The sequence below is a fragment of the Pseudoalteromonas sp. TB25 genome (assembly GCF_000497995.1).
GTDB classification, from domain to species: Bacteria; Pseudomonadota; Gammaproteobacteria; order Enterobacterales; family Alteromonadaceae; genus Pseudoalteromonas; species Pseudoalteromonas distincta.
In genome coordinates this window covers 1-42,007 of sequence record NZ_AUTI01000231.1, presented here as the reverse complement: position 1 = coordinate 42,007, position 42,007 = coordinate 1, and the positions used below count along the sequence as shown (strand labels likewise).

36 protein-coding genes, 3 pseudogenes and 1 riboswitch are annotated in these 42,007 nt (G+C 40.0%); of the genes and pseudogenes, 18 read left to right on the top strand and 21 right to left on the bottom strand.

From position 1 onward, the window contains the following. Positions 1 to 901: 901 nt before the first annotated feature. Positions 902 to 2,068 carry a nucleotide sugar dehydrogenase gene (locus tag L652_RS0107040; RefSeq protein ID WP_024596722.1) on the top strand — a complete coding sequence of 389 codons (1,167 nt, stop codon included), beginning with the start codon at positions 902 to 904 and terminating at the stop codon, positions 2,066 to 2,068. Positions 2,069 to 2,417: 349 nt separating this feature from the next. After that, positions 2,418 to 3,422 (top strand): NAD-dependent epimerase, encoded by a 1,005-nt coding sequence (locus L652_RS0107035; RefSeq protein ID WP_024596721.1) that lies wholly within the window; start codon positions 2,418 to 2,420, stop codon positions 3,420 to 3,422. A gap of 196 nt (positions 3,423 to 3,618) precedes the next feature. On the opposite strand, the gene L652_RS0107030 is transcribed toward L652_RS0107035, so the two are convergent. The 8 genes from L652_RS0107030 to lptD all read right to left on the bottom strand — a co-directional run bounded on the left by L652_RS0107030 (position 3,619) and on the right by lptD (position 14,273). Further along, on the bottom strand, positions 3,619 to 5,058 hold the full coding sequence (locus L652_RS0107030) for a capsule assembly Wzi family protein (RefSeq protein WP_024596720.1): 1,440 nt from the start codon (positions 5,056 to 5,058) through the stop codon (positions 3,619 to 3,621). A gap of 485 nt (positions 5,059 to 5,543) precedes the next feature. Beyond that, on the bottom strand, positions 5,544 to 7,559 hold the full coding sequence (locus L652_RS0107025; RefSeq protein WP_024596719.1) for a methyl-accepting chemotaxis protein: 2,016 nt from the start codon (positions 7,557 to 7,559) through the stop codon (positions 5,544 to 5,546). A gap of 137 nt (positions 7,560 to 7,696) precedes the next feature. Further along, positions 7,697 to 8,515: a symmetrical bis(5'-nucleosyl)-tetraphosphatase gene (locus tag L652_RS0107020; RefSeq protein WP_024596718.1), complete on the bottom strand. Its 819-nt coding sequence runs from the start codon at positions 8,513 to 8,515 to the stop codon at positions 7,697 to 7,699. An 8-nt stretch (positions 8,516 to 8,523) separates the two neighbouring features. Beyond that, a complete protein-coding gene (apaG, locus tag L652_RS0107015) occupies positions 8,524 to 8,913 on the bottom strand; it encodes a Co2+/Mg2+ efflux protein ApaG (protein ID WP_002960839.1) in 390 nt (129 codons plus the stop codon). After that, entirely contained in the window at positions 8,897 to 9,703 is an 807-nt protein-coding gene (gene rsmA, locus L652_RS0107010; protein WP_002960838.1) for a 16S rRNA (adenine(1518)-N(6)/adenine(1519)-N(6))-dimethyltransferase RsmA, read from the bottom strand. Before rsmA ends, apaG begins: the two co-directional genes overlap by 17 nt. Next, positions 9,700 to 10,692 (bottom strand): 4-hydroxythreonine-4-phosphate dehydrogenase PdxA, encoded by a 993-nt coding sequence (pdxA, locus tag L652_RS0107005; RefSeq protein WP_024589800.1) that lies wholly within the window; start codon positions 10,690 to 10,692, stop codon positions 9,700 to 9,702. Before pdxA ends, rsmA begins: the two co-directional genes overlap by 4 nt. A gap of 2 nt (positions 10,693 to 10,694) precedes the next feature. Next, positions 10,695 to 11,990 (bottom strand): peptidylprolyl isomerase SurA, encoded by a 1,296-nt coding sequence (surA, locus tag L652_RS0107000; protein ID WP_024596717.1) that lies wholly within the window; start codon positions 11,988 to 11,990, stop codon positions 10,695 to 10,697. Between the two features lie 30 nt (positions 11,991 to 12,020). After that, positions 12,021 to 14,273, bottom strand: coding sequence for an LPS assembly protein LptD (gene lptD, locus L652_RS0106995; RefSeq protein WP_024596716.1), 2,253 nt, complete (start codon positions 14,271 to 14,273; stop codon positions 12,021 to 12,023). Between the two features lie 100 nt (positions 14,274 to 14,373). Between lptD and L652_RS01000000123395 the strand changes: the two are divergent. From L652_RS01000000123395 to djlA, 3 genes and pseudogenes are all read left to right on the top strand, one after another. Continuing rightward, a pseudogene (locus L652_RS01000000123395) lies at positions 14,374 to 15,373 on the top strand (phosphotransferase). Next, positions 15,370 to 16,026 (top strand): N-acetylmuramate alpha-1-phosphate uridylyltransferase MurU, encoded by a 657-nt coding sequence (gene murU / locus L652_RS0106985; RefSeq protein ID WP_024596714.1) that lies wholly within the window; start codon positions 15,370 to 15,372, stop codon positions 16,024 to 16,026. The pseudogene L652_RS01000000123395 and the gene murU overlap by 4 nt, the downstream one beginning before the upstream one ends. Positions 16,027 to 16,057: 31 nt before the next feature. Then, positions 16,058 to 16,924 (top strand): co-chaperone DjlA, encoded by an 867-nt coding sequence (gene djlA, locus L652_RS0106980; RefSeq protein WP_024596713.1) that lies wholly within the window; start codon positions 16,058 to 16,060, stop codon positions 16,922 to 16,924. Here the strand turns inward: djlA and L652_RS0106975 are convergent. The 3 genes from L652_RS0106975 to rsuA all read right to left on the bottom strand — a co-directional run bounded on the left by L652_RS0106975 (position 16,907) and on the right by rsuA (position 19,677). Continuing rightward, positions 16,907 to 17,857: a DUF3530 family protein gene (locus L652_RS0106975; protein ID WP_024596712.1), complete on the bottom strand. Its 951-nt coding sequence runs from the start codon at positions 17,855 to 17,857 to the stop codon at positions 16,907 to 16,909. The genes djlA and L652_RS0106975 overlap by 18 nt on opposite strands. 81 nt (positions 17,858 to 17,938) lie before the next feature. Continuing rightward, positions 17,939 to 18,592 carry a bifunctional tRNA pseudouridine(32) synthase/23S rRNA pseudouridine(746) synthase RluA gene (rluA, locus tag L652_RS0106970; protein ID WP_024596711.1) on the bottom strand — a complete coding sequence of 218 codons (654 nt, stop codon included), beginning with the start codon at positions 18,590 to 18,592 and terminating at the stop codon, positions 17,939 to 17,941. A gap of 386 nt (positions 18,593 to 18,978) precedes the next feature. Next, entirely contained in the window at positions 18,979 to 19,677 is a 699-nt protein-coding gene (rsuA, locus tag L652_RS0106965; RefSeq protein WP_024596710.1) for a 16S rRNA pseudouridine(516) synthase RsuA, read from the bottom strand. 59 nt (positions 19,678 to 19,736) lie between these two features. Between rsuA and zapE the strand changes: the two genes are divergently transcribed. After that, positions 19,737 to 20,846, top strand: coding sequence for a cell division protein ZapE (zapE, locus tag L652_RS0106960; protein WP_024596709.1), 1,110 nt, complete (start codon positions 19,737 to 19,739; stop codon positions 20,844 to 20,846). A 340-nt stretch (positions 20,847 to 21,186) separates the two neighbouring features. Here zapE and L652_RS0106955 read toward each other — a convergent pair whose 3' ends face one another. From L652_RS0106955 to L652_RS0106930, 6 genes are read right to left on the bottom strand one after another with little or no spacing between them, the layout of a single operon-like run. Then, positions 21,187 to 22,614, bottom strand: a complete 1,428-nt coding sequence (locus L652_RS0106955; RefSeq protein WP_024596708.1) for a tetratricopeptide repeat protein — start codon at positions 22,612 to 22,614, stop codon at positions 21,187 to 21,189. Between the two features lie 19 nt (positions 22,615 to 22,633). Beyond that, positions 22,634 to 23,290, bottom strand: a complete 657-nt coding sequence (locus L652_RS0106950) for an energy transducer TonB (protein WP_024596707.1) — start codon at positions 23,288 to 23,290, stop codon at positions 22,634 to 22,636. Position 23,291: 1 nt separating this feature from the next. Next, a complete protein-coding gene (locus tag L652_RS0106945; protein ID WP_002960813.1) occupies positions 23,292 to 23,696 on the bottom strand; it encodes a biopolymer transporter ExbD in 405 nt (134 codons plus the stop codon). Positions 23,697 to 23,700: 4 nt separating this feature from the next. Continuing rightward, positions 23,701 to 24,081 carry a MotA/TolQ/ExbB proton channel family protein gene (locus L652_RS0106940; RefSeq protein ID WP_002960812.1) on the bottom strand — a complete coding sequence of 127 codons (381 nt, stop codon included), beginning with the start codon at positions 24,079 to 24,081 and terminating at the stop codon, positions 23,701 to 23,703. Then, entirely contained in the window at positions 24,074 to 25,399 is a 1,326-nt protein-coding gene (locus tag L652_RS0106935; RefSeq protein WP_024596705.1) for a MotA/TolQ/ExbB proton channel family protein, read from the bottom strand. The genes L652_RS0106940 and L652_RS0106935 overlap by 8 nt, the downstream gene beginning before the upstream one ends. Then, positions 25,399 to 26,172 (bottom strand): DUF3450 family protein, encoded by a 774-nt coding sequence (locus L652_RS0106930; RefSeq protein WP_024596704.1) that lies wholly within the window; start codon positions 26,170 to 26,172, stop codon positions 25,399 to 25,401. The genes L652_RS0106935 and L652_RS0106930 overlap by 1 nt, the downstream gene beginning before the upstream one ends. Before the next feature lie 217 nt (positions 26,173 to 26,389). Here L652_RS0106930 and L652_RS0106925 point away from each other — a divergent pair, with 217 nt between their 5' ends. Together L652_RS0106925 and L652_RS0106920 are read left to right on the top strand one after the other, a co-directional pair. Continuing rightward, positions 26,390 to 28,570 carry a TonB-dependent siderophore receptor gene (locus L652_RS0106925; protein WP_024596703.1) on the top strand — a complete coding sequence of 727 codons (2,181 nt, stop codon included), beginning with the start codon at positions 26,390 to 26,392 and terminating at the stop codon, positions 28,568 to 28,570. Between the two features lie 89 nt (positions 28,571 to 28,659). Further along, the gene (locus tag L652_RS0106920) at positions 28,660 to 29,340 is read left to right on the top strand and encodes a Fe2+-dependent dioxygenase (RefSeq protein WP_002960803.1); all 681 of its coding nucleotides are present in this window, start codon (positions 28,660 to 28,662) and stop codon (positions 29,338 to 29,340) included. A 560-nt stretch (positions 29,341 to 29,900) separates the two neighbouring features. Here the strand turns inward: L652_RS0106920 and galE are convergent. After that, positions 29,901 to 30,917 carry a UDP-glucose 4-epimerase GalE gene (gene galE, locus L652_RS0106915; RefSeq protein WP_024596702.1) on the bottom strand — a complete coding sequence of 339 codons (1,017 nt, stop codon included), beginning with the start codon at positions 30,915 to 30,917 and terminating at the stop codon, positions 29,901 to 29,903. 276 nt (positions 30,918 to 31,193) lie between these two features. Between galE and L652_RS0106910 the strand changes: the two genes are divergently transcribed. Further along, entirely contained in the window at positions 31,194 to 31,685 is a 492-nt protein-coding gene (locus tag L652_RS0106910) for a DUF3016 domain-containing protein (RefSeq protein WP_024596701.1), read from the top strand. 47 nt (positions 31,686 to 31,732) lie between these two features. Here L652_RS0106910 and L652_RS0106905 read toward each other — a convergent pair whose 3' ends face one another. Continuing rightward, positions 31,733 to 32,023, bottom strand: a complete 291-nt coding sequence (locus tag L652_RS0106905) for a hypothetical protein (RefSeq protein WP_007585044.1) — start codon at positions 32,021 to 32,023, stop codon at positions 31,733 to 31,735. A gap of 71 nt (positions 32,024 to 32,094) precedes the next feature. Here L652_RS0106905 and L652_RS0106900 point away from each other — a divergent pair, with 71 nt between their 5' ends. Beyond that, positions 32,095 to 32,304, top strand: a complete 210-nt coding sequence (locus tag L652_RS0106900) for a hypothetical protein (protein WP_002960797.1) — start codon at positions 32,095 to 32,097, stop codon at positions 32,302 to 32,304. A gap of 8 nt (positions 32,305 to 32,312) precedes the next feature. Here L652_RS0106900 and epmB read toward each other — a convergent pair whose 3' ends face one another. Then, positions 32,313 to 33,326: an EF-P beta-lysylation protein EpmB gene (gene epmB, locus L652_RS0106895; protein WP_033013297.1), complete on the bottom strand. Its 1,014-nt coding sequence runs from the start codon at positions 33,324 to 33,326 to the stop codon at positions 32,313 to 32,315. Between the two features lie 41 nt (positions 33,327 to 33,367). On the opposite strand from epmB, the gene efp reads away from it, so the two are divergent. Both efp and epmA read left to right on the top strand, forming a co-directional pair. After that, complete coding sequence (gene efp, locus L652_RS0106890; protein ID WP_024596699.1) at positions 33,368 to 33,934, top strand: elongation factor P; 567 nt, start codon at positions 33,368 to 33,370, stop codon at positions 33,932 to 33,934. Positions 33,935 to 33,990: 56 nt separating this feature from the next. Beyond that, a complete protein-coding gene (gene epmA / locus L652_RS0106885) occupies positions 33,991 to 34,965 on the top strand; it encodes an elongation factor P--(R)-beta-lysine ligase (RefSeq protein WP_024596698.1) in 975 nt (324 codons plus the stop codon). Between the two features lie 184 nt (positions 34,966 to 35,149). Here the strand turns inward: epmA and L652_RS0106880 are convergent, their stop codons facing one another. Next, positions 35,150 to 37,267 carry a TonB-dependent receptor gene (locus L652_RS0106880; RefSeq protein ID WP_024596697.1) on the bottom strand — a complete coding sequence of 706 codons (2,118 nt, stop codon included), beginning with the start codon at positions 37,265 to 37,267 and terminating at the stop codon, positions 35,150 to 35,152. 84 nt (positions 37,268 to 37,351) lie between these two features. Here L652_RS0106880 and L652_RS0106875 point away from each other — a divergent pair, with 84 nt between their 5' ends. From L652_RS0106875 to L652_RS1000000125345, 6 genes and pseudogenes are all read left to right on the top strand, one after another. Beyond that, positions 37,352 to 37,750 carry an acyl-CoA thioesterase gene (locus tag L652_RS0106875; RefSeq protein WP_010555268.1) on the top strand — a complete coding sequence of 133 codons (399 nt, stop codon included), beginning with the start codon at positions 37,352 to 37,354 and terminating at the stop codon, positions 37,748 to 37,750. A 126-nt stretch (positions 37,751 to 37,876) separates the two neighbouring features. Next, a complete protein-coding gene (locus tag L652_RS0106870) occupies positions 37,877 to 38,275 on the top strand; it encodes an META domain-containing protein (protein WP_032826923.1) in 399 nt (132 codons plus the stop codon). Positions 38,276 to 38,382: 107 nt separating this feature from the next. Continuing rightward, a riboswitch (TPP riboswitch) is annotated at positions 38,383 to 38,497 on the top strand. A gap of 140 nt (positions 38,498 to 38,637) precedes the next feature. Beyond that, positions 38,638 to 40,578 carry a phosphomethylpyrimidine synthase ThiC gene (thiC, locus tag L652_RS0106865; protein ID WP_024603377.1) on the top strand — a complete coding sequence of 647 codons (1,941 nt, stop codon included), beginning with the start codon at positions 38,638 to 38,640 and terminating at the stop codon, positions 40,576 to 40,578. A 106-nt stretch (positions 40,579 to 40,684) separates the two neighbouring features. Continuing rightward, positions 40,685 to 41,687: pseudogene (locus L652_RS01000000123390) on the top strand (FAD-dependent oxidoreductase). Between the two features lie 7 nt (positions 41,688 to 41,694). Beyond that, a complete protein-coding gene (gene thiS / locus L652_RS0106855) occupies positions 41,695 to 41,889 on the top strand; it encodes a sulfur carrier protein ThiS (protein WP_002960781.1) in 195 nt (64 codons plus the stop codon). Between the two features lie 5 nt (positions 41,890 to 41,894). Continuing rightward, positions 41,895 to 42,007 (top strand): annotated as a pseudogene (locus tag L652_RS1000000125345) (thiazole synthase); the annotation flags it as partial.

Sequence of the window (42,007 nt, the reverse complement as noted above, 5' to 3'; positions counted from 1 at the left end):
CTCGGTGGTAAAAATGTTTTGTAGGTGAGGTTTTATACCTCGCTCATAAAGTAATTAAGACATTATTATCACCACCGAGAAGACAAGGAGAAGTGAAAGAGAAGATCTAATAACTTCTCTGTGTAGCGCGAAGCGCCTCGGTGTTCTCGGTGGTAAAAATGTTTTGTAGGTGAGGTTTTATACCTCGCTTATAGAGTAAGTAATTAAGACATTATTATCACCACAGAGAACACAGAGAAGTGAAAGAGAAGATCTAATAACTTCTCAGTGTAGCGCGAAGCGCCTCGGTGCCCTCGGTGGTAAAATTGTTTTGGGCTAAATGCTCATAAAGTGATTAAGACATTATTATCACCACAGAGAATACAGAGAAGTGAAAGAGAAGATCTAATAACTTCTCTGTGTAGCGCGAAGTGCCTCTGTGCTCTCGGTGGTAAAATTGTTTTGGGCTAAATACTCATAAAGTAATTAAGACATTATTACACCACCGAGAAGACAAGGAGAAGTGAAAGAGAAGATCTAATAACTTCTCCGTGTAGCGCAAAGCGCCTCGGTGGTAAAATTGTTTTGGGCTAAATACTCATAAAGTAATTAAGACACTATTATCACCACAGAGAAGACAAGAAGAAGTGAAGGAGAAGATCAAATAACTTCTCTGTGTAGCGCGAAGCGCCTCTGTGCTCTCGGTGGTAAAAATGTTTTGTAGGTGAGGTTTTATACCTCGCTTTTGGTAAAGTTAAATTAGATGAGCGCGAAGTAAATTTGCACCTATGGGGTGGGTTTTTATTGTGCTAATAACTTCTCGATGTAGTACCTATGTGTTGTGGGTGATAAAATTGTTTTTAAGTGAACGCTCATAAAGTAAAATTAGAATGATTAACACTATAAATATTAAGGGAATAAAATGAAAATTGCCGTTGTAGGTACAGGCTATGTAGGCCTTTCTAATGCTATGTTGTTAGCACAACACAATGAAGTGGTTGCATTAGATATAGACGAACACAAAATTGCGCTTTTAAACAATAAGCAATCGCCTATTGTTGATACTGAAATTAGTGATTTTTTAACACGCAGTGATTTAAATTTTACAGCCACGACTGATAAAGTAGCAGCGTACAAAAACGCTGATTTTGTAATTATTGCGACTCCAACCGATTACGATGTTGAAAATAACTACTTTAATACAAGCTCTGTAGAGGCTGTAATTAAAGATGCGATAGCGCATAACCCAAATGCAGTTATGGTGATTAAGTCGACTATACCGGTTGGCTTTACGCAAAATATTAAAGAGACGTTGGGTATTAGTAATTTAATATTTTCACCGGAGTTTTTACGTGAAGGTAAAGCGCTACACGATAACCTATACCCATCACGTATTGTTGTTGGTGAGCAAAGTGAGCGTGCAAGTGTATTTGCTAACTTACTTAAGCAAGGCGCTATCAAAGAAGATATTGAAGTACTTTTTACTGACTCAACTGAAGCCGAAGCTATTAAGTTGTTCTCAAACACTTATTTAGCAATGCGTGTAGCTTACTTTAATGAGCTTGATAGCTACGCTGAAGCACATGGCTTAAACTCTAAGCAAATTATACAGGGTGTTAGTTTAGACCCACGTATTGGTGATCATTACAATAATCCATCGTTTGGATATGGCGGTTACTGCTTACCAAAAGATACTAAGCAATTACGTGCAAATTATGCAAATGTACCAAACAACATTATTGGTGCGATTGTTGATGCTAATACGACACGTAAAGACTTTATTGCGGACTCAATAATTAAGCGTAGCCCTAAAGTGGTTGGTGTATATCGTTTAGTAATGAAAACAGGGTCTGATAACTTCAGAGCTTCTGCTATACAAGGTATTATGAAGCGCATTAAAGCTAAAGGTATTGAGGTAGTAGTTTACGAACCAGTACTTGAAGAAAATGAGTTTTATCACTCTCGCGTAATTAAAGACTTAAATGAATTTAAGCAAATATCTGACGTTGTTGTATCTAACCGTATGGTTGAAGAGCTCAGTGATATTGCAGACAAAGTTTATACACGCGATTTATTTGGTAGCGATTAATTAAAAGAATAGCAGTTAGGTGAAAGGCTTATAGTTTTAATTAGTGTTTTTTTTGCGTGAGCAAGCTTCACGCCTACGACTCAGCAGTATATTTGCGATGTTATTGTTGTAGGCGCTTTGCTTGCTGGCGCGTTAGCAAATAAGCATAGCTTTAAAAGTTAAAAGTACGGACTTGGATAAAAGAGTCTAGGCAGTTATTAAAAATGATATCTGCTTTAATGAAACTATTGAAACTTGGGATTAGGCTTTTAGTCTTCAATCTTCAATTTTCAATTTTCAATTTTCAATTTTCAATTTTCAATTTTCAATTTTCAATTTTCAACTTTATCAGCTTAAAGATTAGGAAATTATGAAATATTTAGTAACGGGTGCTGCTGGTTTTATTGGCGCGGCAACATGTCAAAAATTGTTAGCGGCTGGCCATGTAGTAGTCGGTATTGATAACCTTAACAACTATTACGATGTAAATTTAAAACTAGCTCGTTTAGCGCAGTTTGAAAGCCATGAAGCGTTTACATTTATTAAGCTTGATATAAGTGAACGCCCAGCAATGAGCGAGTTATTTAAAACACAGCAGTTTGATAAAGTAATACATTTAGCGGCGCAAGCCGGTGTTAGGTATTCAATAGAAAACCCTGATGCTTATGCTGATTCTAATTTAGTAGGGCATTTAAATGTACTTGAAGGGTGTCGTAATAATAAAGTTAAGCACTTGGTTTATGCTTCATCTAGCTCTGTATATGGCTTAAACGAAAAAACACCGTTTGAAACAACCGACAGTGTTGATCACCCAGTGTCGTTTTATGCTGCTACTAAAAAAGCGAATGAGCTAATGGCGCATAGCTATTCTCATTTATATAGCTTACCTACAACAGGCTTACGCTTTTTTACCGTTTATGGCCCTTGGGGTCGTCCAGATATGGCACCATATATTTTTACTAAAAAAATACTTGCCGGCGACACTATTGATATAAACAACAATGGCGATATGTGGCGTGACTTTACTTACATAGATGACATAGTAGAAGGCGTTGTTCGTGCCGCCGATGTTATACCTGTTGCAAACCCTGACTGGAGGGTTGAATCTGGTTCGCCAGCTTCTAGCTCTGCGCCGTATGCGGTTTATAATATTGGCCACGGTAGCCCAATAAACCTAATGAAGTTTATAGAAGCCATTGAGGCTGAATTAGGTACTGAAGCTAAAAAGAACTTCCGTGAAATGCAAGCCGGCGATGTTTATAAAACTTATGCTGATACTACGGATTTATTTAATGCAACAGGCTATAAAGCGCAAGTTGGTGTTAAGCAAGGCGTAAGTGAGCTTATCAAGTGGTATAAAGACTTTTATAAATAAAGGTTACAATTTGTAAGTCATTTAAAAACACTGTTTTCATTTGAGACAGTGTTTTTTATTGGCTTATAATAAAGTTAGGTTAGCTGAGCGCGAAGTAAATTCGCACCTACAGAGGTATATTGTAGGTGAGGTGTTATACCTCGCTTTGGTAAAGTTAAATTACATTAGCGCGAAATAAATTCGCACCTACAAGGTGTTAAAAATTAGCAAAGACACCTAATTTAGCAAATGAGTCACCGTATACATCCTTACCGCCATAAAAATCTACACCCCAGCTTTTAACTCCCCAAGCTGCTCTAGAAAGCTTTCTATTATAAGTTATTTGTAACTCATAGCTGGTCGTATAAACATCACTTTTGTTTTTTAAACTGCTGAATGTAGTTTGCAGGCTCTCTTTTCGATTCAATTGCCAGTTCCAATTTAAGCTAACGGCCTTAGCAGCAACATAGTCGTCGTAGATATGCTCATCACCAGCCCAGTGGCCAATTACATTGCCGTTATTTCTATTTCCATCTAGATATATACCATTGGCATACCAAAGCTCTTGCCAGTTACTGTGTTCGATGCGTAAGCTGTGTTTGTCGCTGATAAATGGAAGAAATAAACCAAAGCTATATGCATTATTACGATCCCCTCCAAGGGTATCTTCTAATGCTATTTCTGCATATAGTTCATAAGGAGTATTATAGAGTGCGTTCGAATACTCAAAAGCAATAGCACCTAGTTGATCACCTAACTCAAAGTTAACGTCGTTTGTGTCATCTTCGCCAACATTATCTTTGCTTCCGGGGCTAAAAAAACCTTCAGCAAAATCTTTTAATGATACATCTCTTGGTCCCCCACCGAACTGCATGAGACGGCTTAAACTGACAGTCAGATTGTCAGTTATTGCTAAGCTAGTATGCAGGCCGAATAAGTAAGGTTTTCCGGGTTCATATTCTCGATCTTCTGCGTTTTCGACTCTTTTGTTTTTTAAGATACCTCTTTGCTCAGAGAGTTGAGTAATAAACATATCGTATCGAATATTAAAGCTAGTTATGGGGGCTACATTACTTATGGATATAGATGGAGTTGTTTCGGCTTGTGTGCTGAGTAACATTGCGCTGTTGTTAAAAGGTGAATACCAATGCTCTCTATAACCGATATCAAGTTGTGCATATTTGAAGCCTAAGTACATGATACTTTGCGTTAGTAATATTTCATCCTCGTTGGCTATACCCACTGCACTCATACCGAAGTAATCACCAAAATTAGAATAAGCACCACCTTCAACTATTAGGTTTGTTTTTGTTGTTTGGCCGCGTTGATTTGGTATGTTCCTTTCATTCGTGCCTGCTGATAAAGTTACTTTAGCAAGAGTGGTTGCGCTTGATTGTATATAAGGATTAATTTGATAAGTAAGTATGTGATAAAGCTCAGGGTAGTCATACCTTATGGTTTGTAATATTCGATAAATATCGTGAGATTTATAAGGTTTACTCATAATGTGTGTGTTTTTACTTACAGCTAAAAGTTGTTGTACTAAGTGCTCAAGTTCTGGGGCTTGATTTAAAGGTAAGTAGGGTGATACGCCACCTTTAGCAACAGCATTTGCACTGATTGCCATCCCGATAAACAGTGATATTTTTTTGAGCATAATTATTCCGTTAGCAAAAATTTGTTTAAGTAAAAACGTTAACGCGAGGTTAGCAATAAACGCCTAAGTAAGGAAGAAAAAAGCGATATATTAGTAGTTAGTAATTGATGTATATAAGTTGTAAGTGAGGTTTTATACCTCGCTTATAGAGCATGATTAAGACATTATTATCACCACAGAGAAGACAAGGAGAAGTGAAAGAGAAGATCTAATAACTTCTCAGTGTAGCGCGAAGCGCCTCTGTGTCCTCGGTGGTAAAAATGTTTTGGGCTAAATACTCATAAAGTAATTCAGACATTATTATCACCACCGAGAAGTGAAGGAGAAGATCTAATAACTTCTCAGTGTAGCGCGAAGCGCCTCTGTGCTCTCGGTGGTAGAATTGTTCTGTAGGTGAGGTTTTACATCTCATTTCTAAAGGTCTTATAAACAAAAACCCCGATGGTACTGTGTACCATCGGGGTTTTTTAATCGTTTTAGTAAACTTAAACTTTAAATTCGTCTACCGACAAGCGAAGCTCTTCAGCAAGTTTTGCTACTTCTGAACTTGAAATATTAGTTTGGTTTGCGCCTTCGGCTGTTTGCTCTGCTATGGCTACAATCGACTCAAGGCGTTCGCTAATTTCTTGTGCTACTTGTTGTTGCTCAAGTGCTGCAGTCGAAATTTCTTCACTTACATCGTGAGCCTGCGAAACCGCAAATGTAATTGAATCAAGTGCGCTACTTGCTAGGTCGGTTTGCTCAACACACGATACCGCACGTTGTTTACCTTTACTCATTGCCGTTACTGCAGCTTCTGCACCTGTTTGTAGTGATTCAATCATTGATTGTATCTCTTGGGTCGACTCTTGAGTTTTACTCGCTAGAGAGCGTACTTCATCTGCTACAACAGCAAAGCCTCGGCCATATTCACCAGCGCGTGCAGCTTCAATTGCGGCATTTAGTGCAAGTAGGTTAGTTTGATCCGCTATTCCTCGTATTACATCTAAAATGCTGCCGATTGAGGCGCTATCTTGATGCAGTTTATTAATTACTTGTGAGGCGTCATCTACTTCACGTGCTAATTGCTCAATTGTGGCTTTGTTGTTATTTGAAATACCTTTAACGCGTTCAGCTTCTTTGTCAGCGTTTTTAATTTCGCTAAGTGCTTGTTGAGCGCTGTTGCTAACCGTTTGCGATGTACTGCTCATTTCGGTTGTTGCGGTTGCGGCTTGTTCAACTTGTGCTTGCTGGTTACGAATTGCTTGGCTTGATTCTGAGGTAATGGCCGATGTTTGCTCTGATGCTGCTGCAAGTTGAGTGGAACGCGAAATAATACCTTTAATTAGGCTGCGTAGGCTGTCAATTAGCGTGTTACAGCTTTTAGATAGTTCGCCAAATTCGTCTTTAGCGCTGTCGTCTAATCGTTGTGTCATGTCGCCACTGGCAACAATATCTAAAATACGGTTAACTTCAGCAAGAGGCTTGGTAATACGGCTAACGGTAATAATAGCAATCGCGATAGCTAATAGAGTGGCTATAATCATACCAACCCAGGTCCACAAATTAGCTGAATCTACGTCGCTACGTACACCTTGCTGTAATTTGAACGCAACGTCACTTGCTTGTTTAACAAGCTCATCAATTTGGTTAAGTGCCATTTGGGTTGCTTGTTCTGACTGGGCAAGCTCTGATTGCGTAAGCGTAATCGAATCAATTAAACGCTTTTTGTTTGCAGCTAAACCATTACTACCTTTTATATTACTGTCTAGGGTATCAACATATTCTTTTAAGCTTGTGTATAAATCGCTGTGCGTTTGCTCTATAGCGGGCTGAATTAACGCAACGGTACGTATTACTTCTTCTAAGTAATACGTTTGCTCGTTTTTAACGATGTCGAGTGTATTAAGCGTTTTAACAGTCAGCATGTCGGTGCTGTTACTAACTACCGACATAAAGTTGTTTTCTAAATTATTTGCAGCTTGATAAGCACGTGGATAGTTTTGCTCAAACCCATCTATATCAATAATATCAAGTACGACTGAATTGGCATCTTCAGCTGAAAGCTCAATGTTTTCGAGTTGTGCATTTAGAGATTTATTAAGCGCAAGTTGTTTGCTTTTGTCTTCTAATAAATTTTCAACAGTACTTAAAAAACTTAAATAGGTTTTTTCTACGTTTTGGCTGCTTTGATTTAGTGCCGTATCGTTTTTTACTACGTCTTGAAGCTCACGGTGCAGCGTGTTGAATTGCTGTTTTTGCTCAAGGACTTGTGCTTTTATTGGTGCAAGCTCATTGGCTGATGTAGTGTAAAAGCTCGCTTGTGCGGCTTTACTCATTAAAATAAATTCGGCTTGTAGCTCAGAGCTTTTATTTAATGCTGGGAGTGATAGTTGGTTCACTTTTTGAGTGGAACGGTCAATATTTGCAATTTTTATTAAGGAATTACCACCAATTATTAATAATAATAGTGTGATAAATATAAAACCACCCCAAATACGCTGGCTTACTGTCAGGTTCATAAGATTTCCACTCAAAAAGTACTTCAATTAAGACTTATCGGCGTTTGTACCAATAAGTTAAGTAATTAAAATCAATTACTTTAATTAATTTTAACTATTAATTGATAAATCTAACAGATGTATTGTTTTTTTTCAGTTTATTTAGACGAAAGGTGGGAATTTTCTACAATTACTTTTTTAGTACTCAGCTCCATTAGGCTCATGGTGTTACCCCATACGCAGCCTGTATCTAGGGCGTGAACCCGTGAATTACCTGTTCTACCTTCAAGTGCGGCCCAGTGACCAAAAATAATATCGTGTTTAGATTTAGCTATATTGGGGTGGTTAAACCAAGGAGTGAGAGTTTCGCTGTCGGTTATTCCACCCTTTGCATTAAGCTCGAGTTTGTTATCACTTGTTAAAAAACGCATGCGGGTAAAGTAATTAACTATGTATCTAAACTTTGCAAAGTCATCAAGGGTATTCGACCACTTAGCGGGGTGAGGCTGATACATGTGTTCAAAAAACGCTTTTGCGTTACTTGATTGATAACAGCTTTGTGCAAATTGAGCTTGTTTTAGCGCATCTTCAACAGACCAATCGGGATTTAACCCCGCATGAGATATAAAGCAGTTATGTTTTATAAGCTCTAAAGCCAATGGCTGGGTTTGTAAAAAAGCGATGTAGTTAGCCAATTTAGGGCTTTCAAATATTGAGTTTAATTTATCTTTTGGATTGATAGGTTTGTTAAGAAAGTAGCAGGCAACCATGTGAAGGTCGTGATTGCCTAAAGTGATGGTCATGCTATTTTGATGTTGGTAAATATAGTCTAAGCAGGCTAGGGAGTCAGGCCCGCGAGCAACTATGTCGCCAACTAAATATAGGTGATCTTTACTTGGCTTAAAATCAACCCGTTGTAAAAGGGTGTTAAATTCACTAAAACACCCTTGTAAATCACCTATCGCATAATCTGCCATCTAAGTGCTTAATGCAAAATGTTAGGGCAAGCCAAACGAAACACATTAATAGGCGCCTGAAACTCAGAGCCAAACTCGTTGCGTAACGTGTAATGGCCTTGCATAGTGCCTACAGGTGTATCTAAAATTGCACCGCTGGTGTATTTATAGCTTTCGCCTGGGCCAATATCTGGCATTTCGCCAACAACGCCTTCGCCTTCAACTTCTACTTGTTTGCCATTTGCATCGGTAATTAACCAATAGCGGCTCAGTAATTTTGCACTGCATAAACTATGGTTTTTAATTGTTACCGAGTAAGCAAATACGTATTTTTCAAGCTCAGGTTGAGATTGGCCTTCTACGTAAAATGTTTCTACAGATACCTTTACAGGCGATCCAATGTTACTGCTTGTTGTCATAAATCCAGTTAGCTATATCAATAAATTGTTGTAAAGATAAGCGCTCAGCACGCAGCGTTATATCAATGCCAATGCTAGTTAGTTCTTCTGCGGTAAGTAAGTTACCTAAACTGTTACGTAGCGTTTTGCGGCGCTGGTTAAATGCTTCTAAACACACGGTGTTTAAAATTTTAACGCTTTTTGCTGTACGTTGCTCTGGCTTTTTAGGTATTAAACGAATAACAGCAGAGTCAACTTTTGGCGCTGGTTTAAAGCACTCAGGTGGTACTTCAACAACCGGCATTGCATTACAGTAGTATTGAGTCATTACGCTTAAGCGGCCAAATGTTTTACTACCTGGGCCTGCTACCATGCGTTTTACTACTTCTTTTTGAAGCATAAAGTGCATGTGCTCAATATGATCTGAAAATTCAAAAAGGTGAAACAATAACGGTGTCGAAATATTGTAAGGTAAGTTACCAAACACTTTTAATTTTTTGTCATCGCGAACCAAGCTTGCAAAGTCAAACGTCATTGCATCGCCTTGGTTAACGGTTAATTTAGGACCCAAAAATGGATGTTCAATTAATCGTTGTGCTAAATCTTTATCTAATTCAACAACCGTTAAATGGCCGCTTAAGTCGGCTACTGGCTCAGTAATTGCGCCAAGGCCGGGGCCAATTTCTACTAAGTTGTCTTCTGGTTTAGGATCAATCGCAGAGACTATTTTATCGATGATAGATTCATCAAATAAAAAGTTTTGCCCAAAACGCTTACGAGCGCGGTGTCCTAAATGTACTTTATCGGTCATTGATTTTGTGCTTTTTCTTGGGCGAGCTTAATTGCTTCGCGGATCGCTAATTCAAAACTGCCAACGTCAGCTGTACCAGTACCTGCTAAATCGAGTGCAGTACCGTGGTCAACTGAGGTGCGGATAAATGGTAAGCCAAGGGTAATATTTACCGATTTACCAAATCCTTTGTATTTTAGCACAGGTAATCCCTGATCGTGATACATAGCAAGTACTGCATCTGCTTCAGATAGGTATTTATGTTGAAATAAAGTATCGGCCGGTAGTGGGCCAATTAAATTCATCCCTTCGCTTCTAAGTATTTCAAGCGTTGGGGTGATTGTTTCTATTTCTTCACGACCTAAATGGCCATCTTCACCTGCATGTGGGTTTAAGCCACACACTAAAATACGTGGTTTTTCTATCCCAAACTTAGTTTGTAGGTCGTGATTTAAAATACCCGCTACTTTAGTTAAGCGCTCAGGAGTAATGGCACGCGATACATACGCAAGTGGAATATGCGTGGTTACAAGTGCAACACGTAAACCTTCAGTTGCAAGCATCATAACTACATCTGCAGTATTTGATTGCTGCGCAAAATACTCAGTGTGTCCGCTAAATGAAATGCCCGCTTTGTTAATAATGCCTTTGTGAACAGGGCCCGTAACAACCGCATCGAACGTGCCATCCATGTTTTTTTCACTTGCTATACGCAAGGTATCTAACACGTATTGGCCGTTACCGTCGTTTAGTACGCCAAGCTCTACATCCGCACCTAAATCAACCTGATGAATATACAAACTGCCCGCAGGTGCTGCTATGGCGGGGGCATTATCATCAAATTCAATTAAGTTTATTGTTAAGCCTAAATGCTTTGCACGCTCTTTTAATAGCTTGCCATCAGCAATCGCTATAAGTTGAGCGTCCCACGCTTGCTGAGCAAGCGTGAGTAGCAAATCTGGGCCAATACCGGCTGGTTCTCCCGGTGTAATAGCAATTCTTAGAGTCATATTTATTGGTCTATAGGGAAAATTTCAACGTGAGCTTGCTCGCGCATTTCTTGCTGCCAGTTAAAACTTTCTTCCTTAAATTTACGGTTAAACAACATACCGTGAGCACGGTTACGTTTAGCTAGTTCAGTTTTATCAGCTACACGTTTGCCAAGTAACTGCACAATATGCCAACCAAATTGTGTTCTAAACGGTTCGCTTATTTCATTTTCTTTAAGAGAAAGTAATGTATCTTTAAACGCAGGTACGTAGGTAGTTGGATCTGTCCAATCGTACTCGCCACCTTTAAGTGCAGAGCCAGGATCTTCTGAGTACTCTTTAGCAAGTTCACCAAAGTCGGCTGTTCCTGCGCGTAAGTCTTTTGCAAAGCCTGCAAGCATTGAGCGTGCTTTTTCTTCACTTAAAATAATTGAAGGTTTAATAAGTATATGGCGTGAACGTACTTCAGTTGTTTCTACAACTTGTAGACCACGAACGTCTTGTACTTTTATGATATGAAAACCAGCACCAGAGCGAAGTGGGCCAACAATAGCGCCTTTCTTTTGCCCTTTTACTGCTTCAGCAAAAAGCGATGGCATTTCGTTAATGCCCATGTAACCAAGTTGTCCACCTTCAAGTGCTTTAGAGCCGCTTGATGATGAAATAGCAATACGCTTAAACTCTTGGCCATCGTTTAATAGCTCAATAACCTTATCTGCACGTGTTTTTGCATCAGCAATTTCGTCAGCTGTTGCATCGTTAGGGATATCTATTAAAATATGACCAATGTCGTACTCTTCAGCACTTTGACCTTGGGTTTCCATAATTTTTAAAAGGTTATCAACTTCTTGTTCGCTAATATAAATACGACGATCAACGCTTGCACGTGTTACTTGCTGCGTTGTGATTTCTTTACGAATTTCTTCACGGTAAGCTTGAAAGCTTTCGCCCGAACCTTCAATAGTGCGGCGTAAGTCGGCGATTGTTCCGCCTTGCTCTTTTGCCATGTTAGCGAGAGTTTGATCGAGTTGGCTGTCTGAGATTTGTAACCCCATACGCTCAGCCATTTGAATCATAAGCGCTTGATTAACTAAACGCTCTACAGCTTGTACACGAAGTGTTTCATCTTTTGGTAATTGCTGGCCTTGTTCTTGTGCTTGCTTTTTAACACGATCAATTATGGTGTCTACTTCGCTTTTTAAAATTACGCCTTGGTTTACAACGCCAATAACTTTATCTATTTCTACTGGTGCAGCCATTACACTTTGACAAAGGCTGGCACTTAAAACTGCTGATGTTAATAATTTTTTTAAATTCATATTCTTTTTACTACTCTTGCTGATAGTACTCTAGTTACTAAGAAAATACGGTCTACGATAGCCAAAAATACCTTGTTGTAATAATTTTTGTGCATCATAACGGCTTTTACTGCCAAGTCCTTTTAATACAAAATTCAAACTAATACCTGAATCAAAAGTTGCTTGTTCTTGTCCTATTGACTGATTTAAATCAGTTTCAATTTGGCGATGGCCAGTAATTTGGATAGCCCAACAGCATGATTCATACTGTAATCCGCTCAATACTTCGATACTTCTGTTGTTTTCAAGATCTCGATGATAGCTCGCAATAAATTGCCATTCGTCGCTAATAGGAATACTTGTAAATACACCTGCTTGCTCGATTGTATTTCCTGAGACATCATTTGCATAGCGATGGTTCAATTGTACTAGCTGATTATTATCACCTTTATAATCAAGCGTTACATTTGACTGTACCATTTGCTTGCCATCTGTATCATATTGAATACCTCCAGCGAGGTACCAACGGCGGTGCCAATGTAACATGGTTTGAGCTGCAAATAGTGCATTATAATTAGTGTCTGAGTTTAAGCCTTGCTCTGTTGGCTTGGCATCGTCACTTAAATAAAATATTTGGCCCGCACTAAAGTTAAACACTTCTTCTTGTTTTTTATCAAATAAGCGCGTTGTAGCACCTAAAGTAAACTGATTAGCAGCTGCTATACGGTCAACACCCGAAAAGCGCACGTCTCTAAATAAACCATAATAATCATCTTGCAGTTTGGTTGTATCAAACAAGCCAATGTCTGACTGATCTTTATTAGGTGTATATAAATACTGAATTTGCGGCTCTAGTGTTTGTATACCATCTTCGAAAAAGTAAGATGCTTCACGCTCAAAGTTAAGTTGAGAGTACAAACGTACTTTTGGGATAGTACGCGATACGGTATCGCTGTATTGCGTGCCGGTTAAGTTTCCGCTTTGCTTATAATTTGTTTGTAATAAGCTCACTTCAGATAAAAATGACCACGCATGCGTAGCGTAGTTGTAGCGTGCTTTTGGCTCTACGTGTACACGAGTTGCGCTGTCTATGGCCACTTCTGATGAATCATTAGTAAAATGGCTAATCTCGCCCGACACACTAAAGTCAAAATTATCAAAACGCCAAGGCGTTGTTTGCGTAAAATTAACTTGTGGTATTGCAGTGTATGACTCTAAGTGATCGCCGAGTACTTCAAAGTTTTGCACTTTTATATCGGTGCGCCATGTATCACCTAAATGGGTAAGTGAGCCAGTACGATACAATTGAGTATCGGTTTTACTTGCGTAGTTTGAAGTTAAGTCGGTGATGTAGTTATCATCACTCACATTGGTTATATCAACGTTTGCGCGCCAGTTTTCACCTAGGTAGCTTTGCTGTTGCCAATGAAACATGTAGCGTTCATTTAAATCAGGCTCAGAATCATCACTATCTAAGTATTCAATCCCTACTAAGCCTTCGTGTTGCTCTGTTAGGTATCTAAATTCTGTTTGTAATTGCAGCCCTTTGTTAGACATATAACGAGGGGTAATAGTGGCATCAAAATTAGGTGCAATATTTAAATAATACGGCGTAATTGTTTCAAGGCCGTATTTGTCAGAGCTTGAAATGGTCGGGGTAAGTAAGCCCGATTTACGACGCTCATCCAGCGGGAATGTAAAATAAGGTAAATATAAAACCGGTGTATCTAAAATACGCAATACGGCGTTATATGTTTCGCCCCAGCCTTCTTCGCGTGAAAGGTTTATTTCGTCAGCTTCAATTTCCCATGCTGGGGTGTCACTTGGGCAAGTAGTAAAGCTTGCATTCATGAGTAATAGGCCAGACTGATTAACAGTGAGCTTTTCAGCGCCGCCTTTACCTTGTTGTTCGGTTAGGCTGTAGTCGGCGCCTAACAAACTGACTTCTGAATTATTTAAATCGGCATTTAATCCGGTGCTGTTTACTTTACTTACGTAGTCTTGATAAGTAATTGGCCCCGTTGCATTTAATAAACCACGCTGTTTGTCTATCAACGCAGTTTGTGCGGACAAACTCATCTTAAGGGTGTTAATATCAACATTGCCGGTAAATTCAGCGCTTTGAGTGCCAAGTAGCTCAACATCATCAGCTTGGATATCAACTTCACCAAGGTTAAGGCCTTCTAGTGGTTGCCAAGCTCTGGTTTGCATTGAAATGCCACAAAGGTTGTGTGCCAGTTCAGTTTCGGCAAGCGATGGTGCGCTAACTACGCTTAGCATCAATATGCCCCAGGTTTTGCTCATTTATCGACCTTAATACTTTGTGTTTAATATAATATACACATAATAAAGGAAAATAATGGCAATTACAGTAATTGACCTATAAAAATAGATATCTAATAAAATGACACGCTTTGAGAATTTACAACAATTTATAAACACACACCTTAATGCCAAGTCGCATACTTTAAACGCGATCACGGGGGATGCTAGCTTTCGCCGTTATTATCGTTTAAATCACGATAATAAACATTTAATAGTGATGGACTCAGATCCAAAAAAAGTGAATAACGAACCTTACATTTCGCTAAACCAGGTGTTTGTTGAGCAAGGTTTTTTACTTCCCACTATTATTGCAAGCGATGAGAAACAGGGCTTTTTTATTCTCAGTGATTTAGGCAGTACGCACTTAGCTGACATGCTTGATGATGCAAATCGCACCGAGCATTACCAAGCATTAATTAATTTAAGTGCTCAGTGGGCAAAAACGCCCACAGCTTCTGCTATGCAAGCGTATAACGAAGATTTTATAAAGCTAGAGCTTGATATATTTAGCCAGTGGTTAGTAAGCGACTTTATTAATGAGCCACTCAGTGCCGAACAAAAAATAATGTGGCAAGCAAGTTCAGAGCTATTAATAAAGGCGATGCTTGAGCAACCTACGGTTACCGTTCATCGTGATTACCATAGCCGTAATATTATGAATAGNCGGCCAGTGGGCCATTATAGATTATCAAGATGCTGTACGCGGGCCGCTTTGCTACGACTTAGTATCGCTACTGCGCGATTGCTACTTTAAATTGCCAGAGCAAGAGTTAACAAGTTTACTTGATTTTGCTTATCAAGAATTTACAGCTCAAAATTTACTGACTAACACTTCATTCGATGAGTTTAAATATTGGTTTGATTTAACCGGATTACAGCGCCACTTAAAAGCTGCGGGTATATTTTGTCGATTGTATTTACGCGATGGTAAAACAGGTTATTTAGATAATATTTTACCGACGCTTGATTACATTATTGAAGTAGCAGCAATTTACCCAGAGCTTAAAGCATTGAGTGAGTGGACAAAAAATACCATAGTGCCAAAAGTGACTGAAAAGTTGGCAAAGGAGCGCTCATGAAAGCGATGATTTTAGCTGCAGGGCGCGGGCAAAGAATGATGCCGCTAACGCAAAATATGCCAAAGCCAATGTTAAAAGTGGCTGAAAAACCACTTATTGAGCACCATATAAATAACCTTAAAGCAGCCGGCATTACCGATATTGTAATAAACCTTGCGTGGCAGGGTGATAAAATAAAAGACTACTTTAAAGATGGCAGTCAATTGGGCGTAAATATACTTTATAGCCAAGAAGTTGAAGGTGGCCTTGAAACTGCCGGCGGTATTATTGAAGCGTTACCGTTGTTGGGCGACTCGTTCATTGTAATAAATGGCGATGTATACACCGACTATGATGTAAGTGCGCTAATGCAACTTCATTTACAACCCGGTGAGGCGCACATAGTGCTTATAGAAAACCCGCCACACAATCCAGATGGCGACTTTGCGTTGAGCCATTTGCCGGCTGAGAGTCAAAAATATACATTTTCAGGGATTGGCCGCTATAAGGCTGATTTTTTTAAAGGATTAACGCAAGGTATTCGCCCTTTAGGGCCTATTTTACGTGAAAAGCTAAATGAACATTTAGTCTCTACTGAGCTCTACATAGGGCAGTGGGATGACATTGGTACACCAGAGCGTTTAAACCAATTAAACACGCGCCTTGAGGCGTAACAACTCAATTTTTAAGAAGGCAGTATTATAGATGTGGGGAAAAATTCTCGGTTTTTGTTTTGGCTTTATGTTTGGCAAAATATTTGGTGCTATTTTAGGTTTATACCTAGGTCATTTATTTGATAAAAGCTTAAAAAATAACTTTGATAAAGCAGGCGGTTTTTCTAGCTTATTTAGTGGTGACGATGTTCACGAGCGCCAAGCTTTATTCTTTTCAAGCTGCTTTGCTGTTATGGGGCACATTGCAAAATCGAATGGCCGAGTGAGCGAAATACACATAAAAGCGGCTAACTTATTTATGGACGAAATGGGCTTAAAGGGCGAAGAACGCCGCGAAGCACAACATGCATTTCAGTCAGGTAAAGAGAGCGACTTTTCACTTAAAGAAACCGTACACGATTTTAAAGAACGCTTTGCTAAACGAAACGATCTAATACAGTTGTTTTTAGAAATACAAATACAAATGGCGTTTTCTGACGGGGTATTAGCCGAACAAGAAAAGCAATTATTAGCAGAAGTAAGTAAACAGCTAGGCATTTCTAAAACACACTTTGCATTTGTATTAAAACGTTATCAAGCTGAGTTTAACTTTAGAAAGCAACAACAGCGCTTTAATCAGCAGCAACAAAGCCAAGGTCAAAGTAGTAGCTACCGTGAGGGTTCTGGCCATCATGCACCGCCAAATAATAATATGAACCGCGCGCAAGCATTGGCGTTATTAGGCTTAAATAGCGATGCAACGCAGCGTGATATAAAAGTAGCGTACCGTAAACTTATGTCGCAACATCATCCAGATAAATTAGTATCGCAAGGTTTACCAAAGCATATGATGGAATTGGCTGTTAAAAAGAGCCAAGATATTCAAGCCGCTTATGAGTATTTAAAAAAGTCGGCGTAAAAAACCGTCTATTTCTTTTGTTAGGCGTGCGTGTTGACCAGGTTGATCGCGCAGGCCAAACAATTGGCGTTGGCGGTAATCAAACTTTGCATTTCGCTCAACCCAGCGCTGACGATTTTTAAGGCTCATTAAAATGTCTGTGCTGTCATTATCGTAGTAAATATCAAGCAAGGCGGGTGTAACAAGTGACGCTGTTTGGCTCAAACTTTTGTTACGCTTAGTATTAGGTAAGTAACTGCTTAAACTTATAAACGCATCTAGTCTCTCATCTGGAAAATCTGCATAGTACTCCAACAACACACCCGCACTAGTACCTTGTGCAATAACCACTATATTACTCGAATCTTCCATAGCGGTTTGATACAGCGCATTAAACCGAGAAATGAGATTTATTTTATAGTCATCAAGTATGTCGTCAGTTACTTTTTCAATTGCATTAACATAATGAGGTTCTTCTTTTATTTTTGCAGGCTGCGGTTGTGCGTTTGTTGCTGTGTCGGGTGATGCAGGCTCATCGGCTTTACTAGGGGCTGTTTCTGCTTCATTAGGCGTTGCTTCGGCCATTTTACTTGCTTGCCAATCAATGTCGGGTACTGTCATTGCGTAGGTGCTGTAGCCTAAATTATTAAGCTCTTTGCGCAAGTAACTCATACCTGAATTATTGGTAGGTGAAGAGTGCCAATCGGGTATAAGTATTACGATACCTCTAAAGTTACTACTCATATATTCGCTATAAAGGCTTAAAAATTCCGTTTCACCCGCTAATATTGGCTTTATTTCATCACTTGGCAGTAGTCGCTCAATGTCGCTATTTTTAATACTTGATAAACTAGGTGGGGCAATATGTTCAGCCGCGTAGGCGGGGTTAGCTAAAAGTAGCGCACAGCTGAGCTGTATATAAAAAGCTGCTTTTAAAAACCGTGAAAATAGCATAACGCACCTAACTAATGACAATTAGTTAGGTATCGGCAAGGTTATCTAAAAGTTTAATAATTTACGAAGTATTTGCGCCGGTTAAAATTCTGGCTCAGCTTCAAAAGTAAGTACTTGCTCAGTTTTAGGGTGCTTTAATTTCAGCATTTGAGCATGTAATTGTAAGCGAGGAGCGGCAGCAAGTGCCTCTTTGTGGGCGTAAAGTCTATCACCTAAAATAGGGTGACCCAAGCTTAACATATGCACACGTAACTGATGCGAGCGACCAGTGATGGGGGTTAGTTCTACACGGGTTGCATTTTCTTCACGCTCAAGTATTTTAAAATGCGTAAGCGAAGGTTTACCTCTGTCGTGATCAACCATTTGTTTAGGGCGATTAGGCCAGTCACAAATAAGGGGTAAATCTACTGATCCTGTTTCAGCTTCAAGGTGTCCGTATATACGTGCTATGTAACGTTTCGCTGTTTCGCGCTCTTGAAACTGCATACTTAAATGTCTGTGCGCTGCTTTATTCATGGCAAGGCACAGTATGCCAGAAGTCGCCATATCTAAGCGGTGCACTATTCTTGCTGTTGGAAAAACACGATTAACACGATTAATTAAGCTGTCGGCATGTTTAGGATCTTTACCTGGGACAGTTAATAACTCACTTGGTTTATTAACTATCAGTAAGTCGTCATCCTGAAATAGTATCGTTAAATACGGATTCATAGGGGGATTGTAGTTAACTAACACGGCCGACCTTAGTAATTTTGAAGGGCGCTATTTTAGTAGAGCAAGCCAACAGGCTCAAGTAAAAGTTTGGCTATATTGTTTTAGTTAGGGCGTGTTGAACGTTGGTGGTTGAATTTGCAGTAGTATGTTTGGTTTTTAGGCAAGGCAGAGCCTATGTAGTGTGGTTATTCCCCATAATTAGGCGATAACGCAGCATAAATGCCAAACATGCTCTGCCCTTTGGGTTCTTTCTAGGGGCGATTAACTCTTTGTTGCTCGATTTTTACTTAGCCCACTAGGTTACAAACCTCGCGCCGCGATTAAATCGCCCCTAGATTGAACAAATTTCAATCCACAAAGCTCAACACGCCCTAGTATATCCAAACTTAGGCTCCTTTAAAGCGCTTTTATAACTTAATTTCTTCGGGTGTTAATAATCGATATTCACCACTGGCCAAGTTTTCATCTAGGGTAATTCCCGCAATCTGCTCGCGATGTAACTCAACCACTTTGTTATCTACCGCGTAAAGCATACGCTTAACTTGATGATACTTACCTTCACTTATTGATAAACGCAGTCCGTAATTAGCAAGTCGTTCGGCAATAGCTGGGCGGGTTAATTCTTTTTCGTTATGCAGCATGACACCTGTACGTAATTGCTCAAGTGCTTCATCGGTAATAGGCTCTTGAGTTTCGACTAGGTAGGTTTTAAATTTATTGCTTTTAGGCGACGTAATTTTATGTGACCAATCGCCATCATTAGTAATAATAACTAACCCGGTGGTATCTATATCAAGACGACCTGCCACGTGAAAATCGCTCATATTTGGCTCATCAAGTAAGTCAAAAACGGTTTTATGAAGCTCATCGCTGTTAGCGCATACATAGCCAACAGGTTTATTTAGCATGTAATAGCGCTTACCTAAAAATACCAAAGGCGTACCTTGGTGCAGAACTTCATCTTGCTGGGCTAGCTGAAAATTATGTGATGTGATTACTTCGCCATTCACGCTTACTTCTTTTCGCTTAATACTAGCGCGAGCTTGCGTGCGCGGTATTTCAGCTAAGTGGCTAATAAATTTATCTAAGCGGCAAGGGAATTTCATTTTGGTTCACATTTTTAGTCGGCTACAATGGGCGCGATTATAGCCGATAGTGAAATACCATGACAGTGCACAGCACACAAATTTTAAGCCTTTACCAAGCAAAAATAGACACGGGAGAACTGTGTTTTGATGCAGCGCAGCAAAATGCGGTGGAAGTTTTAAATACGCTAAGCGAGCAACTTCAAGCTCACACATCATGGTGGCAAAAAGCGCCCTTAATAAAAGGCATTTATTTATATGGACCTGTAGGGCGTGGTAAATCCATGTTAATGGATTTATTTTATAAAAACCTATCTATTGAGCAAAAGCAGCGACTGCATTTTCATCATTTTATAGCACAAGTGCATACCCAACTTTCGCAGCTACAAGGTCAAAAAAATCCACTTATTCTAATTGCAAAACAGTGGGCTAAAAATATTCGAATACTGTGTTTTGACGAGTTTTTTGTGAGCGACATTGGCGATGCCATGATTATGGCCAGATTGTTCAATGCGTTGTTTGAACAAGGTGTTGTGCTGGTGGCCACATCGAACGCAAAGCCAGAGCAGCTTTACTACAACGGCCTGCAACGGGCGCGATTTTTACCTACTATCGATTTAATTAATAACCATTGCCATATAATTAACGTGGCAGGGGAGGACGATCACCGCTTTAGATATGGTAAAAACAGTCGTCACTATTTTATTAATTTATCAAATCACGATTTTGAAAGTAAGTTTTTAGCTTCGTATCCGGTTGTAACATGTAGCAATACAATTACTGTGCATGGGCGTGACTTACCCTATTTATTAAGAGCCAATAATGCCTTGATGATTGATTTTATGGCGCTATGCTCAGGCCCTCGTAGTGCTAACGACTATATGTTTTTAGCAACGCAATTTGATGTGTTATATGTATCGAACGTGCCGCAAATGGGTGTTAAAGCAACGGGTAAAGTTATTGTTCACGGTATAGAAGATAGTTACCAACGCGAAAAACAAACGCTTGATGAGCACACTTTTGACGACGAAGCACGGCGCTTCATTGCCTTAGTCGATGAGTTTTACGATTGCCATAAATTGCTGGTGATAAATGCGCAAACCGACATTGAACATTTGTATAAAGGTAAAAAGTTGAGCTTTGAATATGCACGCACGCAATCACGTATAGTCGAAATGCAAAATTGGTAACGCTTTAATATATATTGTAAACAAGCTTGCTCACGCGAAAAGCGAAGCGCCCTCTAAACCTCTTTGTGAATAAATCACTTAAGATCTTATTGCACAAAGAGAAGTAAAAGAGGAGTAAATGAGAAGACATAAAACAATAGTAATTTGTATTAGTTCAGACAAGATCTGACACAGGGGGAAAGCGCAGCGCCCTCTAAACCTCTTTGTGAATAAATTACTTAAAACCTTATTGCACAAAGAGGGGTAAATGAGAAAACATCAAAGCATAGAAATTACGAGCTTTGCTCGTCACAGCCAGCAAGCTGTGCTTATACAAGTAAATTTAACCACGGTGTTAAACTTACCCTTCTTGGCGCACTATATTCTCAAGGGCGCGAATATTAGTAATTAAGTCCTGGCGTTGTGGGTTGGCTTGTAATGCTTTTCTAAGATGCTTTAGCGCACTCGGGTAGTCTTTAGAATCAATCGCTATTTGCGATAATCCAAGCCACGCCGATAGTTGGTAATCAGGTAGAGCTTGTGCACGAACATACATAAGTTTAGCTTGGGTAAGTTGGCCTTTACTACGATATATACTCGCTAAACTAAGTAGGGCATCACCTAAATTCGGATTTATTTTAAGTGCATTATTTAAGCTTTTAAGAGCACGTTTAGTATTACCTTGTTGCATAGAAATTTGTGCGCTGTATACAGAAAACTGCGCTTGTTCATCACGGGGTAGCTGCTTAGTTAATCTTTTTGCGCTGCCTATTAGCTCTTTAGCTAAATCCCATTTTTGTTGAGATACAAGCCAGCCTAAAGTTTGCATCGTGGTATTAATAACCTCAACTTGCTGCTGTTTAGTGGCGTGTTTTAAACCTTGCTTTAATAAACTCACTGCGCGTTCAGTGCTGCCTTCAGTTAAATGCAGCTGGGCTGCTAAAAGCTGATTACTGGCATCTTTAGGGTTGAGTTTTAGGGCTACTTCAATAGCAGCTAGCGCTTGCTTTTTTTGATCAAGTTGTAACGCTATTTGCGCACGTTGCAGCCAAAGTTCAGCTTTATCAGGGCTTTTATTAAGTAATTCTTTTAGTAATGCACTTGCCTGACTTAAATCACCCGATTCAATTAACGCAAACAATAGACCTTGTTGATATTGGCTTGTTTCTGGCGCTAGCATAAGCGCCTGGCGGTACGCCGCTACTGCGCTCCAAGGTTGGCTATGCTGCACGTGTATATAAGCAAGTTGCGCATAACTTTGTGCGTCAGCTTGGCCTAGTTCAATACTGTGAACTAGGTGTGTTTGTGCTTTGTCATACTTTGCTTGTTGCATATATAAAAGGCTCAAACCTTGGTGTGCTTTTACTAAATCAGGTGAAGCTTTTAAACACGCTAGGTAAGCTAGTTCAGCGTTATTAAAGTCTTTTGTTGAAAGCAGTACTTGTGCACGTAATAAGTTTAAAGCAGTGCTATCTTGGCTTATATCTCGGCCTTTAAATAGCGCCGCAACTTCACTGTAATTACCGGCTTGTAATAGTGGTTGTACTTGGCGAGCAAAACCGCGCTCGGTCGGCTCAATAAGAACCTCTGTAGGGCCTAGTAATTTATTATTTATAGCCAACTGCCATGTTGGATCGCTAGGTGATAGAGTTACTTTTAGTGGCGCACTTTTTAATGGTGTACTAGCAGCGCTTGCATGCACGCTACTTACACCTAATAAAGGGAGTGAGCACATTAAAGTAGTGATAACTGCGCGAGTTAATGGTTTTAGCGTTTTAAATATATTCATATTTTTCATTTTAATAGGCTTAAGGTTTAAATTCGATTGGCCAAATAAAGCGAGCGCGTACGGTTTCACCTTCTTTTTTAGGTGCACTAAAGCGGCTTTGTTTAATAATTTTGTCGATAGCTGGTTTAAGTTCAGGGTATGGGTTTTGTACTACCTCAATTAAACTTAACTTGCCACTTTCATCAATAAATACATCGAGTTTTACAGTAAATACATCAACACCTCGGCGGGTTAAGCTTTTTGGTAAAACGGCCTTGACGGGAGTAAGTAAAGTGGGGAGACCATCGAGTTGATTTAAGCTAAATGCATCCCAATTTACACTCATTGATTGCCATTGTGGCGCGCTTACTTTTACGTTGGGTGTATCGGGTTTTACAATACTTAAATCACTCTTTATCTTAATTTTTACGGCTTGAATTGACGCGCCTGCACCTTCTACCGCTAAGCTTTGCATTGGCTCATTAGTTTGCTGTTGTGATATTGATGGAGGTGGCGGAGGTGGCAGTGCCACCATGGCAATCTCATGTACAACCACTTTGTCTTGTATATGGTGTTCAGCAAGTTGCCCAAGCCATAAAAGCAGTAATGCAGCACTAAGCACAATGAGGCTAAGGCCAAATGCAAACAGCGGATGGCGATTGTTTTTTGTTTTTTGAAGCGGGTTAATCGTGTGCATATTATTGTTTCGTAGCTAAGTTAACTTGCGCTGCGCCTGCCAGCTTTGCTTCGTCAATTACTTGAACAAGTAACTCAGTAGGTACTGTTTTATCAGCTTGAATAACCACAGGGCGTTGTTGCTGTTTTAACATTTGCTCGACACTACTACGCACACCAGCAACACCAATTTGGCCGCCATCAAAAAATACTTGTTGGTTGTCGGTTATTGCTAAAAATATAACTTGCTGCTCAAGACGACTGGCCGATACGGCTTGTGGTTTATCAACTTCAACGCCGCTTTCGCGTACAAATACGGTTGTAACAATAAAAAATATTAGCAATATAAATACCACATCAAGTAGCGGCGACATATCAATATGTTGCCCCGCTTCTTGCTCTAGCTTGTGCTTTAATCGTGATTGCATAGTGTTACCCTAACTGCTTACTTAACGTATGTAATTTAGGATTACGCTGCGAATACGCTAAGTAAGCTTGCATTAACCACGCAGGGATAGCGCACACAAGGCCAAGTTGAGTTGTTAGCAATGCATCACCAATGGCGTCACTCATTAACTCGTTATGGCCCAGCGCCATTACTTTAAATGTATCAAGCAAACCAACAATGGTGCCTAATAAACCAAGTAGCGGAAGCGCTGCAGTTAAAATAGAGCTAACTTCTTGCCAATAACCTTTGCGCTGCGCTTGGTATTGTTTAAGGTGCAGTAAGTCATGAAAAATCAGCTGGTATACAAATAAAGCGAGTAAAAGAATACACCAGCAAATAGGGTTACTAACTATTTTTTCAAACATTGTTATCTCCTTTTTCTAGTTGGCTTAGCTGTAATGCAAAGCCTTCTAGTTGGCTGTAGTACGCTTTTGCTTTACGCGATAACAGTGCATTTAAAACGAGTGCAGGTATAGCAACAACTAAACCTAACTCGGTTGTTATAAGTGCTTGTGCAATACCGCCCGATACAACTTCTGGGTCGCCTGAGCCAAACAAGGTCATCATTTTAAATGTTTCGATCATGCCGCTAACAGTGCCTAATAACCCAAGTAGTGGGGCTACTGCAGCCGTAACGGCAATAGCGCCAATAAAGTTATCGAGTTTATGCTTATCATGAATTAACTGATTAAATAATTGATCGTCTCGTACTTGGCCTTTTTCGCTTTGCAGCGTTAAGTTAAATAACTGCTGCTGCATGCCTGCAAATTCACTGCTATTTTCAGCTTTAAAAAATTGCTGTAATTGCATTTGAGAGTGCATTTTAATTTTACTTAAACGCAGTAGCTGTGCGGCTTTTAATAGCGCAATGGTAAGTGCAAAGCAGGCAAATAAAATAATAGGGATAGCCCATAAACCGCCTTTTTCTAGGTGTTCAAGCGGACTTTCTTGTTGGGCTTGGCTAGTTACTAAGTGCGTTAAACTAGGATCAAAAGTAAGTAATGTAGAGCCTACACCGTTTTGCTTTAAAGTATTATCGAGTGGGTTGTCGTCACTTGTTGATTGTACTAACGCTACTTTTAATGCATTAGATTCATCATCCAAATTTAATAAACCCATAAGTTTAGGTGTTTGCGTACTAAACCATGCAACAGGCCCGACTTGAAGGGTATTAGCTTGGCTTAATTCGCCATTACTTAGCACAACCGATTGTTTTTTTAACTGTGGATAAAGTGCCTGCTCTTGATTATTAATTAGCGATACAACACGGCTTAATAACTCGTTTTGGCTATTAGCCGACTCGTTACTGCTAGCACTATTGCTGGTGTTTTGGCGTACAAAACGGCTAAGTAAGTTTAATTGATATTGCTGCTGCTGTTGCCAAGTGTCTAATCGGGTTTGTAACTGATCAAGGCTTAATGTGTTTTCGTCAGCTAGGCGGCGATTAACGGCTGCTTGTTCGCGTAATTTACTGAGCGATTGCTGCTTGGTAAAAATTTGCTTTGCAAGGGTCGCTTGCTCTTTTGAAATGCTCTTTTGAGTTTTACTTAGAGTACGCTGCGCTGTTTTAATATCACTTAAAATACTTTGCTTAGCATCATCACTGCTAGCTGCAAAAGAAATGTTTGCACTAAAAAGTAAAACTGTGGCGCTAAATACTTTAATTATGCTGTTAGTAGCCATTATTTAGCCCCTTGCTGGTTTTTATTTACATAACTTAATATTGGGAGTGTTACCCAATCAGCAGCGCGCTTTTTTTGCTGTACAGCAATACCCAGTGCAACTTGTTCTGCATTAATGCTTGAATCAAACTCCCACTGCCAACCTAAGTCACTTGGAAAACCAATACCTACGTAACTTAAGTCTTCGCTTACAAACCATGCTTGAGCTGCACCTAAATAAAGCTGCTTAACCCATACTTCTTGCCCGTCAGGATGCTTAATAGCCATTTCGTGAATAGAAATACGTTGTTGAAAATCATTAAGTAGAGTCAGCATTTTTAGTGCTGTTTGTAATTTGTCAGTTGTACTGAGTTTTGAATCGCTTAAATCACCAGCGTTTTTCCAACTACTCAAAAGTGGCGGGGGGAGTTGCACTTGTAATGAAAGTAATTGCCCAGAAATACGTGCTAGTTGATCATTTAATTGCTGTTGATCATTTTCAAGTTCTGATTGCTGAGTTACAAGCTGTTCGCGTTTTTGGGCAAGCTCACTGGTGCTTTTTTTTCTACGCTGATTAAGCTCGCTAAGTTGCTGCTGCTCGGCATTAAGAAGCGTTAAGGTTTGCTCCATACTGCTTTTTTGTTCAAGCCAATGAGTATTTAATTCTGTGTTTTGATTTTCTATTTGTAGCCATTTATTAACGAGTTGTTCTAGCTCACTAACAGTGTCGGCTTTTACTGCCATAGTGCTACAAAGCGCGATAACTACGCTAATTGGTTTAATTAAGCTTCGCATTACTTAACAACAATCCTGAAAGTTACGACGAGCAATTACAAGGACGTAATTACTGTTAATTTTTGAGTGTGTATACAATATAGTAATTCACATAACAATGCAATTGATAACAGTTATCGTTTACATTGCGTTATTTGAGTGGTAGGATTTCGCCGAAATTAAATATGTACCTTAAATTAACAATAGTTAAGTGCTTAATAAAAACTACGGAGTAACCATGAGTAAGCCATCGAATAAAGGAAATGCGTACGTGAAGCCAATTGCAGCGGTTGTTACAGCTACGCTTTCAACTTGGGCAAGTGCACAGGATGTTCAAGAACTATCGGTAACCAAAGCAGAAACTAAAACTGAGTCTAGTTATGTTGTAGAAAAATCAACGTCGCATAAATACACTCAACCGCTACTCGATACAGCTAAAACGGTAACAGTAATCAACCAAGCGGTAATGAAAGACAGAAACGTAGATAGCCTACGTGATGCTTTGCGTAATGTTTCAGGTATTTCTTTAGCAGCAGGTGAGGGTGGCTCACCTACTGGCGATAGCATGTCGATTCGTGGTTTTAGTGCAACAAATGATATTTTTGTTGATGGTATTCGCGATGTTGCAGGTTACACACGTGATATTTACAACATTGAAGCCGTTGAAGTTGCAAAAGGCCCAGGCTCTGCAGTTTCTGGTCGTGGCGCAACAGGTGGTAGTGTTAATTTAGAAAGTAAAAAGGCGAAGTTAGACAACTTTAACGACGTTTCTCTACGTTTAGGTACAGAAAACGATTACCGTGGTCGTTTTGATACTAACATTCAAGTAAACGACACAAGCGCACTACGTATCAACCTTCTTACTGATAAAGGTGATGTTGCAGGTCGTGATCATGTTGAAAACGAAACAAATGCTGTTGCGTTTGCATTTGCAACAGGGCTTGGTACAAACAGCCGTTTTGATTTAAACCTAGAGTATCAACGCCAAGACAATTTACCAGATTATGGTATTCCTTGGGTTTACAGTGATACGCCAGTAGCTGAACTTGCAGATAGTGCACGCTCACCTTCTCCTGTCGACTTTGATAACTTTTACGGTAATATTTACCGTGATTACGAAGATATTGAAGCTTATTCAACAACAGCTCGTTATGAGTATGATTTTTCTCAAAATACTACGTTACGTGTGCAAGGTCGTTTAGGTAAAGTTAAGCGTGAGTCAGTAACAACTGCACCGCGTTATTTCTCGGTTACAACAGACACTGATATTACCTTTGCGGATGAAAAAACACGTGATACAGAAAATTCACTTGCTGCACTTCAAGTTGATTTAATTGGTAACTATGAATTTGCTGGCTTTACTCACGACGTAGTAGTGGGTGTTGAACTTGCAAATGAAACGTTTACACGCCATAACTTTGTTGCAACTACGCCTGATAACCTAATTGAAGATGGAATACGTAACGACTTATACAATCCTGATGCAACAATTGCATTTACGGGTGTGTACGGCCGTGACGGTACAAGCATTGAAGCTAAAGCTAAAAACCAAGCTATTTATGCATTTGATACAGTGACGCTTAACAAGCAATGGGAAGTTACAGGTGGAATTCGCTTTGATAGCTTCACTACGGATTATCACAACGATTACAATGATCTAAGCGCTTTAATTTCTACAAGTGACGACTTATTTAGCTGGAATGCAGCTGTAGTTTATAAACCTACAGAAAATGGCAGTGTATATTTAGGCGCGGGGAATTCATTTAATCCATCGGCTGAAAGCCTAACGGTATCTACGCGTTCAAATGCAGCTGATTTAGACGCAGAAGAAAGCCGCAGTTATGAATTAGGAACTAAATGGAGCCTAATGGATGGCCGCCTGCAAACTAATGCTGCACTTTTCCGTACTGAAAAAACCAATGCCCGTACTGATGACCCATTTGCAGATAGCTCAAGTGACGAAATACTCGGTGGTGAGCAGCGCGTTCAAGGTTTAGAGCTTTCAGCAACAGGCCTAATTACTAAAGAGTGGACTGTAATTGCTTCATACACTTACCAAGATAGCGAAGTAACTGAAGCATTAGGCGACGACGCAACTCAAATTGGTAACGAGCTTGCTCGTACGCCTAAAAATAGCGCGAGTGTTTGGACTACGTACGATATGTCGGATAAGTTATCGTTTGGTTTAGGTGCGCAGTATGTAGGTGAGCGTTACAACGGCACTACGTCAACACGCTCTCGTGCGCCAGGTTATACTATTTTTGACCTGATGGTTGCGTACGACATATCAAAAGATTTGAGCCTGCAGTTTAATGGTGAAAACCTAGGTGATAAAGATTACGTTGATCAGTTAGGTGGTGGACACTTTGTACCAGGTGATGGTCGTAAGTTTAGTTTAACAGCGAGCTACTCTTTTTAATTTTAAAACAAATTAAAAAATAAAAGTAAGCATAAGGGCAGGCCTATTACCTGCCCTTAATTATTTGATGAAAATGTGAGAGGGCGCACATGATAGTTAAAATTCCAGAGCTATTAACGAAAGAAGAAGTGGCGTATTGCCATGAGGTTTTGCTTAAAGCGCAGTGGGCCGATGGCAGTATTACCGCAGGTCATCAATCAACCAAAGCAAAAAATAACTTACAGCTACCTGAAAATAGTCCTGAATGCCAAGAGCTTGGCGATATTATTATGGCAGCACTTGCGCGTAGTAATTTGTTTATGTCCGCTGCGCTTCCTGCAAAAATTTTTCCTCCGTTATTTAATTGCTATCAAGGCGGGCAATCGTTTGGTGTGCATGTAGATAATGCAATTAGACAAGTGCCGGGTACGCCAGTAAAAATTCGTACAGATGTATCAATGACGTTATTTATTAACGACCCTGAAGACTATGAGGGCGGTGAACTTGTTATTGAAGACACTTATGGCTCACACAGTGTAAAGCTGCCCGCAGGCAGTATGGTGTTATACCCTTCAACGAGTTTACATCGTGTAATGCCAGTAACGAGTGGGCGCAGATTAGCCTCATTTTTTTGGCTGCAAAGCATGGTAAACAGCGACGAAAAACGTGGTTTGTTATTTGATTTAGATATGTCGATTCAAAGTTTGCGCAGCAAAGTAGAAGATAGCCCAGAGATTATTCAATTAACAGGGGTTTATCATAACCTGCTAAGACAGTGGGCGCAGACATAACGAAAATACTCGTTATTAAATATTGGATATTAGATATAAGTAATTAAAAGCTGCGCTTTTCGCGTGAGCAAGCTCTACGCCCACAGCCAAAACTTAACGCTGAGGTTAAATTACTTGTAGACGCGCAGCTTGCTGGCGTGACGAGCGAAGCTCGTAATTTCTAGGTTTTGGTTTCTTCTCATTTATTCCTCTTTTACTTCTCTTTGTGCAATAAGGTTTTAAGTGATTTATTCACAAAGAGGCTAAGAGGTCGCTGCGCTTCAGAGAAGTAAAAATACATAATTACTATGTTTTATGTCTTCTCATTTACTCCTCTTTTGCTTCTCTTTGTGCAATAAGGTTTTAAGTGATTTATTCACAAAGAGGCTAAGAGGTCACTGCGCTTTAGAGAAGTAAAATACATAATTACTATGTTTTTATGTCTTCTCATTTACTCCTCTTTTACTTCTCTTGGTGCAATAAGATTTTAAGTGATTTATTCACAAAGAGGCTAAGAGGACGCTGCGCTTTAGAGAAGCAAAACTACATAATTACTATGTTTTCTCACTTGCCGTTTTTGCTTAACCCTTATAACCGTTAGGGTTATTTGACTGCCAGCGCCAGGTATCTTGCATCATTTCATCAATACCGCGCACTGCTTCCCAGCCAAGTTCATTAAGTGCTTTTTCTGGCGCTGCATAACACGCTGCAATATCACCAGGGCGGCGAGGTGAAACCTGATAGGGTACAGCCTGATCGCTTGCTTTAATAAATGCATTAACCATTTGTAGTACAGAATACCCGTTACCAGTACCTAGGTTATAAACTAATGCACCTGTGCTGCTGGCAATTTTATCAAGCGCTTTTAAATGGCCAATCGCTAAATCTACAACATGTATATAGTCGCGCACACCGGTGCCATCAACTGTGTCGTAGTCATCACCAAATACAGCGAGTTGCTTTAATTTACCTACCGCTACTTGTGCGATAAACGGTAAAAGGTTGTTTGGAATACCATTAGGGTCCTCACCAATTAAGCCCGACTCATGTGCACCCACTGGGTTAAAGTAACGCAAAATAGCAAACGCAAAGCGCTCATCTGATTTAGCGATATCTTGTAGCATCATTTCAACCATTAGTTTAGATGTGCCGTAAGGGTTAGTAGTACCGCCGACAGGAAAGTCTTCTTTGATTGGTAATCTTGCTGGGTCGCCGTAAACCGTGGCTGACGAGCTAAATACCAATTTAAATACACCCGCATCGCGCATCGCATCAACAAGCGTAAGCGTACCTTGAACGTTGTTTTGATAGTACTCAACTGGCTTTGCAACCGACTCGCCTACTGATTTTAAACCCGCAAAATGTATAACACTATCAACCGTATGTTTTGCAAATACAGAATCTAAAAAGGGTTTATCGAGAATATCGCCTTGGTAAAAAGTGGCTTCTTTACCTGTTATATTTTTTACGCGCGCAAGTGATTCTTGTGATGAGTTACTTAAATTATCAATAACAACAACATCGTTACCTTGTTGTAAAAGTTCTAAAACAGTGTGCGAGCCAATATAGCCTGCGCCACCGGTTACTAAAATAGTCATGAAAGCTCCGTGGGTACCTTTTATCAATTAAGTTAATTTCACCATAAATAGAGGTGATTTACATGTTTTATCTGTAATTTATATGATTTTAATCGTATTTTTTTGATATCAGCACATTAAATGCTTTTGATTAGATTTTGTGCAAAACAAGTAGCACTTGATTGGTAAGATTAAGTTATAGTTAATAAACAAGTGCTAAAATAGCTTTAGTAATAGCTAATACTAGGTTTACTCCAATCCACACTTTTGTGATTGGTTACCTCTTTGGAGAAAGATATGAATTTAGTTAAAAAAATAGCAACAACAATGTGTATCGCATTACCTGCGCTTGCCCATGCTGGTGAGTCTGTTGTTAAATGGAATGACTTTAATGATTATCGTGATGTGCGAGCGTCTAACCAAGCTAAGAGCTCATATCACAAAAGTGTGGCAGCAAGTTTCGAAAAGCATATGGCTAAACTAGCCGAGCAATTGCCAAAAGACTATAAATTAAATGTAGAGTTTACAGATTTAGATTTAGCAGGTGATGTGCGTTATGGTGGTATGGACGAGATTCGTGTAGTAAAACCAATTTATTTTCCACGCATAAAGCTAAATTATTCGTTAACCGATAACGACGGTACAGTGCTAAGTAAAGATACTGATGTGGAGCTTAAAGATATGGGCTTTATGGATAAAATTAAAATGGGCCGCGACGAATCATTTTATTACGAAAAACGCTTACTAACAGAGTGGTTTGGTGAACAAATATTACCAAGTTTAGATTAACTGAAAATAAAAATGCCGCTAAATAGCGGCATTTTTATTTTTAAGCTTTACTTAAAAGTAGCTAACAACGTGAGTATTTGTTGTAACTTAATAACGGTTGTTTTCAGTTTTTCTTCTTCAAAACCATCGTTAGATAAGCTTTCAACATCAGCGGCTACGTCAAGTACGTAAGGCTTAAAACGTTTAGCTTCAAAGCTAAAGCCAGAATCGGCAGTAAATAAGGCTTTAAACTTACCGTGACCTTGCTGTTGAAGCTCGTCGAGTTTTTTGTCAGCATCAAGTGCCTGACGGTAAACAATTTTTAAGTTGGCATTGAGTTGTTCAATAATAGAATCCATGGTTTTCCTAAAGCTTTGCACTGCATTGCCGACATAATACTTGGATTACATTTAAAAGTCAGGTTTGTTATATGAATATATCAGGCACAAGTTTACCCGCTGTTTCTGGCTCAGGCCAAGGCAGTGAGCTTTATAGCGCTGCTTTATCTAAAAAGCAGCAACTAGCAGATGGCGCAGCAGCACTTGCACTTATTGAAGGTGCTGCACAATCGTCAAGTGCGCAAACACCGGCTAAATCGGTAACAGCATCATTGGGTAACAACGTAAATATATACGTTTAAATGCTGTTTTAAATTAGCTTAAGATCGATAGGTGTTTTGCTTTTTTGACCACCGATTTCTCTTACTAATTTAGGCACTAAAAATCCAGGCAGAGCTTTTAATAGCTCTGCCATTATTTCAATTGCTTGCGCTTCATTAATATCAAAGTGGCTCGCCCCTTCAACTTTATCGAGCAAATACAAATAATACGGCAATACGTCTGCGTCAAATAACGCTTCGCTTAAATTTATTTGCGCATCGAGCGTATCATTCACATCTTTTAAAATTACAGCTTGGTTTAAAAGCGTTACGTTTGCTTGTTTAAGCTTTTGCATAGCTGCTTTAAAGTCAGCGTCTATTTCGTTGGCGTGGTTTATGTGATTAATAAAAATAATTTTTAATGGCGATTTTGCTAATCGCTCACATAGCTCATCGGTTACTCGCGCCGGTATAACTACTGGTAAACGGCTATGAATTCGCATTCGTTTAATTTGTGGTAATTGCTCAAGCTCATCTAAAAACCAACTTATTGCATCGTCTTTGGCCATGAGCGGATCGCCACCACTTAAAATCACTTCGTTTATATTGGCATCAGATTTTATGTAGCTTAGTGTTTCAAGCAGGCTTTTTTTATTAAGTTGGTTTTCTTGATACGGAAAATGCCTTCTAAAGCAGTAACGACAATTGACTGCACAGCCGGTTTTAAACATTACTAAAACACGTGATTTATACTTATGTAAAAGGCCGGGTTGTTCGTTGTCTTGCTCAAGTAGGGGATCTTTATTAAAACCCGACTTAGTTAAAAATTCTTGATGGCGTGGCATGACTTGCAATAAAAGAGGATCGTTTGGATCGCCTTTGCGTATTTTTTTTATAAAAGGGATAGGCACGCGTACCGGAAATAAACTGCGGGCTTTTAGGTCGTTTTCATGGACTTGGCTCGATAAACCGACCATTTCAAGCAAGGTTTTTGGGCAGGTAACTACATTTGCTAATTCTTTTTGCCAGTTTTTATGCAAATTTGCTTCATTTCTTTGTATCATTGGCATGTAGATTACTCGAAAAAATATAAATAGAGGAAACGATGGCGAATTATAGCACCAACGAGTTCAAGGGCGGCCTAAAAATTATGATGGACGGCGAGCCTTGCAGTATCTTAGAAAATGAAATGGTAAAACCTGGTAAAGGCCAGGCGTTCAACCGTGTTCGTATCCGTAAACTTATCTCTGGTAAGGTGCTTGAAAAAACCTTTAAATCGGGTGAATCAGTTGAAGGTGCTGATGTAATGGATACAGATTTAGCGTATCTATACACAGACGGCGAATTTTGGCATTTCATGAACAACGAAACATTTGAGCAAATTGCCGCTGACGAAAAAGCACTAGGCGATGCAGTTAAATGGTTAGTTGAAAATGATTTATGTACAATTACATTATGGAACGGCAGCCCTATTGCTGTTACACCACCAAACTTTGTTGAGCTTGAGATCACTGAAACAGATCCTGGCCTTAAGGGTGATACAGCGGGTACTGGTGGTAAACCAGCAACGCTTAGCACAGGCGCTGTAGTACGAGTTCCATTATTTGTACAAATTGGCGAAGTAATTAAAGTAGACACTCGTAACGGTGAATACGTAAGCCGTGTTAAGTAAGCTTTAACATTGTTTATAAAATCCCAGCTTAAGCTGGGATTTTTTTTGGAGAAAATATGTCAGCAGATCTTTGGGCCCCAAGCGCAAGCATTGAAACACTAAAACAACGTGCAGCAATATTACGTAACATTCGTGAGTTTTTTTATACGCGTAATGTAATGGAAGTAGAAACTCCTAGCTTAAGCAGTGCCAGTGTAACCGATGTGCATTTGGCCAGTTTTAACACCACATTTGTAGGTCCAGGGCACGCAGGTGGGCTTCCTCTTTTTTTACAAACATCTCCAGAGTTTGCTATGAAACGCTTGTTAGCAGCAGGCTCAGGTGCTATTTTTCAGCTTTGTAAAGCATTTAGAAATGAAGAAGCAGGTAGTCATCACAATCCCGAATTTACAATGCTTGAATGGTATCGCCCAGGCTTTGATGAATTTGCACTTATGGATGAAATGGATGAACTAATGCGGCTTGTTTTAGATGTTGAGCCGGCAATAAAGCTTACTTATCAGCAAGCGTTTGAACAAGCACTTGGGCTCGATCCGCTAACAGCGAACACAGAGCAATTAAAGCAACTAGCGTGTGAGCATGGATTTGTTGATATAACCAAAAACGAAACAAATAAAGACACCTTATTGCAGCTGTTATTTTGTATGAAAGTAGAGCCAACCATTGGGCAAACTAAACCGTGTTTTGTATATCACTTTCCGGCATCCCAAGCGGCACTTGCACAAATTTGTGAACACGATATACGTGTAGCAGGGCGCTTTGAGCTTTATTACAAAAATATGGAATTGGCGAATGGCTTTAACGAACTCACAAATGCCAGCGAGCAAGCTAAACGTTTTAATGAAGATAACGCATATCGCGCTGAAAACGGTTTAAAGCAAGTGCCAATGGATACGCGTTTAATTAAAGCGCTGGAGCATGGATTACCACAGTGCGCAGGGGTTGCTTTAGGGATTGATAGGTTGGTAATGCTCGCAACAAATAAAGAAAAAATTAAAGACGTAATAGCGTTTGATGTGCAAAGAGCGTAATGCTTAGCCTGTAGGCGTAGGTGTAATATTTGTAGGTGCGAATTTATTTCGCGCTCGTGTAATTTAACTTTATAAAAAAGCGAGGTATAAAACCTCACCTACAAATAAAAACACCGCGTTTAAATTAAACGCGGTGTTTTTATTTGCTTGCTGTAGCTTTCATTTGAAAGCCAACGGCTGTGCTTTACAGATTAAGTGTAAACGTAACACCTGCAACACGAGGCTCACCTAATTGTGTGTAGGTATGCGTTGTGTAACCATCTTGTGGATCGTTACCAAACTCAAAACCACGTGTAGGGACTGTCTCGTCAAACACGTTACGAGCCCACGCGCGAACTGCCCACATGTCTGCTTCGTAACCAAAGCTTAAGTTAACTAAGTTGCTGCTTGGTGCCTGTGAGTTATGACTATCTGAGAAGTAGTAGTCGTCCTTACCTTCAACACCAATCATACCGTAAAGCTCACTTGTAAAGTTATAGCGAGCAGTAAACGCATACTGGTATTTAGGTGACTGTGCTTGCTCACGACCGTCTTGGTTTAAGCCAGACTGCGTTACAAAGTCATCTATTTCAGTGTTTAAGTAACCAGCACTACCCGTTAAAAATAGATTATCAGTTAGTTGGTAACTACCTTCAACTTCTAATCCGTAGTTGCTACCAGAACTTGCGTTATCAACATAACCGGTAAATTGCTGACCTTCTACTTGCCATGCTTTTAACTGAATATCGTCGCGGTGCATGTAAAATGCAGCTAAGCGAAGCGTAAATTTGTCATCAAGCGATGAGCCTTTAACACCAAATTCGCCACTCCATAAATATTCAGGGTCGAAACTGGTGTGTTGCTGGAAAAAATCAGCGCTTAGGTTTAAGCCTTCATCTTTGGCTTTAGCAAGCGCTTCTGAGTTAATACCGCCAGCTTTGTAGCCACGCGTAATGCTGGTGTAGATCATAGTGCGATCAATCACTTGATATTCAAGTGCTATTTTACCGCCAACCATTACGTCGTCGGTGTCTTGTATAAAGCCATTGCTATCGGTGTAGTCGCCTTGGTATTGCTCTACACGTAAACCTGTAATTAATGTTGTTTTAGGGCCAATTGGAGTCGCTACTTGACCATATACTGCAACGTTACTCGTTTCGTAAGTTGAAGAAAACGGGCTTGCTAACCATGTGTATTGGCGCTCTAAATCAACGTCACGGTTTTGGTAATAAATACCCGCAACCCAGTTACCCGTTTTAGAATTAAACTGTAAATCTACAGACTGATCGTCGCGATCGCGGCTGTATAAATCAGTTGAGCTGTATCCATCTGGATGTAAGCCAGCAGCACATAACTTTGGCTCACTTGTATCGTTACATACCCAGTCTTCGTCAAAGCTGTAAAGTAATTCGGTATCAATAGCCGACAGGTTTAGATTTACATCAAAAGCGTCAAAACCCGTGTAAGTATTCTTGACACCTATAGCGTAGCTTTCTTGATTATCTTGCCCTGGTTCATCGGCAACACTATTGCGGCTGTTATCAAGCGTAAACGCATCGTAACCATTGTTTATGTCAATATAGTGAAGGTTTAACTCAGTATTTAAATGCTTTGTAAGCTGACTGTTTATTTTAAAGCGGGCTACTTGTTCGTCTTGATTTTGTGTTTCGTCATTTAAGTACAAGTTATCTACGTAACCGTCTGACTTTCTGCGAAAGTAGCTAACGCGTGCGCTAGTGTCATCTGTTAAACCAGTGCTTGCTGCAATACCTGCTTCACGTGTGTTGTACGTGCCAGCACCTACTTGTAATTTTAAACTTGGATCGCTCGTGGCTTTAGCTGAACCCATTTGGATCATACCAGCCATGCCGTCTGCGCCAAAGCGTGTACCTTGTGGACCACGGTAAATTTCTACTTGGTCTATATCAAATAATAATGAACTGCCACCAAGGCCAGAATAGTTAATACCATCAATAACTAAGCCTACAGATGGATTAATAGGGTCTACAAATTGTGAACGAAGTCCCACGCCACGAATTTGAATATAACGACCGCGCGACGCACCAGATGCAAAATTTATATTGGCGGTACTGCCTAACATTTCGTCTAAGTAACTTGCACCACGTTGATTAATTTCATCTTCGCTGAATAAGCTCGCACTCGCGCTTAAAGTTTGAATGCTTTCGCGCTGAAAATCGCCAGTTACAACAATTCTTTCTAGGTCGCTATCATCAGCGTTAGCTGCAATTGGTGCACCAAGCAGCGGTAAAAGTGCGGCAGTAATTAAAGACAAACGTAAGTTCATTGGGTTACTTAACTCCATTTTAGGGACTCGTATGGTAGCAATTATTTAAACACATGTGCTATAAACGCGGCAATTATACGTTAAATAATCAGGATTACTAATATGACCTTTAAAGTTGACTTCAAAGTACGTGATTACGAATGTGACTTACAAGGTATCGTAAATAACAGTGTTTATTTTAATTATTTAGAGCATGCTCGACATGAGTTCTTGTACGCACACGGTATTGATTTTGCTCAGTTAGCAAAAGATAAAATTAACCTAGTCGTGATGCGCAGCGAAATGGACTATAAACATTCACTATTACCAGGTGATGAATTTTATGTGGCTGTGGAGCCGCAGCGTATTAGTCGTTTAAAATTTGCGTTTAAGCAAACGGTTATACGTAAAAGCGATGAAAAAGTAATGCTCAATGCACTGGTTATAGGAACGTCTGTTAATGAAAAAGGTAGACCGTTTTTACCTGAGCAAATAGATAACGTATTTAAAACTACAACTTAGTACTTAATCGCATAACTTTTGAACTATCATAGAACAAAAATTTACATTTAAAACATGCATTTTTAACGGATAAAGGACATAAATATTGTTACAATTACATTAATTAGACAATTAGTTAGTAGTAGCATGAAATTAGCAGCAATACCGATGCTTATAGTCGGTTTATGTGTTGGTTGCGCATCAACAGGGACGGTTACCAGTGAGCAGCTTAAATACACCCAATGGCAATTATCACGTGTTGATGGTTTAGCAATTCCACCTTCGTTTAATGCATCAATGAGCTTTATTGAAGCACTGCAAGTAAACGGTTTTGCTGGCTGTAACAAATTTTTTGGTGAAGGCTCGCTTGAAGAAAGTAACCTTACCGTAAGTAAATTAGGAATGACCCGCAAGTCGTGCGGCGAAGAGCTTGATGAGTTTGAGCAGCAGTTATTACAAGCCTTAAAGCAAGGTGCCGAGCTTAAAATGCAAGACCAGCAATTAGTCATGCAAGGCGAGCAAACATTTGTGTTTATCCCTAAATAATTTTAAGTTTTTGAAAAACAGCCCCTTGCGGGCAGTTTTTAACTGACGTACACTCAGCGCAGATTTGTTGAATAATATCTTCGAATCGACGAACAAAATTTATATATCAATACTTGTCGGAGTGCCAAAGCTAAGGAATTAGTTTTTGGCTGAGATCGCGAAAGCGGGATCCGTGAACCTGATCAGGTTAATACCTGCGTAGGGAACAAGCTGCCTAAAATGGGACGCTTGTGCGTCTTTTTTTATGCGCACAATAAAGTGATTTATTTTTTAGGCTGCAAAGTAGCATGTACGCTACTTTACGATCTTTCTCTATTCCTCGGAATATCTGACAAGACAACCCTTAAGCAATGAGGCAAGTCATGTCAAATACTACAAATAAAGCGTCACGCCGAGAAACTCGTGCTGCCGCGTCTGAATATATTTATAACTTAACGGGTCAACCGTTCCCAAATTCTCATAAAGTATACGTTGAAGGTACTCAACCAGGCGTGCGCGTTGGTATGCGTGAAATCACGTTAAGTGATACGTTTATTGGCGGNCCTGTTTATGAGACAAACGATCCGCTTCGTGTTTACGATACGTCGGGCCCGTATACCGATCCTAATTTTGAACTAGACGTGCGTAAAGGCTTACCAAAATTTCGTGAACAATGGATTGAAAGCCGTGGTGACACTGAAATTTTAGAATCAGTGACGTCGCAGTTTTCGCAGCAGCGCATGGCAGATGAAGGGTTGGATCATATTCGCTTTGATCACCTTCCAAAAATTCGCCGTGGTGTCGCTGGTAAAAACGTAACGCAAATGCACTACGCACGCCAAGGGATTATTACCCCTGAAATGGAATACGTAGCTGTTCGTGAAAATATGGGACGTGCAGAAATTCGTAAAGAATTACTTGCCGCGCAGCATAAAGGCGAGTCGTTTGGCGCGAGTATTCCTGAATTTATTACCCCAGAATTTGTACGCGACGAAATAGCCCGTGGTCGCGCTATTTTACCAAATAATATAAACCATCCAGAAACAGAGCCTATGATTGTAGGTCGTAACTTTTTAGTAAAAGTTAATGCCAATATTGGTAACTCATCGGTTAGCTCATCTATTGAAGAAGAAGTAGAAAAAATGGTGTGGTCTACCCGCTGGGGCGCAGACACCGTGATGGACTTATCAACGGGTCGTTACATTCACGAAACGCGTGAATGGGTTGTACGTAACTCGCCTGTACCTATTGGCACAGTACCGATTTATCAAGCGCTTGAAAAAGTAAACGGTGTGGCTGAGGATTTAACGTGGGAGATTTTCCGCGATACGCTTATAGAGCAAGCTGAGCAGGGTGTTGATTACTTTACTATTCATGCGGGTGTACTACTTCGTTATGTACCAATGACGGCTAAACGTGTAACCGGTATTGTGTCACGCGGTGGCTCAATTATGGCTAAGTGGTGTTTAGCGCATCACAAAGAAAACTTTTTATACACGCACTTTGAAGATATTTGCGACATTTTAAAGCAATACGATGTGTGTTTTTCACTCGGTGATGGCCTGCGCCCTGGTTCGATTGCAGATGCCAACGATGAAGCGCAGTTTAGTGAGCTACGCACATTAGGTGAACTGACTAAAATTGCGTGGAAACACGACGTACAAGTATTTATAGAAGGCCCAGGGCATGTGCCAATGCACATGATTAAAGCCAATATGGATGAGCAATTAAAGCATTGCGACGAAGCGCCTTTTTATACTTTAGGCCCTCTAACGACCGATATTGCACCAGGGTACGATCATATTACTTCTGGTATTGGGGCAGCTCAAATAGCATGGTACGGCTGTGCAATGCTTTGTTATGTAACACCTAAAGAGCATTTAGGTCTGCCAAATAAAGAAGATGTTAAAGAAGGCTTAATTACCTACAAAATAGCTGCACATGCCGCCGATTTAGCAAAAGGTCACCCAGGTGCGCAAGAGCGTGATAACGCGCTATCAAAAGCACGCTTTGAATTTAGATGGCATGACCAATTTAATATAGGTTTAGATCCAGACCGTGCTCGTGAATATCACGACGAAACCCTTCCGCAAGAATCAGGCAAAGTGGCTCACTTTTGCTCTATGTGTGGTCCTAAATTTTGCTCTATGAAAATTAGCCAAGAAGTACGCGATTACGCTAAAGATTTAGAAACACGCGGTATTGATCCAAATGACGCTGGCGAGGCTATTGAAATCAAAATGATTGATGTAGAAGCCGAAATGAAAGCCAAATCAGCTGAGTTTAAGCAAACAGGCTCAGAAATTTACCACAAAGCGGTATAGCAAGAAGTTAGATACAGATGTAGGTGAGGTTTTATACCTCGCTTCTTTAAACATTGAAGAAGTGCGAGTGAGTTCGCACCTACTAATAACTGCTTTTGGAGGTTTTATGTTTTATAACATTGCTGTGGTGGGTTTTGGTTTAGCAGGGCGCTTAGCTGCCCTTGAGCTAAGTAAGTTGCATCATGTAACGGTGTTTGAAGCAGACGATGAGCAAACCCCAAATAGCGCCGGTAAAGTGGCAGNCAGCCATGCTGGCACCGCTGGCTGAGTCGGTGTTATGCGAGGCTGATTTAGCTTTAATGGGGCTTGATTCAATGAAGCGCTGGCCAGAAATAGTGAGTGAACTTGAGGGGGATGTGTTTTTTCAGCAGCAAGGCACATTGGTTGTTGCGCATCAGCAAGATAAAGGCGATTTACAAAGCTTTACCCAGAGAATAAAGCCCATAGCAGGGCAAAGCGCTCAGGTATTGAATGCTCAGCAAATAGCGCAGTTAGAGCCAGAGTTTGCTAATCGGTTTAATCAAGGTCTATTTTTACCCTGCGAGGGGCAAATAGATAACCAAGCCTTTTATAAAGCAAGTTTTACCATGCTCAACAAGCGCAAAGTTAAGTGTGTGTTTAACCAGCGCGTAACCATTAAAAACGGTGAAATAAATAATCGACCATTTGACTACATTATAGATTGTCGTGGGCTTGGTGCTAAAAGTGATAAACCGCTTAGAGGTGTGCGCGGTGAAGTCGCAAGGCTATATGCACCTGAAGTAAATTTAACGCGACCTGTGCGTTTAATGCATCCGCGTTACCCAATTTATATAGCGCCTAAACCGAATCATGAATATGTAATTGGTGCGACCGAAATAGAATCGCAAGATAGCGGCGCCGCAACAGTGCGATCAGCTCTTGAGTTACTTTCAGCGGCTTATACCGTACACAGCGGATTTGCCGAAGCACGACTACTTAATATTCAAGCCGGATTACGCCCTGCATTTAGCGATAACCGCCCAGAAGTATCACAAGTTGGCAATGTAATTAGCATTAATGGCTTGTATCGCCACGGTTATATGCTGGCACCGGCATTAGTGGCGCAAGTAGTTTCACGAATAGAGTGAGAATAAAATGAACATTACAATTAATGGCGAGCTACTTAATGTTAATAGCAAAGCACTCGTTGAGGTACTTCAAAGTTTTGGTGCAGTCGCGCCTTTTGCTGTGGCTGTTAATGGCGAATTTATTCCACAAAGTCGACACAGTAACTATGTACTTAATGAAGGCGACAGTGTTGAGTTGCTGTCACCCATTCAAGGCGGATAAAGCTCATGCAAACTAAAGACTGTTTAACTATTTATGGAGAGCAAATAAAGAGTCGTTTATTAATAGGCTCTGCGCTTTATCCGTCGCCCGACATTATGACCCAATCGATAGTCGCCTC

Excerpts from the sequence above, each read along its gene's own strand:
- pdxA (WP_024589800.1), bottom strand. The coding sequence starts at position 10,692 with ATGACTCTAAGAATTGCTATTACACCGGGAGAACCAGCCGGTATTGGC.
- L652_RS0106875 (WP_010555268.1), top strand. The coding sequence starts at position 37,352 with ATGACCTTTAAAGTTGACTTCAAAGTACGTGATTACGAATGTGACTTA.
- L652_RS0106905 (WP_007585044.1), bottom strand. The coding sequence starts at position 32,023 with ATGGATTCTATTATTGAACAACTCAATGCCAACTTAAAAATTGTTTAC.
- L652_RS0107030 (WP_024596720.1), bottom strand. The coding sequence starts at position 5,058 with ATGCTCAAAAAAATATCACTGTTTATCGGGATGGCAATCAGTGCAAAT.
- L652_RS0107020 (WP_024596718.1), bottom strand. The coding sequence starts at position 8,515 with ATGGCAGATTATGCGATAGGTGATTTACAAGGGTGTTTTAGTGAATTT.
- L652_RS0106940 (WP_002960812.1), bottom strand. The coding sequence starts at position 24,081 with ATGTTTGAAAAAATAGTTAGTAACCCTATTTGCTGGTGTATTCTTTTA.
- L652_RS0106870 (WP_032826923.1), top strand. The coding sequence starts at position 37,877 with ATGAAATTAGCAGCAATACCGATGCTTATAGTCGGTTTATGTGTTGGT.
- L652_RS0106880 (WP_024596697.1), bottom strand. The coding sequence starts at position 37,267 with ATGGAGTTAAGTAACCCAATGAACTTACGTTTGTCTTTAATTACTGCC.
- efp (WP_024596699.1), top strand. The coding sequence starts at position 33,368 with ATGGCGAATTATAGCACCAACGAGTTCAAGGGCGGCCTAAAAATTATG.
- L652_RS0107025 (WP_024596719.1), bottom strand. The coding sequence starts at position 7,559 with ATGAACCTGACAGTAAGCCAGCGTATTTGGGGTGGTTTTATATTTATC.
- L652_RS0106920 (WP_002960803.1), top strand. The coding sequence starts at position 28,660 with ATGATAGTTAAAATTCCAGAGCTATTAACGAAAGAAGAAGTGGCGTAT.
- L652_RS0106945 (WP_002960813.1), bottom strand. The coding sequence starts at position 23,696 with ATGCAATCACGATTAAAGCACAAGCTAGAGCAAGAAGCGGGGCAACAT.
- epmB (WP_033013297.1), bottom strand. The coding sequence starts at position 33,326 with ATGATACAAAGAAATGAAGCAAATTTGCATAAAAACTGGCAAAAAGAA.
- zapE (WP_024596709.1), top strand. The coding sequence starts at position 19,737 with ATGACAGTGCACAGCACACAAATTTTAAGCCTTTACCAAGCAAAAATA.
- rsuA (WP_024596710.1), bottom strand. The coding sequence starts at position 19,677 with ATGAAATTCCCTTGCCGCTTAGATAAATTTATTAGCCACTTAGCTGAA.
- lptD (WP_024596716.1), bottom strand. The coding sequence starts at position 14,273 with ATGAGCAAAACCTGGGGCATATTGATGCTAAGCGTAGTTAGCGCACCA.
- L652_RS0106950 (WP_024596707.1), bottom strand. The coding sequence starts at position 23,290 with ATGCACACGATTAACCCGCTTCAAAAAACAAAAAACAATCGCCATCCG.
- L652_RS0107040 (WP_024596722.1), top strand. The coding sequence starts at position 902 with ATGAAAATTGCCGTTGTAGGTACAGGCTATGTAGGCCTTTCTAATGCT.
- epmA (WP_024596698.1), top strand. The coding sequence starts at position 33,991 with ATGTCAGCAGATCTTTGGGCCCCAAGCGCAAGCATTGAAACACTAAAA.
- L652_RS0106935 (WP_024596705.1), bottom strand. The coding sequence starts at position 25,399 with ATGGCTACTAACAGCATAATTAAAGTATTTAGCGCCACAGTTTTACTT.
- L652_RS0106930 (WP_024596704.1), bottom strand. The coding sequence starts at position 26,172 with ATGCGAAGCTTAATTAAACCAATTAGCGTAGTTATCGCGCTTTGTAGC.
- L652_RS0106925 (WP_024596703.1), top strand. The coding sequence starts at position 26,390 with ATGAGTAAGCCATCGAATAAAGGAAATGCGTACGTGAAGCCAATTGCA.
- galE (WP_024596702.1), bottom strand. The coding sequence starts at position 30,917 with ATGACTATTTTAGTAACCGGTGGCGCAGGCTATATTGGCTCGCACACT.
- rsmA (WP_002960838.1), bottom strand. The coding sequence starts at position 9,703 with ATGACCGATAAAGTACATTTAGGACACCGCGCTCGTAAGCGTTTTGGG.
- apaG (WP_002960839.1), bottom strand. The coding sequence starts at position 8,913 with ATGACAACAAGCAGTAACATTGGATCGCCTGTAAAGGTATCTGTAGAA.
- L652_RS0106900 (WP_002960797.1), top strand. The coding sequence starts at position 32,095 with ATGAATATATCAGGCACAAGTTTACCCGCTGTTTCTGGCTCAGGCCAA.
- L652_RS0106975 (WP_024596712.1), bottom strand. The coding sequence starts at position 17,857 with ATGCTATTTTCACGGTTTTTAAAAGCAGCTTTTTATATACAGCTCAGC.
- L652_RS0107035 (WP_024596721.1), top strand. The coding sequence starts at position 2,418 with ATGAAATATTTAGTAACGGGTGCTGCTGGTTTTATTGGCGCGGCAACA.
- L652_RS0106910 (WP_024596701.1), top strand. The coding sequence starts at position 31,194 with ATGAATTTAGTTAAAAAAATAGCAACAACAATGTGTATCGCATTACCT.
- L652_RS0106955 (WP_024596708.1), bottom strand. The coding sequence starts at position 22,614 with ATGAATATATTTAAAACGCTAAAACCATTAACTCGCGCAGTTATCACT.
- murU (WP_024596714.1), top strand. The coding sequence starts at position 15,370 with ATGAAAGCGATGATTTTAGCTGCAGGGCGCGGGCAAAGAATGATGCCG.
- thiS (WP_002960781.1), top strand. The coding sequence starts at position 41,695 with ATGAACATTACAATTAATGGCGAGCTACTTAATGTTAATAGCAAAGCA.
- djlA (WP_024596713.1), top strand. The coding sequence starts at position 16,058 with ATGTGGGGAAAAATTCTCGGTTTTTGTTTTGGCTTTATGTTTGGCAAA.
- surA (WP_024596717.1), bottom strand. The coding sequence starts at position 11,990 with ATGAATTTAAAAAAATTATTAACATCAGCAGTTTTAAGTGCCAGCCTT.